Genomic DNA, 56,362 nt, shown 5'->3' with positions numbered 1-56,362 from the left:
CCTCGGGCTGGGCGGGAGTGCTCATGGCGTTTCCTCAGCGGGCCGGGCCGGCGGACGCCGCCGACGCCACGGCGTCGCTGGTGTCCAGGTTGTCACGGATGATCTTGACGACCATGGCGTCGATCTCGCCGTGCGCCGGCTCAAATGCGCGGGTGGACCAGGCCGGTTCCTTGCGTTCGGCCTGCGTCAGCGGTTCGCCGTCCTGCTTGCCCACATCGACTTCCACTTCCATCGACAGGCCCACGCGCAGCGGGTGCTTCTTCAGGTCCTCGGGATCGAGCGTGATGCGCACGGGCACGCGCTGCACCACCTTGATCCAGTTGCCCGTGGCGTTCTGTGCGGGCAGCAGCGCGAAGGCGCTGCCGGTGCCGGCATCCAGGCCGGCGATCGTGCCGTGGTAGGTCACCGAGGTGCCGTACAGGTCGGCATTCATCTTGACGGGCTGGCCGATGCGCATCTTGCGCAGCTGGCCTTCCTTGAAGTTGGCTTCCACCCACACCTGATCCAGCGGCACCACGGTCATCAGTGCGGCGCCCGGGGCGACACGCTGGCCGACCTGGGCGCTGCGGCGCGCCACCACGCCACCGACCGGCGCGGGCAGCACGGTGCGCGATTGCGCCAGCCAGGCATTGCGCAGGCCGGCGACGGCCTGCTGCACGTCCGGGTGCCCAGCCACGTCGGTGCCCCGGGTCAGCGCCTGGTTGGTGGCGAGCTTGGCGCGCGCGGCGGCCAGCGCGGCCTTGGCCTGGGCCAGGCCGGATTGCGCGGACTTCAGCGCGGCTTCGGCATGCAGGATTTCCTCGCCGCTGACGCCGCCGGACTTGGCCAGCTGCTGGCGGCGGCTGACGTCGCTCTGGGCACGGGCTAGCTCGGCCTGGGCGCGCACGATGTCGGCGCTGCGCAGGTCGACGTCGGCGGCCAGCGCATCGTTCTGCACGTAATAGGTGCGGACCTGGCGCACGGTCTGGGCCAGCTTGGCCTGGGCCTGTTGCAGCGCCACGTCGGTGTCGGCGGAATCGAGACGCACCAGCGACTGGCCGGCGCTCACGGTTTCGGTGTCGTCGGCCTCGATGGCGACGATGGTGCCGGGCACCTGCGGCGTGATCTGCACCAGATTGCCGTGCACGTAGGCGTCGTCGGTGTTTTCGAAATGGGCGCCGAACAGGGCCCACCAGATGCCGTAGGCGATGGCGATGAGCACGAAAGCGCCGGTCGCGAGCAGCAGCAGGCGTTTGCGGGCGGGATTGGTAGCGGGAGCGTTCATGACGTCTGAATCCGGGTCGGTCAGTGAGTGGTGGCGCCGGCGGGCGCGGGCTGGGCGTCAGGGGCGGCGGGCGTGTATCCGCCGCCCAATGCGTAGGCCAGGTCGGCGTCCAACTGGTAGGCGCGGATGCGCAGGTCGGTGTCGAGGCGGGCCTGGGTCAGCACGCCCGTCTGCGCGATCAGCACCGACAGGTAATTGCCCATGCCGGCCTTGTAGCGCTTGACGGCCAGGTCGTAGGCCGCGTCGATGGCGACGCGCGCCTGGCGCTGCTCGCCCCGTTCCTGCTCCAGCAGGCGCAGGCCGTCGAGCGCATCGGCCACCTGGCGCACGGCGTCCAGCACGGACTGGTTGTAGTCCGAGATCGCCAGGTCCGCGTCGGCGCGGCGGCCGGCCAGGTTGGCGTTGAGCGCGCCGCCGTGGAAGATGGGCAGCGAGATCGCCGGGCCGATGCCAGCCATGCGCGAGGCCGCGTCCAGCAGGTTGCCGGTGCCCATGGCCTGGAAGCCGGCGAAGGCGGTCAGGTTGATGTTCGGATAGAACTCGGCCTTGGCGGTGTCGATGGCGTGACGCGCGGCTTCGGCGCGCCAACGCGCGGCCACGACGTCGGGACGGCGGCCCAGCAGATCCAGCGGCACGCTGGCGGGCACGCCGCCGGCCGGCGCGACCAGCGTCGCCTCGGTCAGCGACTGGCCGCGCTGCGGGCCGGCGCCGGCCAGCGCCGCGACCTGGTTGCGCAGCTGCGCCAGCGTGGTCTCGACCTGCGTCAGTTCGACCTTGCCCGCGGCCAGCGACGATTCCGCCTGCTTGACCTCGACCTGCGTGTCCAGGCCGGCCGAATAGCGGCCGCGCGTCAGTTCGAGCACGTCGGCGCGTTGCGCCAGCACGCGCTTGAGCACGCTGCGCTGGGCGAAGCCGTTCTGCAGATTCAGATAGGCGCGCACGACGGCGCTGGCCAGCAGGTTGCGCGCGGCCTGCGCGTCGGCCGCCGAGGCCGCCTGCTGCGAGACCGCCGACTTCAGGCGCGAGCGGTTCTTGCCCCAGAGGTCCAGTTCATAGCTGAAATCCAGCGCCAGCCGGTTGTCGCTGACCACCGAGCCGCCCAGCGGGGCAGGGTAGATGTACTGTTTGGACAGGTGCTCGCGGTTCAGCGTGTAGTTGGCGTCCACCCGTGGCAGCAGCGACGAACGCGCCGTGCTGACGGCGGCATTGGCCTGGGCCAGGCGGGCCTGGGCGGAACTCATCGACGGGTTGTTGGCCAGCGCTTCATCCACGAGGGCGTCGAGCTGGCTGTCGCCGTAGCGCTGCCACCAGTGGTCGGCGGGCCAAAGCGCATTCTGGCCGGTCAATCCCAGCTTGGTCGCGTCCAGCGCCGGCACGGGTTCGGGGCCGGGTTCCATCAGCGCGCAGCCGCTCAGGGCGAGCGCTAAAGCGGTAGTGAGAAGGCGTTTCATCCTGACGGTTTGCTGAAAGTAATTGATTAATCTGTATTTGCCTAGGCAGATATTATGCCAAAGAAAACCCGCCTGGGCGGGGATGCGCGTGTACGTCAGCGCTCGGGCGCGCTGCCACAGGCCGAGCCGTTGGCCAGCATGCGCATCATGAAGTGCTTGAGCTGCTGCACCTCGTCGGCGCTGAAGCCGCGCAGATGATGATTCAGCACGCGGGCGATGTTGTTCGGAATTTCGCGCGCCTTGGTTTCACCCAGCTCGGTGAGTTCGAGCTTGACCACGCGGCGGTCGGTCTGGCTGCGATTGCGCCGCAGCAGGCCCTTGGCTTCCAGGCGATCCAGCGTGCGCGTCATGGCGCCGGTGTCCGTGCCGGTCAGTCGCGCCAGCTCGGCCGGCGTGTCGGCGCGGCCGCGATACAACATGGCGACGGGGCGCCACTGCATGGCGGTCAGGTCCAACGGCGCCATTTCCTGATCCAGCATGCGGTTCAACGAGGAAGAGACCAGCTTGATCAGATAGCCGGCGTTGTCTTCCGTCATGCAACTGTCGTTGCCGCGGTAGTGGACGACGGCGTCGGTGTTGGGTGTTTCGGCATTCATGGAGCCGAATTTTACTGCCTAGTCAGTTATTGTCAAGGCTGTTACTGTGCGGTAGGTTCCGAGGCCGCGGCCGCCTTGCGCAGGCCGGACCAGACGATGGCCGCCACGATCAAGGCGGCGCCGGCCAGCATGCGCGGCGTAGGCTGCTGGCTGAACAGCGCCCACGCGAAGGCGATGGCGTAGACCGGCTCCAGCGCGATGACCAGCCCGGCGCTGCGGGCGTTGAGCCGGGTCAGGCTGGACACGAACAGGTAGTGCGACAGGCCGGTGCAGAATACGCCCAGCAGCGCCAGCCAGAGCCAGTCCACCGCGGCGACCGAGGGCAGTTGCGCCGCCGCGAAAGGCAGCATGACCAGGGCCACCACCAGGTTCTGCCAGCAGGCGACCTGCATCGGATCCATGCCGGAGGCGGAACGGCGGTTGCTCAGGGCCAGCAGGGCGAAGGTCAGGCCGGACAGCAGGCCCCAGGCCAGGCCGACCGTACCCTGGTCGGCCAGGTCGAAGGACGGCGTCACCAGCACCAGGCCGGCGGTGACCAGGCCCAGCAGCAGCCATTCGGCCAGCCGCACGCGCTCGCGGAAGATCAGGCCCTCGAACAGGGTGATGAAGGCGGGAAAGCTGGCGAAGCCCAGCGTGGCGATGGCGATGCCGCCGACCTTGACCGAGACGAAGAAGGTCACCCAGTGGGCGGCCAGCAAGGCGCCGGAGATCACCAGCACGAACAGCTGCGCCGGCGTCAGCGCGCCGAGCAGCGGGCGGCGGCGCATGCGGGCGAACAGGCCCAGCGCGGCGACGGCGAAGACGGCGCGGCCCATGGTGATGACCACGGCGCCGGCCTGGATCAGTTCGCCGAAGACGCCGGTCAGGCCGAACAGCACGGCGGCGATGTGGATGTAGGTCAGGGCGCGTTGTCGGGTCATGCTGCGAGGGAAGGGGCGTTGCGGAAAATACAAATGCACAGGCAAGGCGCACGGACGGGCGCGCGCTGAAACTAAAATCATCGCATGAATCGCCTTGTCCGTTTCTTGCCCCTGACCCATCCGTCCAGCCGCGCGGCGGGATATTGCCTGGCGACGCTGGGCGCCGTGCTGTTCTCGGCCAAGGCGATCGTCGTCAAGTTCACCTATCGCTACGGCATCGACGCGGTCACGCTGATCGCGTTCCGCATGCTGTTCGCCATGCCCTTCTTTGCCGCCGTGGCCTGGCACCAGTCGCGCCGCGCCGCCCGTGGCGAGATCCCCGCCCTGAGCGCCCGGGAGCGCCTGCAGGTCTGCGTGCTGGGCCTGATCGGCTATTACCTGTCCAGCTTCCTGGATTTTCTCGGGCTGCGCTACGTCAGCGCCAGCCTGGAGCGCCTGATCCTGTTCCTGTCGCCGTCGCTGGTGGTGCTGATGTCGGCATTTTGGCTCAAGCGGCCGGTGGCGCGCCGCCAGTGGCTGGCCATGGCCTTGTCCTATGCCGGCGTGGTGCTGGTGTTCGCCCACGATCTGAGCTTTGGCGGGGGCGGCGAGGTGCTGTTAGGGTCTTTGTTCGTTTTCGCTTCGGCGACAAGCTATTCTGTGTACCTCATCTGTTCCGGGGAGCTGATCAAGCGGGTCGGCGCGACGCGGCTGGTGGCCTATGCCATGCTGGTGTCCTGCGTGGCCTGCATTGCGCAGTTCTTCGCGGTGCATCCCGCTACGATGCTGCTCCAGCCCGCCGGGGTCTACGGCTACTCGCTGATCCATGCGACGCTCAATACCGTGGTGCCGGTGTTCATGCTGATGTGGGCGGTGGCGCGCATCGGCGCCCCGACCGCCTCGCTGCTGGGCATGGTCGGCCCGGTGTCGGTGCTGTTCCTGGCGGCCTGGTTCCTGGACGAGCCGATCACCGCGTGGCAGATGGCGGGCACCGCCCTGGTGCTGGCCGGCGTGCTGGTGCTGACGGCCGGCGCCAGGCCGGCGCGCTGAATACCGATTTCGTTTTATCCGCGTTATTCCCTCACGCATCACTCGCATGAAAGGAGGCCAGCATGGCCAGCAATCTCGTCAAGGCAATTCGTATCGAGCAGCATGGCGGTCCCGAAGTCCTCAAGCTCGCCGAGGTGGAAGTGCCGCCGCCGGCGGCCAATGAAGTCACCATTCGTCAGCACGCCGCCGGCCTGAACTTCATCGATATCTATTTCCGCACGGGCTTGTATCCGCATCCGCTGCCGCACGGCCTGGGCTTCGAGGCCGCCGGCGAAGTCACCGCCGTCGGCGCCGACGTCAAGCACCTGAAGAAAGGCGACCGCGTCGCCTATGGCCAGAGCCCGATCGGCGCCTACGCGCAGGCGCGCAACGTGCCGGCCAATCAGGTCGTCAAGGTGCCCAAGGGCATCGGTTTCGACGAGGCCGCCGCGCTGATGCTCAAGGGCCTGACGGTGCAGTACCTGTTCCGCCAGACCTACCGCCTGCAGGGCGGCGAGACCATCCTGTTCCATGCCGCCGCCGGCGGCGTGGGCCTGATTGCCTGCCAATGGGCCAAGGCGCTGGGCGTGAAGCTGATCGGCACGGTCTCCAGCCCCGAGAAGGCCGAGCTGGCGCGCGCCAACGGCGCCTGGGAAACCATCGATTACTCGCGCGAGAGCGTGGCCGAGCGCGTGCTTGAGCTGACCGGCGGCAAGAAGGTGCCGGTGGTGTACGACGGCGTGGGCAAGGACACCTGGGAAACCTCGCTGGACTGCATCGAGCCGCGCGGCCTGATGGTCAGCTTCGGCAACGCCTCCGGCCCCGTGTCGGGCGTGAACCTGGCGGTGCTGAACCAGAAGGGCAGCCTGTACGTCACGCGTCCGTCGCTGGGCGTGCACGTGAACACGCTGGAAAAGCTGCAGGCCGCGTCCGACGAGCTGTTCGGCCTGGTGCTGAAGAAGAAGATCAAGGTCCGCATCGACCAGCGCTACGGCCTGGAGCAGGCGGGCGAGGCGCAGACCGCGCTGGCGGCGCGCAAGACCACCGGCGCGACGGTGCTGATGCTGGACTGATCCGTCCCGGCGCGCGGCGCTCCCAGGCGAGCGCCTTGCCGTGATCCGGCCCGGGCGTTGTCGCGGCGTCCGGGCCGTTTGCTTTTGCGCCTCGTGCGCAGAATGACAAATCGCCATGCACGCGCCGACAAGTGTCCGCCGGACGCCGGCGCTATCCTGGCCTCCACCTATCCGTTGGAGCGCCCGCATGTCGTCCACCCTCACTCCGTCCGCCGCCGAACGTCCCGAACTGGGCGCCATCCGGGAGCACATGCTCATCGATGGCCAACCCGTGCGGTCGGGGCAGGGCGAGCCCATCGCGGTGCATGATCCGGCCACCGGACAGGTCATCGCGCGCGTGCCGGATGCCGGCGCCGCCGAGATCGACCAGGCGGTGCGCTCGGCGCGGCGCGCGTTCGAATCCGGCCCCTGGCGCGACATGCTGCCGGCCGGGCGCGAGCGCCTGCTGCTGGCGCTGGCCGATCTGGTCGAGCGCCACGGCGCCGAGTTGGCGCGCCTGGAGACGCTGAACAACGGCAAGCTGCTGGGCGTGGCCCAGGGGCTGGAGGTCGGCTCGGGCGCGCAATGGCTGCGCTACATGGCCGGCTGGGCCACCAAGATCACGGGCGAGACGCTGTCGCTGTCGATCCCCTTCCCGCCGGGAACCCAGTACAGCGCCTATACGTTGCCGCAGGCGGTGGGCGTGGTCGGCGCCATCATTCCCTGGAATTTCCCGCTGCTGATGGCGATCTGGAAGATCGCGCCGGCGCTGGCGGCCGGCTGCACCGTGGTGCTCAAGCCCGCCGAGGAAACGCCGCTGACCGCGTTGCGACTGGGCGAGCTGGTGCTGGAAGCCGGCTTTCCGCCCGGCGTGGTCAACGTGGTCACCGGCCGTGGCGAAACCGCCGGCGCCGCGCTGGTCGCGCATCCGGGCGTGGACAAGATCGCCTTCACCGGCTCCACCGAGGTCGGCAAGCTGATCGGCCGCGCCGCCGTCGACGACATGAAGCGCGTGTCGCTGGAGCTGGGCGGCAAGTCGCCGGTGATCGTGCTGGACGACTGCGATGTCGATCGCGCGGTGCAGGGCGCGGCGGCCGCGATCTTCTTCAACCAGGGCCAGGTCTGCACCGCCGGCTCGCGCCTGTACGTGCAGCGCGGCCTGTACCAGAAGGTGGCGCAGGGGCTGGCCGACGTGGCCGCCGGCATGAAGCTGGGCTCCGGCTTCGACGCCGATACGCAGGTCGGTCCGCTGGTGTCGGCGCGGCACCAGCAGCGCGTGCTGGATTACATCGGCCTGGGCCGCGCCGAGGGCGGCCGCGTCATGGCGGGCGGCGAGGCCGGCGCGGGCGCAGGCTATTTCGTGCGCCCCACGGTGTTCGCCGACGTCCGGCCCGATGCCCGCATCGTGCGCGAGGAAATCTTCGGCCCGGTGGTGGTGGCGCAGCCCTTCGACACGCTGGACGACGCGGTGCGCCTGGCCAACGACAGCGTCTTCGGCCTGGGCGCCAGCATCTGGAGCAACGATCTGTCGCGCGTGCAGCGCCTGATCCCGCGCATCGCGGCGGGCACGGTCTGGGTCAACACGCACAACATGCTGGATCCGAACATGCCGTTCGGCGGTTTCAAGCAGTCGGGCATTGGCCGTGAACACGGCCGCGCCGTGATGGACATGTACCTGGAGAAGAAGTCGGTTTGCATCGCTTACTAGGCTAGAACGCCAAAAACGGCGCGCGCGCGGATCAGACCGGGACATAACGGCGGCCGCGCCGGCGTCGACAACCAAGGGGAAGTGCATGGCAGGCAGGATCGGTTTCCGGTCTCGCGCAGGGGCGGCGTTCGCGCTGGCTTGCGTCGGGGCCTTGCAGGCGGCGTGGGCGGGAGACCCCAGCGCGCGCGATTGGATACCCGCGCCGGTGGGGACGAACATCATCGCCGGCTACATGGCCGGGTTGCGTTCGTCCGGCGTCTACACGGCGGGCAAGCGCGCGGATGGCGTGTCGGTGGACGTGGACATGCTGATCTACCGCCAGATGCACTACCGCGATTTCTACGGCAAGACCGTGCAGCTGGAATTCATCGTGCCGATGAGCCGGACCACGCAGGAAGCGCCCGGCGCGCCGCGCGACCGCAAATCCGGCATTGGCGACGTGACGCTGGGTTCGGCTTTCTGGCTCTACAACAACGAACAGAACAAGACCTGGTTCGCCTGGGAGCCCTTCATCACGGTGCCGGTGGGCCGCTACGACGGCTCGCGTCCTGACGTGTCGCCGGGCAAGAACCGCTGGTCGACGGTGCAGGATTTCTCTTTCGTGCAGGGCGTGGGCGAATCCACCTTCCTGGAGGCGATCGCCGAGGTCGAGATCTATGGCCGCAACACCGATTGGTTCGGCCAGACCCTGAAGAAGGATCCGTCGCTGCGTCTGTTCGCGCTGGCCTCGACCAACCTGACCGAGAACACCTACACCGGCGTGCGCTACCGCTACGAGACCGGCGGGCGCGAGCGTTCCGGCGGCCAGACGGTGACCAGCCGCGCGCGCAACCACCAGCTGGCGCTGGAGCTGACGCACCAGATCAATCCGTCGAACCAGATTCAGCTGCAATACATCCACGACCTCAAGGTCGAGAACGGGCCGCGCATGCGCGGCGTGCAGATGCGCTATGTCTACGCATTCTAGGAACAGGATCATGAAAGGAGACAGACAATGAGTGCGCTACGTGCAAGAACACGCGCCGCGCGGGTGGGAGGCTGGGCGCTGTGCGCCGCGCTGGCCGCCGCCGCCGGCGCGTCCCGGGCGGATCTGCCCGTGGAGGAATTGAAAGGCGGCACCCGCCTGCCGCCGGCCACGCCGCATCGCCTTTACGTCATGGACGCGGCCTTCAACCACCTGGTGGACAGCCGCGTCAATCTTTACGACGGCGACAGCCTGAAGTTCCTGGGCCTGGTGCCCACGTCCTTCAACGGCCACATGACGGTGTCGAACGACGGCAAGGACATCTATGTGATGACGTCTTATTACGAACGCCTGAACCGCGGCAAGCGCATCGACGTGGTCGAGGCCTGGGACGCCGAGGCGCTGACGCCGAAGTACGAGGTGGCCATTCCCGAGAAGCGCGCCCAGGCCCTGAACTACCGCAACTACCTGCGCCAGAGCACCGACGGCGGCCTGCTGTTCGTGCAGAACGCCACGCCGGCCACCTCGGTGACGGTGGTGGACCTGAAGACGCGCAAGTTCACCGATGAGGTCACGGCCACGGCCGGCTGCTGGAGCATCATCGTGCCGCCGTCGCGGCCGCGCGGCTTCGCCAGCATCTGCGGCGACGGCGCGCTGCTGACCGTGGACCTGGACGACAGCGGCAAGCCGTCAGGCCAGCAGCGCAGCAAGCCGCTGTTCGACGTGGAGAAGGATCCGATCTTCACGCACACCGAGAACGTCGGCGACACCTTCTACTTCGTGTCCTACCAGGGCAATGTGTACAGCGCCGACATCGGCGCCAAGGACGTGACCCTGGGCGAGTCCTGGTCGCTGCTGGACAAGTCCGGCAAGGACCGCGGCTGGCGTCCGGGCGGCTACAACCTGCTGGCGGTGAACCGGGCCAACAAGCGCCTGTACGTGGGCATGCACCCGAACGGCGCCGAGGGCACGCACAAGACGCCGGCCGCCGAGATCTGGGTCTACGACCTGACCACGCGCAAGCGCGTGGCGCGCATCCCGGGCCAGGGCGCGCTGTCCATGTCGGTGTCGCAGGACGACAAGCCCCGGCTCTTCACCATCGACGGCGGCAACGTCAATGTCTACGACGCCGCGCCGGTCGCGCCGGTGCTCAAGGGCGCCATCAAGGGCGCGGGCGAGACGGCGCTGCAGGTCGAGCCGCAGCCCTGGGCGGGAGCCGCGAAATGACCGATCCCGTGCTCTTCTATTCGGCCAGCGCGGCGCTGGCCTGCGTGCTGCTGCTGGGCGCGCTGGACAAGTTCCGCGACCTGCCCGGCTTCGCCGCCGCCGTGTCGGCCTACGAGATCCTGCCGGCCGGCATCGGCGCGCCGTTCGCGCTGCTGTTCGCCCTGGCCGAAGTGGCGGCGGGCGCGCTGCTGCTGACGCCCGCGTGGCAGCCGGCGGGCGCGGGCCTGGCGCTGCTGGTGCTGGCCACGGCCACGGCCGGGCTGGCGTTCAATCTGGCGCGCGGCCGCCGAGACATGGACTGCGGCTGCTCCGGTCCGATGTCGCGCCGGCCCGGCGCGCGCGGCACAGGACTGTCCTGGTGGCTGGTGGCGCGCAACGCGGCGCTGGCGGCCTGGACCGCGCCGGTGCTGGCGGCCGGCGCCGCCGGCCTGTCGCGCGGCCTGCTGTGGACGGACGCCGCGTCGGTGTTCGGCCTGGCCGCCAGCGCCGTCGCCCTGTACTTCACGGCCAACCACCTGTTGGCTTCGCATCTCAAGCTGCAAGCAATCTGAAGGGAGCGTCACATGGATGCCTTGATCATTTCCAATTTCCTGCTGTGGGGCGTGCTGCTGTGCCTGGTGCTCGTCATCCTGGCCCTGTCGCGCCAGATCGGCGTGCTGTATGAACGCGTCGCGCCGATGGGCGCGCTGACCATGGACCGCGGTCCGGCCGTGGGCGAGGCCGCGCCGCGCTTCGACATCAACGACCTGCTGGGCCGTCCGGTCGCGGTGGGCGGCGGCGGCGGGCAGAGCCAGCTGCTGTTCTTCCTGTCGCCGTCGTGCCCGGTTTGCAAGAAGCTGCTGCCCATCCTGAAGTCGGTGGCCGGGACCGAGCATGCGTGGTTGCGCATCGTGCTGGCCAGCGACGGCGAGATGCCGGAGCACCTGGCGTTCTACCGCCAGGCGGGGCTGGAGCGCTTTCCGTATCTGCTGTCCACCGAGCTGGGCATGAAGTTCCAGATCAGCAAGCTGCCCTATGCGGTGTTGATCGACGAGTCGGGCACGATCCGCGCCAAGGGCCTGGTCAATTCCCGCGAACAGCTGGAAAGCCTTTTCACCGCCAAGGAACTGGGCGTGGCGTCGGTGCAGGAATTCCTGGCCACCGGCGCGACCCTGGACGAGACCCGCATTTCGCGCAAGGAGAACCGCAATGCACTGGCTGGATAAGCTTGGGGAGCGCGCCGCGCGCTCCGTCGCCCACGCCACCTCGCGGCGCAGCGTGCTCAACCGCATCGGCCGCCTGTTCGTCGGCGCCGCCTTCATCATGCCGGTGCTGCCGGTGGCGCGCGCGGCGCCAGCCGCCGCCGCCAAGAAGCCGCAGACCGACGAGACCGCCTGCGACTACTGGCGCTACTGCGCGGTGGACGGCTTCCTGTGCTCCTGCTGCGGCGGCAGCATGACGTCCTGCCCGCCGGGCACCTCGCCATCGGCTGTGTCCTGGGTCGGCACCTGCCACAATCCGCTGGACGGCAAGGACTACCTGATCAGCTACAACGACTGCTGCGGCAAGACCGCCTGCGGCAAGTGCATGTGCGCGGCGGCCGAGCGCGAGCGGCCGGGCTATCAGATGTTCCTGCACAACGACGTGAACTGGTGCATGTCGAACGAGTCGTCCATCTTCCACTGCACCACGTCGGTGATCGTGGGCCTGGCCAAGCCCAAACCATGAACGGGACCAGGCGTTTCGTCGGGGGGCCGCGCCGGCACGCGGCGGTCCTGGCGCTCGCCTTGCTGGCGCCGCTGGCGGCCTGGTCGCAGGACCGGGCCGCCAGCGGCGAGGCCACGCTGCGCGCGGCGGCGCGCGCGGACTACGTGCTGCAATGCGCCGGCTGCCATCGGGTGGACGGGCGCGGCAGCACGCGCCACGGCATACCGGACTTCCGCGATTCGGTCGGCCACTTCACGCGCTTGCCGGCCGGGCGCGAATACCTGATCCGCGTGCCCGGCGCGGCGCAGTCGCAGTTGAGCGACGCGGACCTGGCTGCGGTGCTGAACTGGGTGCTGGCTTCGTTCAGCGCGGCGCAGCTGCCGGCGGACTTCCAGCCCTACACGCAGGCCGAGGTCGCCGCCGCGCGGCCGCGTCGCTACGACGACGTGGTGCCGGTGCGGCACGCGCTGGGGCGGGAACTGGCGGAGCGCGGATTCCAGCTGTCCGAGTATTCCTATGGCAGCCATCGGCAGCCCTGAGCGCACGCGGTTCGGGATCGGGCGGCAGCGGGACTCTTTCCATCGCCGGCAGACCATAGGGGTTGTCACCGATACTCGGGGGCGATCTCGGGTGCTAGAAAGAGTTCAAAAGAGACCGTGAAGCCGGAGCCGTCATGTCCCAAACCCTGTTGCGCAGCGCGCCCAAGCAATTCCTGGATTGCGCCAGCTGGAAGGAGAGCATCAGCAGCGCCTTCGTGCCGCTGGACGTGTCCGCGCTGCACCCTGGGCGTTTTCGCAGCAGCGTGGCCGATGACGAATTGGCGTGGCTGCGCGTGAGCGAGTTGCATACCAGCGCGCAGCGCGTCAGCCGCAGCCGGCTGCAGGCCAACCAGTCCGAGAGCGCCGGCTACAAGGTCACGCTGCAGCTGTCTGGCCGCAGCGAGATCCGGCAGGCGTCGCGGCGCGCGCTGCTGGCGCCGGGCGAGTGGGGCGTGTACGACACCACGCGGCCCTACGAGGTCGACGTGGACGACAATGCGCATTTCCTGGTGATGCAGGTGCCGGGCAGGCAGGTCCAGGCCTGGGAGCCTTATATGCAGAACGCGGTGGCGCGGGTATTCAGCGCGCGCCAGGGTTGCGGGCGCATGGCGATGGACCTGCTGCGCGTGGCGCTGGGCGAGCATGCCCATCTGTCCGAGAGCGCGGCGCGCGACGCGGCCAATGCCGTGATGCAGATGATGGGGCTGGACATCAGCGAGCGCGCTGGCGGCCGTGCCGACCAGGAGCAGGCCGGGCTGCGCCAGGCGCAACTGCGCCGCGTGCAGCAGTACATCCTGGAGAACCTGCACGATCCCGAGCTGTCGCCGGCCATGGCCGCGGCCGCGTTGCGGGTGTCGCGGCGCTATCTGTACAACCTGTTCGCCCAGGCCTCGACCACCCCGGCGGATTTCATCCTCAGCGCGCGCCTGGAGCGCTGCCGCGAAATGCTGTGCGACGCCGCCCAGGCCGCGCGCCAGATCGGCGATATCGCTTTCCGCTACGGCTTTTCCGACGCGGCGCGCTTCAGCCACGCGTTCCGCCGCCGCTACGGCGTGTCGCCTTCCGAGTACCGGCGCCGCGCCGTCGAAAACGCGACGGGGCGCTGAACGCGCCCCGTGGTGTTGTCCGCCGACAGCCCGTTCCGGGCCGTTCCTGGCGTTGACCCGTCCTAGAGGTTTTCCTCTTTGAGCAGGTCTTCCTTGCCGTAGAACTTTACGCCGATATGGATGCGCTCGCGGCCCTGCGAGCGGCGATGGCGGTTGGTGTCGCGCAGCGAATAGACGCAGCCGCAGTACTCCTGCTGGTAGAAGTTCTCGCGCTTGCTGATCTCGATCATGCGCTGCGAGCCACCGCCCTTGCGCCAGTTGTAGGTCCAGTAGACCAGGTCGTCGTAGCGGGCGGCGGCGCGTTCGCCGCAGCCGTTGATCTGGTTCATGTCCTTCCAGCGCGAGATGCCCAGCGAGCTGGTGATGGTGTCGAAGCCGTGCTCGTGCGCGTACAGCGCGGTGCGCTCGAAGCGCATGTCGAAGCAGACCGTGCAGCGCTCGCCGCGCTCGGGGGAGTCTTCCAGGCCCTTGACGCGGTCGAACCAGTTGTCCATGTCGTAGTCGGCGTCGATGAACTCGATGCCGTGCTGCTCGGCGTAGCGGATGTTCTCCTGCTTGCGGATCTCGTACTCTTTGACCGGATGGATGTTCGGGTTGTAGAAGTAGATCGCGTAGTCGATGCCGGAGGCCGTCATGGCTTCCATGACCTCGCCGGAACAGGGCGCGCAGCAGGAGTGCATCAGCACCTTGCTGCGGCCGGCGGGGAGATCGAGTTTGGGGCGCACGAGTTCGGACATGGCGGACAAGACAGGGAAAGACGGCCGGTGCGGCCGGAAAAACCCTTATTTTACGACGAGTTGGCGCAAGGCGGGCCGCCGACCCGCCCGCCCCGGACGGCTCAGCCCAGCACCGTGGTCCAGAGTTCGCGCACGGCGGCCCGCTCGGCCTGCAACTGGTCGGGCGCGACGCGGGCCTTTTCCACGCCCTGCAGCCGCATCTGGTGCTGCACCCGGCGCAGCGTGCGGTAGGCGTCGCCGGCTTGCAGGGCCAGGTCGGTCGGGATCAGGCCGGCTTCGCCCGCCAGCCGCAGCAGGGCGATATTGCCCAGGTTGCGCACCAGCACCGGGTGGCTGCCCGAATGGCACAGCACCAGATATTGGGTGACGAATTCCACGTCCACCATGCCGCCCGCGTCGTGCTTCAGGTCGAAATTGGGCGTGGCGTTGGGATGGCCCGCATTGATCTTGCCGCGCATTTCCAGCACTTCCTGGCGCAACGCCGCCGGATCGCGCGGCTGCACCAGGATGTCGGCGCGAATGCGCTCGAAGCGCTCGCCGACCGCCGCGTCGCCGGCGGCATGGCGGGCGCGGGTCAGGGCCTGGTGCTCCCAGGACCAGGCGTGCTTGCGCTGGTATTGCTCGAAGGCTTCGACCGACACCGCCAGCAGGCCGGCGTCGCCGTCCGGCCGCAGCCGCAGGTCGATTTCGTACAGCCGGCCCGACGAGGTCATGGTGGACAGCCAGGAGGTCATGCGCCGGCCCAGCTTGGCGTAGACCTCGGCGGCGTCGTCGCGCGGGTCGTCGAACAGGAACACCAGGTCCAGGTCCGAGGCGTAGCCCAGTTCCTTGCCGCCCAGCTTGCCGTAGGCGATCACGGCGAAGCGCGGCTCGGCGCCCGGCTGCCGGTTCACCAGCGGCCAGGCGCGGCGGATGGTTTCGGCCAGCAGCAGGTCGGCCAGGGCGGACAGCTGGTCCGCCAGCTTTTCAACGGTGAGCTCGCCTTCCAGATCCTGCGCCAGCAGCTGGAAGCTGGCCTGGCGCTGCACGTCGCGCATCAGGTTCATCTGGCGTTCGATGTCGGGATCGCCGTCGGGCAGGCGGCAGGCGTCCAGGTCGGCGGCGAGCTGGCGCGCGATCTGGCCGAAGTCCAGCGGCTCGAACAGCGTGCGCCAGTCGATCAGGCTGTCGAGCAGCAGCGGGTGCTGGGTCAGGTACTGCGCGGCCCAGGGGCTGGCGGCCACCATGCGCGCCACGCGCGCCAGCGTGTCGGGATATTCGGCCAGCAGGGCCAGGTAGGCGCTGCGCTGGGCGATGGTCTCGATCAGGTCGAACAGCCGCACCGCCGCCTGCAGCGGCGCGGGCGTCTGCCGCGCGGCGCGCAGGGCGGCCGGCAACAGCGCTTCGACGCGGCGGCGGCTGGCGTCGGGCAGGCTGCGCACGCGGTGGCTGCCCATCAGGGTGTCGGCGCGCCGCAGCAGGTCGTCGGCCTCGTCGCCGAAGGCCTGACGGATCTGTCCGGCCAGCTCGCACTGTTCGTCGGGTTCTTCCTTGTCGGCCGCATCGGCGGCCGGCGCGGGCTCCTCGGCGTCGCCCATGCCGACCAGGCGGAACACGTTGCGGAAAGTCCGCGAGACGAAGGCGCGGTGCGCGGCCAGCGTGTCCTCGAATTCGCCGGCCTGCATGCCCAGCGCCGCCGCCAGCGCGGCGCGCAGGGCGGGGTCGCCGGGCAGCAGGTGGGTCTGCTCGTCTTCGCGGTACTGCAGCGCGTGCTCGGTGCGGCGCAGGAAGCGGTAGGCGGCCTCCAGCCGCTGCGCGTCGGCTTCGGGCAGCAGGCCGGCGGCGCTTTCGGCGTGCAGCGCTTCGAGCAGGCCGCGGCGCTGCAGGGCCGGCATGCGTCCGCCTCGGATCAGCTGGGCCAGCTGGACCACGAATTCGATCTCGCGGATGCCGCCGTCGCCCAGCTTGATGTTGTTGGCGCTGTCGATGCCGTTGCGCGCGCTGGCGCGGCGCTGCCAGTCCTGGCGGATGCGCTCGCGCAGCGCGCGCAGCGCGGCCAGCGCGTCGAAGTCGAAATACTTGCGGTACACGAAGGGCACGCGCAGGCTTTCCAGCTGCCGCGCCTGCAGGGCGCTGTCGCTGCCCTCGAAGGCGCGGGCGGGCATGAGCCGGGCCTTGAGCCAGGCATAGCGCTCCCATTCGCGGCCCTGGCCGATCAGGTAGTGTTCCAGCGCGTCCAGGCTCCAGGCCAGCGGGCCGGCGTCGCCGTCCGGGCGCAGCCGCAGGTCGGTGCGGAAGACCTGGCCGTTGGCGTCCACCTCGGACAGCACCGGCATCATGCGGCGCGTCAGGCGGCCATAGAACTCATGGTGGCTGATGCGGCGCGGCCCGTCGGTCTCGCCTTCCTCGCCATAGAGCATGATGAGGTCGATATCGGACGACACGTTCAGCTCGCAGCCGCCCAGCTTGCCCATGCCCACGATCAGCATTTCCTGGGGCAGGCCGGTGGCCGGGTCGCGCGGCACGCCGTGCACGGCGGCCAGTTCGGACGCTACGCTGCGGTAGGTTTCGGCCACCGCCAGATCGGCCAGCGCCGTCATGGCGCCCACCACTTCCTCCAGCGGCGCCTGGCCGCCCAGGTCGCGCGCGATCAGCGTGCAGAAAACGCGTTCGCGCAGCTTGCGCAGCACCATGCGGCAGGCGTCGACCGGCAGCGGCGCGGCGTCGTCCATGCCCGCCAGTTCATCGCGCCATTCGGCCAGCCGGGCCGGCGTGACGGGCGCCTGGCGGGCCGTTTCCAGCCAGGCCGCCAGGTCCGGCAGGGCCTCAAGGCGGCGGCGCAGGTGGCCGGACCAGGCCAGGACGGGGGCGAGGGTGGGCGATGGTGTCATGATGAAATAGGCGCAGACTAAAGGACGCGTTTCAGGTATAAGTGGGGACGATACCGCAAGACCCTTACTCCTGCCCACTGATCCGTGTCTGTTCCGAAAAAAGTGCTCCGCGGCCTGTACTGGGGCGCGCTGGCCGTTTATGGCGTCGCCGCCATCGGGTTGCTGGGCCTGCGCTATTGGGTCCTGCCCCGCGTCGACCAATGGCGGCCTCAGATAGAAGCCTACGCCAGCCAGGCGTTGGGCGCACAGGTTTCGATCGGCGCGATCCAGGCCAATTGGCAGGGGCTCAATCCCAGGCTGGATCTGGCTTCGGTCCAGGTCCATGACGGCGCGGCCGATGCCGTGCTGACCCTGCCCAAGGTATCCGCGGTGCTGGCCTGGCGCAGCATCCTGACCCTGTCGCCTCGGCTGTTGCAATTGCGGCTCGACCAACCCGAACTGAACCTGCGCCGCGACGCGCAGAACCGCCTCTGGGTCGCCGGCATGGCGATCGACCTGAACGACCAGGGCGGCCCCGCGCCCGGGCTGGAGCATCCCGCGCTGCGCTGGCTGACCTCGCAGCGTGAATTGCTGATCCATGGCGCCGTCATCCGCTGGCAGGACGAGTTGCGCCAGGCGCCGGAACTGACGCTGCGCGACGTGGAATTCCTGGCGCGCAACGGCCGGCTGTCGCACCGATTCGCGCTGCGCGCCTCGGCCGGCGAGGCGCTGGCGCGGCAGCTGGACCTGCGGGCCGAGTTCAATCGCGGCCTGTTCTCGGGCGACGCGGGCAACCCCGCCAACTGGAGCGGACAGATCTATCTGCAGGCCGACGATCTGGAGCCGCTGGCCTGGTCTGCCTGGCTGCCGGCGCCGCCCGTGGCCGGCCGCCTGAGCGGCCGCGCCTGGCTGCAGCTGGACCACGGCAAGTTCACCGAGCTGACCTCCGACCTGGCCGTGCGCGGCCTGTCCTGGGCGGCGCGTCCCGAAGGGCCGGCGCTGCGCGGCGAGTACGCGCAGTTCCGCGTGCAGGGGCTGCCGGGTGATTTCATCCAGACCGACAGCCTGGCCCTGGCCCGCAGCCCGGGCGCGCCCAACGCCTCGCTCAAGGGCCGCGCCGAACGGTTCCAGTTCACGCTGCCCGACGTCTTCGAGCAGCCGACCGTCAAGGTGGGCGAGCTGGACGTGGACGCGCAGGTCAAGGGCCCGGATGCGCGCGACTGGTTCGTCGACATCGCCGAGCTGCGGGTCCGCAACGAGGACCTGGACGTGCGCCTGCAAGGCCAATGGCGCGCCGAGGGCAAGACCGCCGCCGGCAGCGCCGACCTGCGCGGCGTGATGATCCGTGGCGCCATGCCGGCCATCCACCGCTACCTGCCGCTCACGGTCAATCCCGACGCGCGCGAATGGCTGGCCACCGGCTTGCCGGCGGGCGAAATGCGCTCGGCGGCGATCACGCTGAAAGGCGACCTGGACGATTTCCCTTACGGCGCGCCGGGCGCGCAGGGAGAATTCGTCATCGCGGGCGAGTACGCCGGCGCGACCGTGGACTATGCCCCCGCGCGGCCGCAGCGCAAGGCCTGGCCCATGCTCGAGAACCTGTCCGGCAACTTCCGCATCGACAAGGTCAGCCTGACGCTGGACACGGCGGGCGGCGCGCTCATGCATCCGGCGCCGGGTCAGACGCTGTCGCTGGGCGCGATCAGCGCCGTCATTCCGAACATGGAACTCAATTCCGTGTTGCAGGTGACCGGCAACAGCTCCGGGCCCGTGCCCGCCTATCTGGCGCTGGTGGCCAACTCGCCGCTGGGCAAACTGCTCGACGGCGCGCTGGACGAGGCCCAGGGCACGGGCGACTGGCGCATGCCGATCAAGCTGACGGTGCCGCTGCTCAATACCGACGACACGCAGGTGGACGGCCATATCCAGTTCGCCGACAACAGCTTCTCCTTCATGCCGGAAGTGCCGCTGCTGACGCAGATGCACGGCGACCTGGAGTTTTCCGAGAAGGGCGTGCAGACCCGCGAGGTCCGCGCCCAGTTCCTGGGCGGACCCGTGAAGATCTCCGGACGGCTGGCGCAAAGCGGTGACGCGCTGAACTTCGAGGGCACGCTGGCTGGCGCCGGCCTGACGCAGATCAGCAATGCCGCGTCGATGTCGCGCTTCTCGGGCAAGGCCGCATACAAGGGCAAGCTCAGCTACCAGAAGGGCGGCGCGGTCGAGATCTCGGGCGAGTCCGATCTGGCGGGGATGGCGATCGACATGCCGGCGCCGGTTGGCAAGTCCGCGCAGTCCTCGCAGCTGTTGAAGCTGCAATGGGGCTCCGCGCAGGACCAGGGCAGCCGTGGCCGGCGCTGGCTGACGGCCAGCCTGGGCACGACGGTCAACGCGCTGTTCGAGCGCGATCCCGCCAGCAGGTCGGCGTCGTATTTCGCGCGCGGCGCGGTCGGCATCAATCGCCCGGCCAGCCTGCCGACCGAAGCGGCGCTGAGCCTGAGCGCCAGCCTGCCGGAACTGGACATGGACGGCTGGGAAAAGGTCGGCGACGGCTTTTCCGTCCAGCCCGGCAAGGGCAAGCCGGCGCCCAAGCCGATCCTGCCGCCGCCCGGCCGCGTCAGCCTGGCCACGGGCGTGTTGCGCACCAGCGGCTACACGCTCAATGACCTGACCCTGTACGCCACCCGCCCGGATCCGGCGCAGTGGCGCGTGGACATCCAGTCGCGCCAGGCGGCCGGTTCGCTGGAATGGCGCGAGGCATCCGGCGCCATCGCCGGCCAGATCACCGCGCGCCTGAAGCACCTGGCGCTGGGCGGCGAGGACGACGGCAACAAGGCCGACGAGGCCCTGTCCTCGAACAGCGATCTGTCCGACATTCCCGCCATCGATTTGCAAGCCAAGCAGTTCCTGCTCTACGGGAAAAACCTGGGCGAATTGCAGGTGCTGGGCACCAACCTGGAGCGCGGCCGCCGCTGGCGGCTGGACAAGCTGTCCATCGCCAATGACGCCGCCAAGCTCGACGCCAAGGGCGACTGGACGCTGGACGGAGCCAGCCGCGGCCTGACCGTGGACGCGGCGATCAAGTTCGCCAACCTGGGCGGTTTCATGGACCGGATCGGCTTCGAGAAGATGGTGTCCGGCGGCGACGGCACGATGCAGGGCCGCATGACCTGGCGCAACCTGCCCTGGACCCACAATATCGCCGACATCGATGGCGAGGTCGAGGTCAGTGTCGACAAGGGCCGCTTCATGCACGTGAACTCGCGCACGGCGCGGCTGCTGGAACTGCTGTCGCTGCAATCGCTGCAGCGCCTGGCCAAGCTGGAAGCCAACCCCACCAGCCTGCTGCGCGACGGCTTTCCGTTCGACACCATCCGAGGCCACATGAAGCTGTCCGACGGCGTGTTGCGCACTGATGGCTACAAGGTTAACGGACCCGTGGCGGCCATCGTGCTGGCCGGCGACGTGAACGTGGTGCAGGAGCGCTGGAACCTCAAGGCCGTGGTGATTCCGAACCTGGACGCCAGCGGCGCGGCGGTGGTGACGGCGCTGGCAGTCAATCCGCTGATCGGCCTGGGCGCTTTCGTGACGCAGTGGCTGCTCAAGCATCCGCTGGCGAGCGCGATGACCATGGAGTACGCCGTCACCGGCACCTGGGACGATCCCAAGATCGACCCGCTGGATGGTTCGGGCAAGCCCGTGCCCAAGCAGACGCCGCGTCCGGCGGACGCGCCGGTGCGTCGCCTGGAAGAGTTCATCGAGCATTGAGGCGGCGCGGGCCGCGCCGCCGCTCAGGCGCCGCGGATCGCGATGCCGCCGATGGCTCCTGCCGGCGTGCGTCGCCAGCGCGCGGGGCCGTCCTCGTGCACGTTGCCGCCCTGCGCGTCCACCGCCACGGTGACGGGCATGTCGACCACGTCGAACTCGTAGATGGCTTCCATGCCCAGGTCTTCGAACGCCACCACGCGCGCGCCTCGGATGGCCTGCGACACCAGATAGGCGGCGCCGCCGACGGCGATCAGGTAGGTGGCGCGATGGCGCCGGATCGCCGCGACCGCCTCGGGTCCGCGCTCGGCCTTGCCCACCATCGCCAGCAGGCCGCCTCGCGCCAGCATCATCTCCGTGTAGCCGTCCATGCGCGTGGACGTGGTGGGTCCGGCCGGGCCGACGGCTTCGCCGCGCACCGGGTCCACCGGGCCGACGTAATAGATGACCCGGCCCGCGAAATCGGCGGGCATGGGCTCGCCGCGCGCCAGCAGATCCTGGATGCGCCGGTGCGCGGCGTCGCGGCCGGTGAGCATGCGGCCGTTGAGCAGCAGCGTGTCGCCGGCGCGCCATTGCGCGATGTCGTCGCGCGTCAGCGTGTCCAGGTCGACGCGCCGTCCTTCCGTCGTGGCCGCCGGCGCGAGGTCCGGCCAGGCGGCGGGCGGCGGCGCGTCGAAGCGGGCGGGACCGTGGCCGTCCAGGGTGAAACGCGCATGGCGGTTTGCGGCGCAGTTCGGAATCAGCGCGACCGGCTTGGCGGCGGCGTGCGTGGGATAGGTCCTGAGCTTGACGTCCAGCACCGTGCTGAGCCCGCCCAGGCCCTGCGCGCCGATGCCCAGCGCGTTGACACGCTCATGCAGCTCGACGCGCAGGGCCTGTTCCGGCGTCAGCACGCGACCGGCCCGCAGCGCCGCGCGCAGCGACAGCATATCCAGCGGTTCCATCAGGCTTTCCTTGGCCAGCTGCATGGCCTTCTCGGCGGTGCCGCCCACGCCGATGCCCAGGATGCCGGGCGGACACCAGCCGGCGCCCAGCTCGGGCACCGTGCGCAGCACCCAGTCGACCACGCTGTCGCCCGGGTTCAGCATGGCCAGCCGGGCCTTGTTCTCGGAGCCGCCGCCCTTGGCCGCCACCGTGACCGTCAAGGTGTCGCCAGGCACGACGCGGGCATGGATGACCGCCGGCGTGTTGTCGCGCGTGTTGGGGCGGCCGAACAGCGGATCGGACACCAGCGACGCGCGCAGCGGGTTGTCGGGATGGCGGTAGGCCAGGCGCACGCCTTCGTTGACGGCATCCTCCAGGCCATCGTCGAAGCCGCTCCAGCGCGCGTCCATGCCGACTTCAAGCAGCACGTTGACGATGCCGGTGTCCTGGCAGATGGGGCGCCGGTCCGTCGCGGCCATGCGCGAGTTGAGCAGGATCTGCGTCATCGCATTGCGCGCGGCCGGGCTGGCCTCGCGCGCATGGGCCTCGGCCAGGTGCGCGAGGAAGTCGGCGGGATGGGTATGGCTGATGTGCTGCAGGGCGCCGGCGACGGAGTCGACCAGGTCCTGGCGGCGGATGGGGAGGGCCATGGCGGGACGTGGTGGTGGCAAGGTCATTCTGCGTGCAGCGTGGCGCCGGCCCGTTCGCGGACCAGGCTGACGGCGACCAGGGACACCAGGGCCATGGCGATGACGTACACGCCCACCATCCAGGACTTGCCGGTGGCCGAGATGATCCATTGCGCGATCATGGCCGCGAAGGCGCCGCCCAGGATGGAGCCGAGCGCATAGCCGACCGAGATGCCCGAGTAGCGCACGCCGGCGGGGAACATCTCGGCGTACAGCGCGGCCTGCGGGCCGTAGGTCAGGCCCAGCGGCAGCGCCAGGATCACCAGCGCGGCCGTGAATTGCCCGATGTCGGCGGCGTCGATGAAGCCCCACATCGGCACGGCCCACAGCGCCAGCAGCACATAGCCGATCTGGAACGTGCGCACCCGGCCGATGCGGTCGCCCAGCCAGCCGCCGAGCAGGGTCGTGGCCAGCCAGACGGCGGCGGCCAGCGTGCAGGCCATCAGCACCTGTTGGGCCGGCATCTTCAGCGCGCGGCTGCCGTAGCTGATGAAGAAGCCCACCAGCAGATAGCCGGCGGCGCTGTTGCCCACGAAGATCAGCGCGGTCAGCAATACCTCGCGCGGATGCCTGCGCAGCAGCTGGCCCAGCGGCGCGGCGCTGGCGCGCTTGCGCGCCTGCATCTCCAGGAATACCGGCGACTCCTCGACCGCGCGGCGGATGAAGGTGCCAACCACGATCAGCAGCACAGACAGCAGGAAGGGCACGCGCCAGCCCCAGTCCATGAAGCGTTCCATGCCGATGGCGGTGGTGAGGCACCAGAGCACGCCGGTGGCGACGATCATGCCCATGGGCACGCCGATCTGCGGAAAGGCGCCGAACAGCGAGCGGCGGTGCGCCGGCGCGTGTTCCACCGCCATCAGGGCCGCGCCGCCCCATTCGCCGCCGGCCGAGAAGCCCTGCAGCACGCGCAGTCCGACCAGCAGCACCGGCGCCCAGACGCCCAGCACGGCATAGGACGGCAGCAGGCCGATCAGCGCGGTGGCCGAGCCCATCAGGATGAGCGTGGCGGCCAGCACGCGCTTGCGGCCGTAGCGGTCACCCAGGTGTCCGCAGATGATGGCGCCGAGCGGCCGGAACAGGAAGGCCACGCCCACCGTGGCGAAGGACAGGATCAGCGCCCATTCCGGATTGTTCTGGGTGAAGGGGGCGAAGAACAGCGCGCCCAGCACCAGCCCGGCGGCCTGCGAATAGATGAAGTAGTCGTACCACTCGATGGTCGAGCCGACCAGCGTGGCGGCCAGCACCTTGCGGTCGTCGGCGCTGATCAGCGGGCGGCCGGCGGGCGCGACGGCGGCGCCGGGCGCGGAAATCTCGGTTTGCATGGTTTGTCTCCTGGGTGGCGGCGGCGCCGCTGATCTTGGGAGGGCCGCGCGGGGCGCGGCCCTCCTGGGGGACTGCGATGGGACTGCGCGGTTCAGGCGGGATTCGCGGCCGGCGCGGGCTGCGGCGCGTCGGGCTGGTGCTCGGGGCTGGCGGCCTGGAAGGCTGGCAGGGCGGCGCAGGCCCGCGCGATGGCGTCGATCCGTCCATACGGCGCCAGGTCCGCGCCGTAGCGTCTGGCGTTGTAGACCTGCGGCATCAGGAAGCACTCGACGATGCCGGGCGCGTCGCCCAGCGCGTAGGGCGAGCCGTCGTCGTCGCCCAGCGCGGCCTCGAAGGCGGAAAAGGCCTCGTGGCACCAATGGCGATACCACTCGCCGACCTGCTCGTCGTCGGCGCCGAACTGCGTGCGCAGCCGCTTGAGCGCGCGCAGGTTGTTCAGCGGATGGACCTCGCAGGCGATCAGCTGCGCCAGCGCGCGGGCGCGCGCCCGGGCCGCGCGGCCTGGCGGCAGCAGCGTGGGTTCGGGGTTGCGTTCCTCCAGGTACTCGATGATGGCCAGCGACTGCTGCAGGCGCAGGCCGTCAATGTCCAGCATCGGCACCAGGCCGAACGGCGCCAGGCGCCGGTAGGCCGGCTGCAGGTGCTCGCCCTGCGCCATCTGCCAGGTGACGCTGCGGTACGGCTGGCCCTTCAGGGCCAGCGCGATGCGCACGCGGTAGGCGGCCGAGCTGCGCCAGTAGCTGTGCAGCACGGGGATCGAAGCGGATTCGGCCATCGCGCGCTCCGTTCAGGCTGCGGCGGTTTCAAGTGCGGCCGTGGCCGGCAACGGCCGCGTGGCGGGAATTTCCACCACCTGGTCGATATCGCCGAACAGGCTCGCGCCGGCATCGTCGCGCATGCCGATCCGCACGCGGTCGCCATGCTTGAGGAATGGCGTGCGCATTTCGCCATCGCGCAGCTTCTCGCGCACGCGCGCTTCCACCAGGCAGCAGACGCCGGCCGCGTCGCTGGCGTTGGAGATCGTGCCGCTGCCCAGCAGCGTGCCGGCGCCCAGGCGGCGCGTGCGCGCCGCATGCGCGATCAGCTCGCCGAAGTGGAACTGCATTTCCTCGCCGGCCTGGGGCTGGCCGATGAGCCTGTCGTTCAGCCAGACCTGCATGGGCCGGTGCAGCTTGCCGCCGCGCCAGTACGGTTGCAGCTCGTCGGGCGTGACCAGCACTGGCGACAGCGCCGAGGCCGGCTTGCCTTGCAGGAAGCCGAAGCCCTTTGCCAGCTCGGGCAGCACCACGTTGCGCAGCGTGACATCGTTGACCAGGCCCAGCAGCACGATGTGTCGCAGCGCGTCGTCGGCGTTCACGCCCAGGGGCACGTCGTTGGTGATCACGACGATCTCGGCTTCCAGGTCCACGCCCAGGTCCTCGCTGGCGGCGGTGATGGGATCCCGCGGCCCCATGAAGTCGTCCGACGCGCCCTGGTACATGAGCGGATCGGTCAGGAAGGATGGCGGCATTTCGCCGCCGCGCGCGCGTCGGGTCAGGTCGACGTGGTTCAGGTAGGCCGACGCGTCCAGCCACTGATAGGCGCGTGGCAGCGGCGCGGCGCAATGCGCCGGATCGAAGGGTTCGCCGGCGCGGCGGCCGTCGTTCAGGGCCTGGTATTCGGCTTGCAGGCGTGGCGCGATCCGAGTCCAGTCGTCGAGCGCCTGCTGCAAGGTGGCGGCGATGGCGGGCACGGCGAGGTGGCGAGACAGATCGCGGCTGACGACGACCAGTTGGCCGTCGCGCGCGCCGTTCTTCAAGGTGGCGAGTTTCATGGGTTCAATCTCCTGCGGAGTTCGTCGGGGCGGCGCTTCAGCTGTTCAGCTCGGCCCACATGTCGCGGTCGCGCTCGGCGGTCCAGACGCGCGGGTCGACGATGCCGCTGGCTTCGTCGTAGGCGCGCGAGACGTCGAAGGGAATCGCGTGTTCGTAGATGACGACATGGCCGAATTCCGGATCCATCACGCGTCGCGTGTCGGCATAGACCTGCTTGAGCGACTTGCCGCTGGCCACGCCCTCGCGCGCGCAGCCGTACAGCGTCTGCACCCAGCGGCGCGTGTAGCCGATGGCTTCTCGGCAGTCCTGCGGCGTGGTCAGCGCCGGGCCTCGGCCCGGCACCATCTGCGCGGGGCGCAGCGCTTCGAGACGATCCAGCGTGGCGGGCCAGTCGGCCAGGTAGGCGTCGCCGGTGTAGACGCCGGCGTTGAACTCGACCAGGTCGCCCGCGAAACAGATGCCCTGCGACGGAATCCAGACCACGCTGTCGCCGCGCGTGTGGCCATTGCCCAGATGCATCATGCGCACCTCCAGCGAGCCCAGCCGGATCGTCAGCTCGCGTTCGAACACGAGGGTGGGCCAGGTCAGGCCGGGGATCGATTCGGACGAGCGGAACAGGCGCGGGAAACGGCCGATCTCAGAGTCCATGTCGGCCTGGCCGCGCTCGACGATCAGCTCGTGCGTGCCACGGCTGGCGATGACGGTGGCCGCGCCTTCGGCGGCGAAGGCGGACGCGCCCAGCACGCGCACCGCGTGGTAGTGCGTCAGGGCGACATGGCGGATAGGCTTGTCGGTGACGCCGCGAATCGCGCGGATCAGGTCCTGCGCCATGGCCGGCGTGGCCGTGGCGTCGACCACCATCACGCTGTCGTCGCCGATGATGACGCCCGAATTCGGATCGCCGTCGGCGACGTAGGCATAGGCGTTGTCCGACAGGCGCTCGAACGAGATTTTCTTTTCCGCCAGGTCGGCCTGGGACGCGAAAGGCTTGCTCATGGGATTTCCTTGTGAAGAACGAAACAGGGGGTCAGCCGGCCTGGCGCGCCTGGCTGCTGGTGCCGCTCTGGCCGGGCCGCAGGCCGGCGGCCTTGTCGCGGGTCCAGGCGGCCAGCTCGTCGTGCGCGGCGCGGCGCTTGTCGGCGACGTAGTCGTGCATGGGCAGGCGCACGGTGATTTCCAGGCGCAGGCCGTTGGGATCGAAGAAGTAGATGGAGCGGATGAAGTGGTGGTCGGTCGGCCCGACGGTCTCGATGCCGTGCCCGGTCAACCGTTGGCGCATGGCTTCCAGCGCGGCCTCGTCCTCGACTTCCATGGCGAAGTGATTGACCCAGCGCGGCGTGGCGGGATCCGGGACGCTGACGCCGTTGTCGCCCAGGTCGAAGAAGGCGATGTGCGAGTGGTCGGCGAATTCGAAGAACAGATGCACGAAGGGGCAGTATTCGCCGGTCGACGGCACGCGCTCTTCCTTGACCACGTGCACCAGCGGCAGGCCGAGGATGTCTTCGTAGAAGTGGCGCGTTTCCTCCGCGTCTCGGCAGCGCCAGGCGAAGTGATGCAGTCCGCGCAGGGCAGCGCCGGACTCGGCGTCGCGGGGCAGGTCGGATTGGGTCATGCGGGGTCTCCGGGAATCAGGGAATGGACAGGCAGGACGGGTCCGCGTGCGCCGCCATCATTTCGTCGACGGCGGCCTGGGCGCGGTCGCCGTCGCCCAGCGCTTCGATCAGCAGCAGCACCAGCTGCGCCAGGCGGTCGCGCTGGACCGAGGGATCGGGCGCGCTGGTGAGCGCGATCAGGCGTTCGAGCAGATCGTCAAGCTGTGGCTGCGACATGGGCATGGGCGTGGGTTCCGGCATTCGATGGGGAGTACGCGTCCGAGGACGCGCGGTAGGCGCAGGGGTAGAGCGCGGCGGCGATCCAGTCCGGCAGGGCGGCGCCAGCCTGGCCCGAGGCGGCGGCATCGACGGCGGCCATCACATGCTGGTCCGGTCGGATCAGCCAGACTTCGCCGTTCATCTCCACGCCCAGCTGGCGCCGCAGCGCCTCGCGGCCCTCGGCATCGCAATGGGCGCCGACCGTCACGCGACGCAGCAGGGCGTCGTCGGCGGCCGGCTCCGGGATGTCCGGTACGGGGTCGCCGAAGACCAGGGCGGTGAACCAGGGGCCGAGCAGCTGGTGCAGTGAGCGCTGCGCGCGCCGGTCCAGCACCACGTTGGGCAGCGCGCGTCCCGCATGCGGGCTGGCGGGATGCGCCAGCGGCGACGGCGGATAGATGGCCGGCATGCAGAGCCGGCCGGTATTGATCATGCGCGCGGGCACGTCGTGGCGCGGGGCCAGCGCGATGATGGCGTCGCGCCACATGCGCGCCGATTCGGCCGGGCCGGGATGCACGAAGCGCGACGAGCGCCGCGCCTGGCGGATGTTCTCCAGCGCCGCGTGCTTGCGCTCGGCGCTGTAGCTGTCGAGCAGCGTGTCGCTGGCGCGTCCCTGCAGCACCAGCGCCAGTTTCCAGCCCAGGTTGTCGGCGTCCTGGATGCCGCCGTTGCCGCCGCGCGCGCCGAACGGCGCCACCAGGTGCGCCGAGTCGCCGGCGAACAGCACGCGGCCATGACGCAGGCCGGGCAGGCATTCGTGGCGATAGGCCCAGACGCCGTGCCAGGCGATATCGAAATCGACCTGTTCGCCCAGCAGGTCCCAGACGCGCTGGCGCATGGCCTGCGGCGTGCAGGCGGCCTGCGCGTCCTCGTCGGGGCGAAGCTGGAAGTCCAGCCGCCAGGTGTCGTCGGCCATCTTGTGGCGCCAGACGGCCCGGCCGTGGTTGCTGCCGGCGTCCAGCCAGGTCCAGCGCTCTTCCGGCCAGGACGTACCGCGCAGCACCACGTCGATGATGATCCAGCGGTCTTCGTTGCGGTCGTACACCTCGGGCCGCAGGCCCAGCGCCTGGCGCAGCGGGCTGTTGGCGCCGTCGCAGGCGATCACCCATTCGGCCTGCGTGCGGTAGTCGCCCTCGGGCGTGTGCACGCGCAGCGTGACCGGACCGCCGTCGGCGGGCGAGTCGATCGCGTCGACGCGGTTGAGCCAGCGCAGCTCGGCCAGCGGCTCACGTTGCAGCGCCTCGACCAGGAAGGCTTCCAGATAGTATTGCTGCAGGTTCACGAAGCCGTTGTGGCGCATGTCGGGCTGCGCCTGCAACGTGAACGAGGCGACTGCCGCATCGCGGCACAGCACGCGCCCGACGTTCCAGCGCACCCCCTTGGCGACGATGGCGTCGGCCACGTCCAGGCGGTCGAAGATGTCCAGCGTGCGCTGCGCCCAGACCATGCCGCGCGAGGCCAGGCCGCGCACGCCCACGGTGTTGTCGTCGTCCAGCAGGGTCACGCGCTGGCCCCGGCGGACCAGGTCCAGCGCCATCGTCAGGCCGCTCAGGCCGCCGCCCACGACGATGACCGGGTGCGGCGCGGACCGGGCTCGGTCCAGCTCGTCGGGCCTGACGAATGGGTAGGTGGGAAGCTCCATCATGGCTTGACCTTGTGCTCCAGTGATCTATAGTTCTCGGCGTCAGGGCACCAATGTAGAAGTGCCGCCGACGGGCGTCATGTCCTCACGCAAGAGGACAATGCGCGGCCCGCCGATCCCCGTAGAATCGATCGCCAAGACTGGGGGAGCCAGAACCATGAGAGAGACAAGCCATCAAGCGTTCGCGCGCGCGGACGGCGGGCAGTGGGCAGTTCCCGTGATCACCGGCCTGGGCGGCCCGGCCTTTCATGCCACCTTGCTGGCGGGTCTGCGCGATCTGGTGGGCGCCGACCACGTCACCGACCTGAGCTACGACCGGGCCGGCGGACTGGGCCAGTGTTCGGCCGCCAGCCTGCTGAATCAGTCCATGATCGAATGGACGACCAACCTCTATGTCAATGGCAGCTTCTATCGCCGTGACCCCAATTACCAGATGCTCTGCGGCATGGCGGGACAGCGGCGCCGTTCGGAAGACCTGATCGTCGAGACGCTCTGTCCCGAGGGTATTCCCGATGCCGAATACCGGCGCCTGCTGTTCGAGCGGCCGGGCTTCGCCAGCAAGATCTCGGTCATCGGCGCGCGCGACGATGGCGTCTGCTACATCAACCTGTATTTCTCGCGACGGCACGGCGCCGGCGTGGAGGATCTGCTGCGCGGCTGCGCGCCGCTGCTGATCGCGCTGAGCCGGCGTCATCGCGAACTGCGCTGCCCGGCCGAACCGGCATGCGCCGGGGCCGAGAGCTGGGCTTCGGGGTTTTCACTGAGAGAGATCCAGGTGGCCGGCCTGTTGCGGCGCGGCCATACCGCCAAGCAGGTGGGGCGCGAGCTGGGCCTGTCGCCAGCCACCGTGGTGACCTACAAGAACCGCATCTTCAAGAAATGCCAGGTCGCCAGCCTGAAGGAATTCCTGCTGAAGACGCCGTCGCCAGCGGCACAGGAACGGATCGGCCTTTCCTGTTGAGCCGCGATGGGCGGCCCGGCGCGCCGGGCCGCTGGCGGCCTCAACGCGGCGACGGGGAAACCGCCCGGCGTTCGGCGCGATGGCACCAGCGCAGCACGCGCCAGGTCGACAGCATCATCAGGAGCAGCACGAACAGGAATGGAAAGCCCGTGGCCACCGAGGCGGCCTGCAGGGAATTGAGTCCGCCGCCCAGCAGCAGGATAAGCGCGACCACGCCCTGGGCCACGGCCCAGAAGATGCGCTGGATGATGGGCGCGTCAACCTTGCCGCCGGCGGTGATGCCGTCGATGACCAGCGAACCGGAATCCGACGAGGTGACGAAGAAGATCACCACCAGCACGATCGCGACCAGCGAGGTCAGGCCGGCCCAGGGCAGCTGGCGCAGCATCATGAAGAGCGACAGCTCGGGCTGGTTGGCCAGCACCATTTCCTGCACGCCCGTATAGCCCTGCGCCACCAGCTGGTGCAGCGCGGTGCCGCCGAAGGTGGTCATCCAGAAAATGGAGACCAGCGTCGGCGCGATCAGCACACAGACCAGGAACTGGCGCACGCTGCGGCCCTTGGAAATGCGGGCGATGAACATGCCGACGAAGGGCGACCAGGAGATCCACCAGGCCCAGTAGAACGAGGTCCAGCCCTGCAGGAATGCGTTGTCGTCGCGGCCGAAGGGCTGCGACAGTTGCGGCAGGTATCGCAGGTAGGCGGCGGTGTTGTCGAGCAGGCCTTGCAGGATGTCGGCGGTCGGGCCCACGGCGATGATCAGCAGCATCAGCAGCAGGGCCAGCGCCACGTTCAGCTCGGACAGGCGCTTGACGCCCGCCTCGATGCCGGCCACGACCGAGCCCAGCGCGATCGCCGAGATCACGATCACCAGGATGATCTTGTTCTGCGCGTTGATCTCGATGCCGTACAGGTGATGCAGGCCGGCCAGCGCCTGCTGCGCGCCCAGGCCCAGCGAAGTCGCCAGGCCGAACAGCACGGCGAACACGGCCAGTATGTCGATGGCGTTGCCCAGCGCGCCGCGCGCGTGCCGCAGTCCGAGGATGGGATAGAGCACCGACCGGATGGACAGCGGCAGGCGCAGGTTGTAGGTGATCAGCGCCAGCGACAGGCCGACGACCGCGTAGATCGCCCAGGGATGCAGGCCCCAGTGGAACACCGTGGCGGCCATGGCCAGCTCCCGCGCGGGCGCGACGGCCGGGGCAACCAGCTGGCCTTGCGCGTCCAGCGGCGGCGCCAGGCCCAGCGGCGGATTGTTGAAATGATGCATGGGCTCCATCACGCCGAAGAAGACCAGTCCGATTCCCATGCCGGTGGCAAACAGCATCGAGGTCCAGCCGACGAAGGAATATTCGGGCTTGGCATCCTGGCCGCCGATCACGACGCTGCCCATGGGCGAGAAGATCAGGAACAGGCTGAACAGCACGAAGAGATTGGCCGCGCCCATGAAGAGCCAGTCGAAGGTCGAGGTCAGCCAGCCTCTGATGCCGTTGAGCGCGGCCTCGGTGGGGCCGGCCTGCAGCAGGGCGAAGATCACGAAGGCGGCGATCACGGCCACCGAGATGGGAAAGACGGGGTGATGGATGTCGAGGATGCCGAAGCGGATGTTGTCCTGGCCCGCCTGCGCGCTGCCCTGCAGGCGGTCCAGGAACCGATGGTGGGGATGGGTCATGACTCCGGCGCGCGCTAGGGCGCGTGCCGCCTCCTGTGTGTTTTATGGTTGTGCCGCGCCTGGATGCGGGCTTGTGGCGCACTTGTCTGCCTTGCGTGCGACGGGCCCGCAGTCATTCTTCTCCCAAGCGCTGCGCGGCTCTTTTCCGGGCCGGACGCGAAACTGCCTATTCCCGACATGGCGCGCGCCGCGCGTCGGGCGGGTTGCGGTCGCAAACCGTCTGGTTCCTGTCGCCTGGAGACAAGCGCGCCCGCGCCGGCGGCGTCACCATCGCGTAGGCGCGGCCGCCCGGCCGGCACGACGCCGGCGCGGCCGGCCAGGAGACGAGCGATGGCAGAGAACAGAGGCGTGGTTTACATGGGGCAGGGACGCGTGGAGGTCCAGCCGCTCCGCTTCCCCGAGCTGGCGGATCCCCGGGGCCGCAGGATCGGGCATGGCGCCATCCTGAAAGTGGTCGCCACCAACATCTGCGGTTCCGATCAGCACATGGTGCGCGGCCGCACCACGGCGCCTGCGGGCATGGTGCTGGGGCACGAGATTACCGGCGAGGTCATCGAGATCGGCCCCGACGTGGAGACGCTGCGGGTCGGTGATCTGGTGTCCGTGCCGTTCAACGTGGCCTGCGGCCGTTGCCGCTGCTGCAAGGAACAGGACACGGGCGTGTGCCTGAACGTGAATCCGGACCGGCCCGGCGGCGCGTATGGCTATGTGGACATGGGCGGCTGGATCGGCGGACAGGCCCGCTACGTGATGGTGCCCTACGCCGATTTCAACCTGCTTCGCTTTCCCGACGCGGCGCAGGCCATGGAGAAGATCCGCGACCTGACCTGCCTGTCGGACATCCTGCCCACCGGCTACCACGGCGCGGTGTCGGCGGGCGTGGGGCCGGGCAGTACGGTCTACGTGGCCGGCGCGGGACCCGTGGGGCTGGCGGCCGCGGCCTCGGCGCGGCTGCTGGGCGCGGCCGTCGTCATCGTGGGCGACGTGAACGCGGCGCGGCTGGCGCATGCGCGCGCGTCCGGTTTCCAGACCGTGGACCTGACGCTGGACGCGCCCCTGCCCGAGCAGGTCGCGGCGATCCTGGGCGCGCCGGAGGTGGATTGCGCGGTCGACGCGGTGGGCTTCGAGGCGCGCGGCCACGGCGGGGAGGGCTCGCGGGCCGAGGCGCCGGCGGCGGTGCTCAACGCGCTCATGGAGGTGACGCGGGTGGCGGGCCGCATCGGCATTCCCGGACTCTATGTCACCGACGATCCCGGCGCCGCCGATCCGGCCGCGCGGCGCGGCAGCCTGTCGGTGCGCTTCGGACTGGGCTGGGCCAAGGCCCATAGCTTCCACACCGGTCAGACGCCGGTGACGAAGTACAACCGGGCCCTGATGCAGGCCATCCTCTGGGACCGCCTGCGGATCGCCGACGTGGTGGGCGTGACGCTGATTTCCCTGGACGATGCGCCCAGGGGGTATGCCGAGTTCGATGCCGGCGCGCCACGAAAATTCGTGATCGATCCGCACGGCGCGCTGCTGGCGGCGTGACCGCGCGGGCCCGCCGCCGGCGCGCGCCGGCGTTCGCTGTTCGGCGGATGGCCGAACTGCGAACGGTATGCCTTGCTGAAATGACAGGGCGACTGGAAGCCGCAGGCCACCGTCACGCTCATCACCGACATGTCCGTCTGCAGCAGCAGCTCGCGCGCGCGGCGCAGCCGCAGCCACAGGTAATAGCGGGTGGGCGAGATGTTCAGGTATTCCTTGAACATGCGCTGCAATTGCCGCTGCGACAGCCCCACGCTCTCCGCGATCTGATCGAAGCTCAGCGGGTCTTCGATGTGCGCTTCCATGAGCTGCGCCGTGCTCAGCAGTTCGCGTCGGTTGACGCCGATGCGCGCGGCCATCGGGATGTGCTGCTTTTCGGTGGCGCTGCGGATGCGGTCCAGGATGAACTGTTCCGACACGCCGGCGGCCACCGCGTCGCCGTAGCGCCGCGCCATGAGATCCAGCATCAGGTAGAGCGGCGCGGTGCCGCCCGAACAGGTGATGCGGTCGCGGTCGGTCACGAACAGGTCTTCGGTGAATGTCACGGCCGAGAATTCCTCGCGCAGCGAGGACAGGTTTTCCCAATGCACGGCGCAGCGATAGCCATTCATCAAGCCGGCCTTGACCAGCGCGTAGCTGCCCGTACAGAGGCTGCCCAGCGTCATGCCCAGGCGCGCCAGCCGCGTCAGCGCGCGAACTAGCGCGCCGTTGACGTGGCGCCTGACCTCGATGCCGCCACAGACGAACAGGGTCTCCATGGCGGGCGTGTCGTCCAGGCTCGCGGTGGGCGTGATGGGCAGGCCGTTGCTGGCCGTGGCGGGCGCGCCGTCGGGCGTCAGCACCGACCAGCGATACAGCGGGCGCCGGCTGACATAGTTGGCCATCCGCAGCGCCTCGACGGCGTTGACGAAGGCGATCATCGAGAAGTCGGGCAGCAGCAGGAAGCCGAAATGGCTGTGCGCCGCGTCGGGCGGATCGGGCTGGACAGGCAGGGGCCGGCTGGAAACCGGGGTGTCCGGATGGGGTTGGGGATGCATGCGTATCGACCTCGTTCAAGGCCAAGCAAACATCCGGCTGGCGTCGCCTTCGCGGGCAGGCGCCGGGCCGGGCCTGTTGCCGGCGGGTAAGCGCCGGCAGTCCAGCATGACGACCGAAAGTGCTGCTGAGTATCGGCCGTTATCGCGTTTGCGTGGAGCGGTATCGCGGGTTCAGGGAAGAAATCAGGGTTGTCCTATCGAAACCGTTGATGGAAACAGCGCCTGCCTGATCTGGCTCGCGGCGCCCGCGTTTACTTCTCGATGATCAGGTCGCTCAGGGGGCGGCTGCAGCACAGCAGCACCATGCCCTGGTCGATTTCCCGTTGCCGGATGCCGCCTTGATGGCGCATGTCGACCTCTCCGGACAGCAGTCTGACCTTGCAGGTGCCGCACATGCCTTGCGTGCACGAGGACGGCAGCCGCAGGCCGGCGGCGCGCGCGGCGTCCAGCACGGTCTGGTCCGCCGCGCAGCCCAGGCTGCGCTGGCTGCGCTCGAATCGCACGGTGTAGCTGGACCCGGTGGATGTGGCGCGCGGCTCCGGGGCCGGCGCGGTCGCTTGTTCATCGAAGGAGAAGCTCTCCTCGTGATAGCGGCTCATGTTCAGGCCGGCCTGGGCCAGCATCTCGCGCGCCGCGCGCATATAGGGCGCCGGTCCGCAGGTGAACACGGTGCGCTCGAGGAAATCCGGCGCCATGAGCGCCAGCGCGGGCAGGCTCAGCCGGCCGGTCAGTCCGTGCCAGGACGGCCGGCGGCCGAGCTGCTCGCAGACGAAGTGGGCGCGGAAGCGCGACAGGTTCGAGGCCAGCAGGTCCAGTTCGCGCTCGAAGATGATGTCGTCGGGCGTGCGGGCGCTGTGGACGAAGACGATGTCGCGGTCGTCGCACAGATCGCGGTGGGTGCGCGCCATGGACATCAGCGGGGTGATGCCCGAGCCGGCGGACAGGAACAGGTAGCGCTCGGCCGGATGCAGCGCGTTGCTGAAGACGCCCGCTGGGCCGAGCGTTCGCACCGCCATGCCCGCGCTCAGGTGGTCGTGCAACCAGTTCGACACGGGGCCGCCAGGCACGCGCTTGACGGTGATGGACAAGGTGTGCGGCTGGGTCGGCGGCGACGAGATCGTGTAGCAGCGGTTCAGCCGCGTGCCGCCGATGTCCAGCTCCAGCGTCAGGAACTGACCGGGCGTGAAGGCGAAGGCGTGGCCGGCCGGCGAGCGGAAGAAGAAGCTCTTGACGTCGTGGGTTTCGGCGCGGACGTGCGTGCACAACAGCGCTTCCTCGGTTTCGCTGTTCCAGGGCGGCGGCAGGCGTCGCCAGTACTCATGCTGGTGCAGGCGCGACATGGCGCCGTCGATGGACGGCGCGGCGGCCAGGGCGGTCTGGGGGGCGCTCATGGCCGCGCGTCATTCCAGGCAGTAGGCCGTCAGCCGGCCGACATACCAGTTGCAGAATTTCTCCACCAGGCCCTCGGCATAGGGGGAGTAGGGGCCGGGCTGGTAGGCCGGGTTGCGCACGCCCTGCTGCGACATCTCGACCAGCGCGCGGTCCTGGCTGTTGGTCGCGCGCCAGACCGCTGTCAGATTCTCGATGTCGTAGTCCTCGTGTTCGCGCGCATCCTTGTGCACCAGCCAGGTGGTGCGCACCAGGGTCTTTTCGGGCGCGATCGGCAGCACCGAGAAGGTGACGATGTGGTCGCTCATGAAGTGGAACCAGGCGTTGGGCTGCGTCCAGAACGACAGCCCGCCCAGGTCGGCGCGCTGGAAATTGCCCAGCAGCTTGCGCGAGGCCACCCGGCCGTCCAGGGTTTCCGATTCGCCGGCGCGGTCCAGCGGCAGGCGTCGCACGCGGTAGCCGGTGATGCGCTCGTCCAGACAGTCGAGTTCTGATGAGGGCAGTCCGTCTGCCTGCCATTCGGATTCCAGGCGTTGCGACAGCGCGTCGAAGTCGGCCAGCTGCTGCGCGTTGGCGGCCGAGGGCTGATAGCCGAAGCCGTATTCGAACAGCGAGATGGTCAGCTCAGGGTGGTTCGCCGCGCAGTGATAGCACTCGCGGTTGTTCTCCATGGTGAGCTTCCAGTTGCCTTCCTCGATGATGTCGATCTGCGCGGCGATCTTGCAGTCGTTCAGATGGTGCGGCAACAGATAGGGTTCGACTTCGTCGCGCAGCCGGGCGAAGTCGGTCGGCGGCGTGTCCGCCAGGCAGATGAAGAGCAGGCCGGCCAGGCTTTGCACATGCACGGGCTTGAGTCCGTGCGCGCGCTTGTCGAAGCCGGCGCCCATGTGTTCGGCGTAGGCGAGCTTGCCATCCAGCGTATAGGTCCACTGGTGATAGGGGCAGACCAGATTGCCGACGGAGCCCTGCTGTTCCTGGCACAGGCGCGAGCCGCGATGACGGCAGACGTTGTGGAAGGCACGGATCTGCTGGTCGTCGTCGCGCACGATCACGACCGAATGGCGGCCGACGTCCACGGTGATGTAGTCGCCCGGTTCGGGAATGTCAGGCTCCGCCGCGACATGGATCCAGTGGCGGGCGAAGATCGCCTCCATGTCCAGGTCGAAGACCTGCTGGCTGAGGTAGAACGGCGCGTCCAGGCTGTGGCCCGGAACGCGGTTGGCGATCAGGGCGCGCAGTGCGTCGTCCACGCGCGGGCGGGATGGGGAAAGCGGGGCGATGATGTTCATGGTCCACCTCAGTAATCAACCAGGTTGTGAGTGCGCAGATAGGCAAGCACCGCGCGCGCTTTGTCTTCCGGGGAGCCGTGTTGAATGACTTCGCCGCCCCGGCTGGCCATGGCGGTCGCGGCCAGCAGCCGGTCGCGGCCGGAGCGTCGTTCGGGCGCGGCCAGCTTGCGCGGCCGCGCGTCGGCCGGTTCGATGCGCCAGGCGTCGGCCAGCGGCGCGGCCTGGGCGGGCGCCGCAACGGGCAGTACGCGCCCGGCGCGCTCCCGCGCATAGGCATAGCGTGGTTCGAAGGGCGCGGCGGGGTGCACGGTCAGCAGCGCGGGCAGGTCCGCTTCCATGTCGCGGCGCCGGCCCTTGGGCAGAAACTGCCGCGCCCGGACCGCGCCGCCGGCCAGCTGGGCGGAGAGCACGTTGGGCAATAGCGGACGGCCCAGACGCTGCGCCAGCAGATAGGGCAGCAGGCCGCTGCTCATGCCGGACTCGCCGCGGCTGCCGCAAAGCACGAGGGCGTAGTCGCTCAGCAGGGCGGCAAGCGGATCCAGCACGTCCCGGTCGCGCGGCACGTCGATGGTCTGGACACAGGGCGCGCCCAGCGCCAGATAGCCGCGCAATGCCGGTTCGTCGGGATCGCCGGCGTGCAGCACGGCGACGGACGCGCCGCCCAGGCGCCGGGCCAGCGCCAGCGCGGCGCCGTCGTTGCGGCTCCAGCGGACGGCGCCGCTGACGGGATGGCGTCCCAGCGAGACCAGGACGGCGATGCGCGGTTCAGCCATGGGGCGTCTCCAGGGGAATGCGCGCGGCTTCGCGGGCCCGCGCGACTTCATCCAGCAGCGCCCGCGTCACGCTGTGCGTGTCGTCGATGATGCTCAGGTCGGCGCGCTTGATCAGCGGAGCGCTGGCGTCCAGGTTCACGGCGATCACGTGCCGGCAATCCTTGATGCCCTGCAGGTGCTGGACCGCGCCGGAGATGCCGAACGCCAGGTACAGGCTGGCGCTGACGGTCTTGCCGGTGGCGCCGATCTGCTGCGAACGGGGAAAGCGGCCATCGTCCACCGGCACGCGGCTGGCGCCGACGGCCGCGCCCAGCGCGGTCGCCAGCGCATGGAAACTCTCCAGGTCGTGCACGCCGTTGCCGGCCGAGACGATCAGGTCGGCTTCTTCCAATGCCAGCTCGGCGGCGTCCAGCTTGAAGCGCGCTTGTTCGCGATAGCGCGCGGGCGCCTGCGGCCAGGGGAGCTGGCGGCGCAAGCCACGGCCCGCGCAGGGCAGGGCCTCGTCGACGGCGTCGGCGGCCAGCAGCAGGATGCGGGGCAGGGGGCAGCGGGCGAGCTGCGCCGGGCCGGCCATGCGGAAGGCTTCGCTGGCGTTCAGCGAGACCACGCCCGTCGCCGCCGTGTAGCCGGTGTGCGCGCCCAGACGCCTGCCCAGGTCGGCGTCGTCGGGATCCTCGTCGGACATGAAGATGTGCAGCGGCGGATCGCCGGCGATTTCCGCCAGCAGGGCGGCCAGGGCAAGATCGGGCGCATGGGCGGCGGGCGCTTGCGCCTGGATCAGCATATCCGCTCCCAGCGCGGCCGGTTCGTCGTGGCAGTCGCCGAACACCAGCAGGTGCACGGCCGTGTCCGCCTGTGCCAGCAGCGCCGCCGCCGCGACGGCCTGGCGCGCGCCCGCCGACAGCGCGCCGCGTTCGCTGTGGGCCACCGCGAGCATGCGGCGCACGGCGGGCGCCTGGCTGCGCAAGGGCTTGGCGGCGCTGGCGGCGCCGGCTTGCGCGGGCGTCGACGCATCCTCGCCGGCCGAGGCGGACTGGCCCAGCACGATGCGCTTCAGGCCCTCGGCTGTGCGCGTGTACGGCCGGCGCGGATTGATCCTGCGGATGGCGTTCATGATGTCTCCAGCGCGTCGGCGACCAGTTCCGCGATGTCGCGCACGTCGGGGCGCGGGCCGACCACGCCCTCCAGCATCGCCGTGCAGTTGGGACAGGCGACGACGATGGTGGCCGCGCCGGTTTCACGCGCGTCGGCGATGCGGATGTCGGGGATGCGGCGCTTGCCGGGGATGTCGGTCAACGGCGCGCCGCCGCCTCCGCCGCAGCAACGGCCTTCCAGGCCATGGCGCGTCATTTCCCGCAGCGGCGCGCCCAGCCGCGCCAGCAGCTCGCGCGGCGCCTCGGTTTCACCGTTGTAGCGGGCCAGGTAGCAGGGGTCGTGGTAGGTCAGGGGCGCGGACGATTCCAGCGGCTTGAGGCGGATGCTGCCTGTTCTGGCCAGGGCGGCCAGCGTGGCGGCATGATGCTCCACGGCATAGCGTCCGCCCAGCGCGGGGTACTCGTTGCGCAGACAGTGCATCACGTGCGGGTCGGCGGTCACGATGCGCTGGAAGTCCAGGCTGTCGAGCGTCTGGATCAACGCGCGCGCCAGCTGCTGGAAGGTGGCCTCGTCGCCCAGGCGGCGCGCCACGTCGCCGGTATCTGTTTCAAGCGCGCCCAGCACCGCGAAGCGCACGCCGCCCGCCTGCAGGGCCTTGACCAGCGCGCGCAGGCTGCGCTGGTAGCGCATGTCGAACGCGCCTTCGCCGGCGATGAGCAGCGCATCCACCGGACGGCCGGGCTGGATCTGTTCCACGCCCAGGTCCACGGCCCAGTGATAGCGCGCGCCCAGGTCGAAGCCGCCCGCCGTGCCGGTTTCGCGCAGGTTCGCCAGCGCCTGGGCGGCCTTGCTAGGCGCGGCGCCATGTTCCAGCGTCTGCTGGCGGCGCATGTCGACGATGGCGTCGACATGTTCGATCAGCATCGGGCAGGCCTGCACGCAGGCGCGGCAGGTGGTGCAGGCCCACAGTGTTTCCGGCTCGATCAGTTCGGGCACGATGGGGCTGGCCGGCGCGCCGTGGTGGAATCCGACGGGCAGGCCGGGCGAGGGACTGCCCGCATAGCCGGCGTCGGTGCCCCCGGCCATGCCCACGACCAGATCCTGGATCAGCTTCTTGGGATTGAGCGGCTGGCCGGCGGCGAAGGCGGGACAGGCGGCTTCGCACTTGCCGCACTGCACGCAGGCGTCGAAGCTCAGCAGCTGCTGCCAGGTGAACGTCGCCGGCGTGCCGACGCCCAGCGTCTGGCCGTCCAGCGGCAGCGGGCGCAAGGCCGCGAGCTGGCCGCGCGGCGTCTTGCCGAAACGTTCGGGGCGGGGGTGGAAGGCCAGGTGCAGCAGGCCGGCAAGCGCGTGCTTCATCGGGCCGCCGCGCGCCAGTCCCACGGTCAGCTCCCAGGCGCCCACCGCCAACAGCGCGGCGGTGCCCAGGCCGGTCAGCCCGGCCAGCCACGCGGCGGGCAGCGCGCCCAGCAGCAGCAGGCCCAGCGCCAGCGCCCCCAGCATCCACGGCAGCCGGTTCCACAGGCCGCGCGACAGCCGGGCGGGCGGATGGCGGCGGCGCAGCCAGACGAAGGCCAGGCCGGTCAGCATGACCAGCGCGGCGAGCGCGATGGCCATGTCCAGGGACTGCCGATAGAGCGCCAGGCCGTAGTTGAGCGCCACCAGCAACATGGCGGCCACCGCCGCGCCCGCCGTGGCGATGTGGGCGCGCGCGATGTAGGGATCGCGCGCCACGACGTGGTGCAGGTCGACGAAGTAGCGCTTGGGCACGGCGAGCATGTCCAGCCAGCGGATGGGGGCGCTGCGCCCGGCGCGCCAGAGCGAGGCGCGGCGCAGCGTTCCGGCGCCGATGCCCAGCACGGCAAGCCAGAACAGTCCGGTGATGAGGGAAGGAAAGGCGGCCATGGTCAGAAGTCCTTGCACAGGCGCAGCGAGTCGTAGATGGCGCCGTGGATGTTGTGCATCGATACGCAATCGCCGACGCGGAACAGCAGGAAGCGTCCGCCGCCGGTCGGCTCGGCCAGGGCCGGCTGCGGCTCGGCGGCGTACAGGGCATGGATGTCGGTCTGGCCCAGGTTGACGGATTGGGACTTGAGCGCGCCGTACAGGGCATCGTTGGGAATGATGCCGTTCTCGATGACGACCTGATCGACTTCGCGTTCCTCGCGCTCGTCGGTGTATTCGTTGCGCAGCAGCGCGATGCGCTTGTCGCCTTCGGCGCTGACGCGCTCCAGCCAGGTATTGGGCGTCAGCACGACCTGTTGCGCGTAGAGCCTGCGGTAGAAGATGGGGAAGGTGGTGCCGCCCACGCTCTCGGAAACCTTGGTGTCCGGCGTCACCACTTCGACCAGTCCGCCACGGCTGGCGATGTAGTCGGCCACCCCCGCGCCCGCGTGGGTGCTGACGCCGTCATAGACCAGCACGCGCCTGGCCGGCTCGACGCGGCCGGCCAGCACGTCCCAGGCGCTGACGGCCAGGCCGTCGGCCACGCCCCAGGCCGGCAGGTGGTGCACATGGCTGCGCCCGCCGGTGGCCAGCACCACGATGTCGGGATCCAGTGCGCGCACATCGTCCGCATCGGCGGCCTGTCCCAGCCGGCAGTCGATGCCCAGGCGCTTGATTTCAAGGTCGAACCAGCGGACGATGCCCGCCATCTGCTCGCGCTGCGGCGCTTTGGCGGCCAGCAGGATCTGCCCGCCCAGCGCGGCGTTGCTTTCCAGCAGCACCACGTCATGGCCGCGCTCGGCGCTGACGCGCGCCGCTTCCATGCCCGCCGGCCCGGCGCCCACCACCACGATCCGGCGGCGCCTGCCCCGGGTCGGGACAATGCGGTGCGGCATGGTGGTCTCGCGCGTGGTGGCGGCGTTCTGCACACAGAGCACGTCCAGGCCATCGTACTGGCGGTCGATGCAGTAGTTGGCGCCCACGCACTGCTTGATCTCGTCCTCGCGGCCATCGCGGATCTTCACGACCATGTGCGGATCGGCGATCTGCGCCCGCGTCATGCCCACGAGGTCGGCCGCGCCGCTGGCCAGCACGCGCTCGGCCTGGTTGGCGTCGCGAATGCTCTGCGCGTGCATGACGGGGATCTTCACCACCGATTTGATGCCCGCCGACAGGTGCACGAAGGGCTCCGGCGGCAGCGCCATCGGCGGCATACAGTTGGCCAGCGTGTTGTGCGTGTCGGCGCCCGAGCCGATCACGCTGAGGTAGTCGATCAGGCCGGTCTCGGCCATGGCCTGGGCGATTTCCTTGAGCATGTCGTGGTTCAGGCCGTCCTCGTGGAATTCGTCGCCGCACATGCGCAGGCCCACGCAGAAATCCTTGCCGACGGCCTCGCGCACCGCCTGCAGCACCTGCATGCCGAAGCGCAGGCGGTTCTCCAGACAGCCGCCGTACTCGTCGGTGCGGAAGTTGGTGCGTGGGCTCCAGAACTGGTCGATCAGGTGCTGGTGGGCGGCGGATATCTCGATGCCGTCCATGCCGGCCGCCTGCACGCGGCGCGCCGCCGCCGCGAAGTCGGCGATGATGCGGCGGATTTCCTCGGGCTCGATGGTCTTGGCGTTGCCCTGGTGCACGGGCTCGCGCACGCCGGACGGGCTGACCAGGTGCGGCCAGTGTTCGCCATGCCAGGACGAGCGCCGGCCCATGTGGGTCGCCTGGATCATGATGCGCGCGCCGTGGCGGTGCATGGCCTCGGCCAGGCGGCCCAGCGGTTCGATGACGCGGTCGGTGGAAAGGTTGACCGAGCGCCACCAGCCTTGTGGGCTGTCGGGCGAAACGATGCTGGAGCCGCCGCAGATGGCCAGCCCCAGGCCGCCCTTGGCCTTTTCCTCGTAGTAGCGCAGGTAGCGCTCGCCGGGCAGGCCGTGTTCGTCGGCGATGACTTCGGCGTGCGCCGTGCTGACGATGCGGTTGCGCAGCACGACTTGGTTCAGGGTGATGGGCGTAAACAGGCGTGAATAGCGCATGGCCGGCCTCAGGCGTCGATGGGACGAACGATGAATTCACAGTGCGCATGCCCTTGCGAACCGCAGTGGTGTTCGGCGCATTGGGCGCGCGCCGGCCGGCCCTGCTGGTCGCTCAGCCAATCCATGGCGCCCGCGAACCAGCCCGAGTACATGTAGCAGAGCAGGCCGGCCGTCCCGGGCTGGGCCAGCACGAAGGCGGAGTGACGCAGCGTGATGCGCGCGCGGGTGCGGGCGGGATCGATCTCGTCCAGCGCGAAGATTCCCCAGCCGCGTTGCGACAGGCGCCGCAGATAGTGCTCGTAGACCGGCGCGCCGCTGATCTTGTGGCGGCGCGATTCCTGTTCGCACCAGTAATAGGCGGACTTGTGGCCGGCGGGATACAGCAGGGCGGCGTAGGCCTCCCGGCCCAGCACGCCCTCGGCCGCCAGGTGGTTGTTCATGAAGAAATGGCGCGGCACGTACAGCATGGGCAGGCCGTCGGTGCGCCAGACGCCTGTTTGCTCGTCGACGTTGATGGGCAGGGTCGGTTGCATGGCGGGCTCCTTATCTATTCCACACTTCGCCGAAGACGCGCAGCCAGTTCTCGCCGATGGCCTTGCGGATGCGGATGTCGCTCCAGCCGGCGCGCCGCATGGCGTCGGTCAGGTTCGGCAGCTCGCCGATGCTGCGGATGCCGGCGGGATTCTGGATGGGGCCGAAGTCGGTCAGGCGGCGATGGCGGCCCTTGTCATGGGTGAGCCAGTCGAAGAAGGGCTGCCCGTAGCCTTGCGTGAAGTCCGTGCCGATGCCCACGTTGTCCTCGCCGACGATGGCGCTGACGTAGTCGATGGCCTCCACGTAATCGTCCACCGTGGCGTCGATGCCGCGCTTGAGGAAAGGCGGGAACATGGTCACGCCGACGAAGCCGCCGCGCTCGGCGATGAAGCGCAGTTGCTCGTCGCTCTTGTTGCGCGGGTGCGCCTTCAGGCCCGAGGGCAGGCTGTGCGAATAACAGACCGGGCGTGTCGAGGCGAGGATGGCTTCTTCGGAGGTCTTGGCGCCGACGTGAGACAGATCCACCATGATGCCGACGCGGTTCATTTCGGCGATGACTTCGCGTCCGTAGCCGGACAGACCGCCGTCGCGCTCGTAGCAGCCGGTGCCGATCAGGTTCTGCGTGTTGTAGCAAAGCTGGACGACGCGCACGCCCATGTCGGCGAAGGCTTCGATGTTGCCCAGGCGGTCCTCGAAGGCGTGGCCGTTCTGGAAGCCCAGGATGATGCCGATCCGGCCCTCGGCCTTGGCGCGGCGGATGTCGGCCGCGTCGCGCACCAGCGTCAGTAGGTCCTCGTTCTGGCGGATCAGCTGCTTCATCGCGGCGATGTTGTCCACCGTCTGGGCAAAGCCTTCCCAGACCGATACCGTGCAGTTGGCCGCGGTCAGGCCGGCACGGCGCATGTCCTCGAACACGGACCGGTCCCATTTGGAAATGATGAGGCCGTCGATGACGACGCTCTCCCGATGCAGGGCGTTCATGATGAAGTCTCCGTTGTGGGATCGCGGCGTACATGGCGCCGCGTCCTGTGACCGGACACCAGGGAGGTGCCAGGCGGGTTTTTTGGAGCATTCTTCTCTGAAGGCGGGATCCGCTGTTTCCCCGGCCGGACGCTATCTTGTCCAAATACGACATGGACGGCTGTCGTCGAGCGACAAGCGTCGGCCGGGAGGCAGGCAGGAAGGAACGGCGCGGGATCGGCAGGGATCCGCGGGGTCGGCTCAAGGCGGGGGATGCGTCGTCGCGCGGGCTGGCCGGGCATGGGATGCCGGCGCGGCGCATGGCCGGGCGGGCCACGATCGACTGCGCAATCGGTAGGACGACAAGACGGGGGAGGGCAGGCCGCGCGCGGCGGCCTGGGTGCTGCGGTCGCGGACAGGCGCGACCCGTCCGCGGCTGGCGGCGCGCGGCGCCGCCAGGGACTGGCTTACTTCTTCTTCATCATGTCGAAGAATTCGGCATTGGTCTTGGTGACGCGCATCTTGTCCAGGATGAATTCCATGGACTGCACTTCGTCCATGTCGTGGATGAACTTGCGCAGCACCCAGACCTTCTGCAGCAGGTCCGGCGCGATCAGCAGCTCTTCGCGGCGGGTGCCGGACTTGTTCAGGTTGATGGCCGGGTAGACGCGCTTTTCAGCCAGGCGACGCTCGAGGTGGACTTCGGAGTTGCCGGTGCCCTTGAATTCCTCGTAGATCACTTCGTCCATGCGGCTGCCGGTTTCGATCAGCGCGGTGCCCAGGATGGTCAGCGAACCGCCTTCCTCGAGATTGCGGGCGGCGCCGAAGAAGCGCTTCGGGCGCTGCAGGGCGTTGGCGTCCACGCCACCGGTCAGCACCTTGCCGGAGGCCGGCACGACGGTGTTGTAGGCGCGGGCCAGACGGGTGATCGAGTCCAGCAGGATCACCACGTCCTTTTTCATTTCGACCAGGCGCTTGGCCTTTTCGATGACCATTTCAGCCACTTGCACGTGGCGGGTGGCCGGCTCGTCGAAGGTCGAGGCCACGACTTCGCCGCGCACCGTGCGCTGCATTTCGGTCACTTCCTCGGGACGCTCGTCCACCAGCAGCACGATCATGACCGCGTCGGGATAGTTGGTGGTGATGGCGTGCGCGATGTGCTGCATCATCACCGTCTTGCCGGACTTGGGGCTGGCGACGATCAGGCCGCGCTGGCCCATGCCGATGGGGGCGAAGACGTCCAGGATGCGGCCGGTGAGGTTTTCCTCGCTCTTGATGTCGCGTTCCAGGCGCATGGTCCGGTTCGGATGCAGCGGCGTCAGGTTCTCGAACATGATGCGATGCTTGATCGCCTCGGGCGCCACGCCGTTGACCTTGTCCACCTTGACCAGGGCGAAATAGCGCTCGCCATCCTTGGGCGTGCGGACTTCGCCTTCGATCGAATCGCCCGTGTGCAGGTTGAAGCGGCGGATCTGCGACGGCGAGATGTAAATGTCGTCCGTGCTGGCCAGGTAAGAGGTCTCGGGCGAGCGCAGGAAACCGAAGCCGTCGGGCAGGACTTCGAGCACGCCGTCGCCAAAGATCTGCTCGCCCTGCTTGGCGCGCCGTTTCATGATGGCGAACATCAGTTCCTGCTTGCGCAGGCGGTTGGCGTTCTCGATTTCCAGGCCAGCGGCCATTTCCAGCAACTGCGAGACGTGCAGCGCCTTCAGTTCGTTGAGGTGCATCGCGGTGAGTGGTGGGGGAATGTAAAGGAGGGGTTTGTCGGCGCGCCACGGACGGGCTCGCGCGTATTTCTTTGAAGGACGCCGCCGCCTGGGCGGCGCCTTCGGTTACAGCGCGCAGTTTACAACGCGCCGTCCAGGAATGCGGTAAGTTGCGACTTCGACAGCGCGCCGACCTTGGTGGCGGCGGCCTGGCCGTCCTTGAAGAGCATCAGGGTGGGAATGCCACGGATGCCGTACTTGGCGGCGGTGCCCTGGTTGTCGTCCACGTTCAGCTTGGCGACCGTCAGGCGGCCAGCGTATTCGGCGGCGACTTCTTCCAGGATCGGGGCGATCATCTTGCAGGGGCCGCACCAGGCAGCCCAGTAGTCCACCAGCACCGGCTGGCCGGACTTCAACACATCGGCCTCGAAGCTGGCGTCACTGACGTTCTTGATTTGGTCGCTCATGATGGTGATTCTCTGTTCCGCGGCAGAGGGCGCGAAAAAGGGGACGTGCCATGCCGTTGTTCTAGTTTGTAATGGATTAAAGCATACCACTGTCGATAACAACAGGGTTTGCGGCTTTTGTGTAGGATGTTGCGGCGCGGCGGCCGAGGTCCTGCAGAAAAACAGCCGGACAGGGCCGCCGCCATGACTGTCATCCTACCGAATATGGGGCTGCTCAGGTCCTGCGCATCCCACCGGGAGCCGCGCGGAATCTGGGCTTGTCCGTAAAATGTCGGTTTTTTTCCACAGATGTTGGGGATAACTTGGCCACTCCACGTTACAACGAGGCGTCCATCCGCGTCCTGAAGGGGCTGGAGCCCGTGCGCCAGCGCCCGGGCATGTACACCCGCACCGAGAACCCGCTGCACGTCGTGCAGGAGGTGATCGACAACGCCGCCGACGAGGCGCTGGCCGGCTACGGCAAACAGATACAAGTCACGCTGCACACCGATGGCAGCGTATCCGTCGAGGACGACGGCCGCGGCATACCCGTGGGATTGCACCCGGAAGAAAACGCGCCGGTGGTTGAGCTGGTGTTCACCCGCCTGCACGCCGGCGGCAAGTTCGACAAGCAGGGCGGAGGCGCCTATGCGTTCTCCGGCGGTCTGCACGGCGTGGGCGTGTCCGTCACCAACGCGCTGGCCACCCGGCTGGAAGTCGTGGTCTGGCGCGACGGCGGCGTGAACCGGCTGGTGTTCAAGGACGGCGAGGTCGCCGAGCCGCTGGCGCCGTATGCCGAAGGCGGACGCAAGAAGTCCGGCACCCGCGTGCGCGTCTGGCCCGACACCAAATACTTCGACAGCCCCACGATTCCGCTGGGCGAGCTGACGCACCTGCTGCGCAGCAAGGCCGTGCTGCTGCCGGGCGTGAAGGTCATGCTGGTCAACGAGAAGACCGGCGACACCAAGACCTGGCAGTACCAGGACGGCCTGCGCGGCTACCTGGCCGAAGCGCTGGCCGGCGCCGAGCTGATGGTGCCCTTTTTCGAGGGCGCGCAGTACGCCGGCGCCGACCACGAGAACTTCGCGGAAGGCGAGGGCGCGCAGTGGGTGGTGGCCTGGACCGAGGACGGCAACGCCGTGCGCGAGTCCTATGTGAACCTGATTCCCACGCCGGCTGGCGGCACGCACGAATCGGGCCTGCGCGAAGGCCTGTTCGGCGCGGTCAAGAGCTTCGCCGAGCTGCACAGCCTGCTGCCCAAGGGTGTCAAGCTGCTGCCCGAGGACGTGTTCGCGCGCGCCAGCTTCGTGCTGTCGGCCAAGGTGCTGGATCCGCAGTTCCAGGGCCAGATCAAGGAACGGCTGAACAGCCGCGACGCCGTGCGCCTGGTGGGCGGTTTCTCCAAGAGCGCGCTGGATCTCTGGCTGCACAGCAATGTCGAGTACGGCAAGAAGCTGGCCGAGTTGGCGATCCGCCAGGCGCAGGCGCGCCAGCGCTCGGCGCAGAAGGTCGAGAAGCGCAAGAGTTCCGGCGTGGCCGTGCTGCCCGGCAAGCTGACCGATTGCGAAGCCAGCGACGCGGCGCGCACCGAGGTCTTCCTGGTCGAGGGCGACTCGGCCGGCGGCTCGGCCAAGATGGGTCGCGACAAGGAATTCCAGGCCATCCTGCCGCTGCGCGGCAAGGTGCTCAATTCCTGGGAAGTGGACCGCGATCGCCTGTTCGCCAATAACGAAATCCATGACATCTCGGTGGCCATCGGCGTCGACCCGCACGGGCCGAACGACACGCCCGACCTGTCCGGGCTGCGCTACGGCCGCATCTGCATCCTGTCGGACGCTGACGTCGACGGTTCGCACATCCAGGTGCTGTTGCTGACGCTGTTCTACAAGCACTTCCCCAAGCTGGTCGAGGCCGGCAACGTCTACGTCGCCAAGCCGCCGCTGTTCCGCCTGGACGTGCCGGCGCAGGGCAAGCGTCCGGCGCGCAAGATCTACTGCCTGGACGACGGCGAGCTGGAAGCCGCGCAGGACAAGCTGCGCAAGGAAGGCGTGCGCGAAGGCGCCTGGGCGGTCAGCCGCTTCAAGGGCCTGGGCGAAATGAACCCCGAGCAGCTCTGGGAAACCACCATGAATCCGGACACGCGCCGTCTGCTGCCGGTGGGCTATGGCGACCAGTCGCCGGAAGACACCACGCGCATGTTCGACATGCTGATGGGCAAGGGGGAATCCTCGCAACGCCGCGCCTGGATCGAAGAGAAGGGCAACCTGGCGGAGCTCGACATCTGATGACGCAAGCCGCGCCCGCGTCCGCCGTCATGGAAATCGACCTCAAGGCCGATGACTATGCCGACTTCGTCGCCTATATGTACAAGCGGCCCGAAATGCGCGGTCGCCGCATGCGCTCGCATCTGCGCTTCGCCGTGCTGATGGTGGTGGCGCTGCTGGCCTACACGGCATGGAGCGCCTGGGGACCGGGCGGCCCGGACTGGGGCGCGGTCCTGCCCGCCTATTTCCAGGGGCTGGCGGTGGGCCTGGGCGTTCTGGTCCTGCTGGCGCTGGCCTACGAATTCGTGTTGCCCGCCCTGGTGAAGGCCAATACGCGGCGCATGCTGCGACGTCAGCCCGATGAGATGTTCCTGGGCCGCCATCGCCTGGAATTCGGCGCCGACGGCATCGATGACGCCACCGCCTCGGCTTCGGGCCGCATGGATTGGAGCAACGTCAGCCGCGTCGAGGAAACGCCCGAACACCTGTATGTGGTCCTGGGCACGCTGCAAGGCGTGATCATCCCCAAGCGCGGGCAGGACGCCGGCACGCTGGAGGCCGTGCGCGCGCAATTCCGCACGCATGTGGCCGACGCGAAGCTGGCCGTGTCCGCGCCGGCGCAATGACGCCGTTCCGATGAAATTGTCTACCTGAATACATCATGACCGACAGCAATCAACCTGGTCTTTTCGACGCCTCCTCGCCCGGTGACGGCGACGCCGCCATCACGCTGGCGCGCTATGCCGAGCAGGCCTATCTGGACTATGCCGTGTCCGTGGTTCGCGGCCGGGCGCTGCCTGACGTGGGCGACGGCCAGAAGCCGGTGCAGCGCCGCATCCTGTTCGCCATGCAGGCCATGGGCCTGGCGGCCGGCGCCAAGCCCGTCAAGTCCGCGCGCGTCGTGGGCGATGTGCTGGGTAAGTACCACCCGCATGGCGACCAGGCCGCGTATGACGCGATGGTGCGCATGGCGCAGGATTTCTCGCTGCGCTATCCGCTGATCGACGGTCAGGGCAACTTCGGCTCGCGCGACGGCGACAACGCCGCGGCGATGCGTTACACGGAAGCCCGCCTCACGCCGATCGCCAAGCTGCTGCTGGACGAGCTGGACGAGGGCACGGTCGATTTCGTGCCCAACTACGACGGCAGCCAGGAAGAGCCGCAGATGCTGCCGGCGCGCCTGCCGGTGATGCTGCTGAACGGCGCGTCCGGCATCGCCGTGGGCATGGCCACCGAAATCCCGCCGCACAATCTGCGTGAAGTGGCGCAGGCCTGCGTGACGCTGATCAAGCAGCCGCAGCTGACCGACGCCGAGCTGTACAGCCTGGTGCCCGGCCCCGACTTCGCCGGCGGCGGCCAGATCATCACGCCGGCCGCCGATATCGCCCAGATCTATTCGACCGGTCGCGGCTCGCTCAAGGTGCGCGCGCGCTGGCAGTTCGAGGAAATGGCGCGCGGCCAGTGGCAACTGGTGGTGACCGAGCTGCCGCCGGGAACGTCCTGCCAGAAGGTGCTCGAAGAGATCGAGGAAATCACCAATCCCAAGGTCAAGACCGGCAAGAAGAGCCTGACGCCCGAGCAGACCCAGTCCAAGGCCGTCATGCTGAACCTGCTGGACGCCGTGCGCGACGAGTCCGGCAAGGACGCCGCCGTGCGCCTGGTGTTCGAGCCCAAGACCTCGCGCGTGGACCGCGATGAATTCGTCAACACGCTGCTGGCGCAGACCAGCATGGAAAGCAGCGCCTCGGTCAACCTGGTCTGCATCGGCACCGACGGCCGTCCGCGCCAGAAGGGCCTGCGCGACATCCTGACTGAATGGCTGGCGTTCCGCACGCAGACCGTGACGCGCCGCACGCGCTTCCGCCTGGACAAGGTCATCGACCGCATCCACGTGCTGGAAGGCCGGATGGTGGTCTACCTGAACGTGGACGAAGTCATCCAGACCATCCGCGAATCCGACGAGCCGCGCGCCGCGCTGATGGAGCGCTTCAAGCTGACCGAGCGCCAGGCCGACGACATCCTGGAAATGCGCCTGCGCCAGCTGGCCCGCCTGGAAGGGATCAAGATCGAGCAGGAACTGGCCGGCAAGCGCGAAGAGCAGGTTCGCCTGCAGGAGCTGCTGGACAACCCGGCCTCGCTCAAGCGCCTGCTGGTCAAGGAAATCGAGGCCGACGCCAAGCAGTACGGCGACGATCGCCGCACGCTGATCGAGACGGCCGAGCGCGCCGTGCTGGAAACCAAGGTGCTGGACGAGCCGGTGACCGTGATCGTGTCGCAGAAGGGCTGGCTGCGCGCGCGTCAGGGCCACGGCCACGATGCCTCGCAATTCGGCTTCAAGCAGGGCGACGACCTGTATGGCGCCTTCGAATGCCGCACCACCGACACGCTGATCGCGTTGGGCGACAACGGCCGCGTCTACTCCGTCGCCGTGTCGGGCCTGCCGTCGGCGCGCGGCGACGGCCAGCCGATCACCACCATGATCGACCTGGAAAGCGGTTCGCGCATCGTGCACATGATCGCGGCGGCCGCCGATTCGCGCTGGCTGCTGGCCACGCGCGGCGGCTACGGCTTCGCGGCCAAGCTCTCGGACATGTTCAGCCGCCAGCGCGCCGGCAAGCAGTTCATCACGCTGGAAGCCGGCGACGAGCTGCTGCGGCCGGTGCCGCTGTTCGACGGCGCGACGCAGCTGGCGCTGCTGTCGGACAAGGGCAAGTTCCTGGTGTTCGGCCTGGACGAGGTCAAGAGTCTGTCGGGAGGCGGCCGCGGCACGATCCTGATGGGGCTGGACACCGCCGACAAGCTGGACCAGGCCGTGCCGATCGGCGCGGCCGGGCTGCGCGCCGCTGGCGTGTACCGCAACAAGCACACCGAGGACATCCTGGCCGGCTCGGCGCTCACGCCCTACGTGGGCAAGCGCGCGCGCAAGGGCCGGCAGCTGGACGTGCGCCCGAAGCAGCCGGTGCTGTCGCCGGTGCTGGGCTGAGCGTCCGGGCGCGCTCCGGGAACACGCCCAATCCCGCGCCATGCTGGCGCGGGATTTTTTCTGGGAGGCGTCCTGGCGGTCTCGATCGGGGGCGCCTGCGGCCCTTGCGTGGACGGGGTCGGCGCGATCCTTTCGTTGACGAAGCGGCGCGGCTTGGTTTTTAATTAATAGACTAAATTATCTATTAATGGTTTCCATGCGCAAAGTCGACCCCATCAAGCAGCAGGAGCGCCGCCGCCATATCCTCAACGCCGCCGCGCATTGCTTCGCCGAGCACGGTTTTCACGGCACCTCGACCGCCCAGATCTGCGAGCGCGCAGGCATGAGCCCGGGCAACCTGTTCCACTACTACCGCAGCAAGGCCGATATCATCGAGGCCCTGATCGCGGCGGATACCGAGGCCACGCGGGATGTCATCCAGGCGGCCTGCGCCTCGCCCGACGCCCGCGCCGCGGCGCGCGGCTGGCTGGCCGAGCAGGTGTTGCTGTATCTGGATCCGTCCTATGTGCGCCTGGGCATGGAAGTGCTGGCCGAGGCGGTGCGCAATCCCGCAGTGCATGCGCTGGTCATCGCCAACGAGGCCGAGCGCAAGCAGGGCCTCACGGCGATGCTGGCATCGGCATGGGGCAAGGCGCGCGGCGAGACGCCGCCGCAGCCGCCGGACGAAATGGCCGACATGATCCTGCTGCTGCTGGATGGCATTTTCAGCCGCCGCGTGGTCGATCCCGGATTCGACGCCAAGGCCGGACGTCGCCTGATCGAGAGCGCGCTGGCCCGCTATCTGCCATCCGACACCGCGGCCGGAGGTCGCAAATGAGTGCCGTCCCGGCTGCGGCCGGACCCGCGCGGCTGCAGCAGGTGGATGCGCTCAGGGGCTTCGCCCTGTTCGGCATCCTGGTCGTCAACATCGGCGTGTTCGCCTCGCCGTACTACGGCAGCGGCGTGGTCGATCCCGCGTTCGGACGCCCGCTGGATCTCGCGGCCAGCTGGGTCTTCGGCCTGCTGTTCGAGACCAAGTTCTATCTGCTGTTCTCGTTCCTGTTCGGCTACAGCTTCACCCTGCAGATGGCGGCCGCCGAGCGCGGCCAGGCGGCTTTCCTGCCGCGTTTCCTGCGGCGGCTGGCGGGCCTGGCCGCGCTGGGCGCGGCGCATGCCGTGCTGTTCTATCACGGCGACATCCTGCTGACCTACGCCATCCTGGGCCTGCTGCTGCTTTGCTGCCGCAACCTTGAGCCCGCCCGCGCGTTGCGCCTGGCGTTGTGGCTCATCGGACTCGCCTCGGCGGCCTGGGCGGTGCTGGCCGGCTTGAGCCTGCTGGATCCGCCGGGCCCCGAGGTCGCGGCGCAGGCGCGGGCCGACGCGCTCTCCGCCCTGCAAGCCTACCGGGGCACGGTCGGTTCCGTGATCGGGCAGCACGCCAAGGAACTCATCGAGTACGTCTGGGTCGTGCTGCTGCTGGTGCAGGGGCCTTACGCCTTCGCCATGTTCCTGGTCGGCTACGCGCTGGGACGGCGGCAGGCGCTGGAAGATCCGTGGCGCCAGCCGCGCGCGCTGGGGCTGCTGCTGGCGCTGGGCCTGTTGCCGGGCCTGGCCGGCGCGGCTTTCTATGCCTGGTCCGCGCTGCCTTCGGTGGCCGGGCCTTCCTGGGAGTTGCCGGGCCTGGCCGTGGGTCTGCTCACGTCGCCGTTGCTGACCATGAGCTACGCCTGCGCCTTCCTGCTGATGCTGCGTTCGCGCTTGGGCGCGCGGCTTTCGGCATGGCTGGCGCCGGCGGGCCGGATGGCATTGACCAACTACCTGATGCAGTCCGTGGTCTGCGCGCTGGTGTTCACGGCCTGGGGCGCGCGCCAGATGGGCCTGTGGTCGCCGCTGGAGGCCGGCGGGCTGGCGCTGGTGATTTTCCTGGCGCAGACGGCGGCGTCGGCCTGGTGGATGCGCCGTCATGCCTACGGGCCGGTGGAGTGGTTCCTGCGCGCGTTGACGGTGGGCGTCTGGCCGCAATGGCGCCGGACGTCGGATGGCCGCGGCGCGGCTTGAGCGGCGGACGTAACGACGAGGGCTGGCGGGGCGCCGGGATGGCGCCCCGCTTCTTTGCCGCTGCCGCCGGGCCTGCCGGCCAGGCGTGCCCGTGGCTGGATTCGCCGCGGACGCTCGCGCTCAGCCGCGCGCCTGTGCGATGGCGGCGTCGATCGCCCCGGCCAGGCGTTCCGTCAGCTGGTCGAGCTCGTCGTCCGAGACGATGAAGGGCGGGGCCAGCAATACATGGTCGCCATGGCGTCCGTCGATGGTGCCGCCCATCGGATAGACCATCAGGCCGCGCGCCATGGCCTCGCGCTTGACGCGGGCATGCAGCGACAGCGCGGGATCGAAGGTCTGCTTGCTGGCGCGGTCGGTGACCAGCTCCAGGCCCATGAACAGGCCCCGGCCGCGGATATCGCCCACATGCGGATGATCGCCGAACGCGCGTTCCAGGCGCTGGCGCAATCCGGCGCCTTGCGCGCGCACGCGCTCGAGCAGGCCGTCGCGGCGGATGACCTGCTGCACCGCCAGCGCGGCGGCGCAGGCGGTGGCGTGGCCCAGATAGGTGTGGCCATGCTGGAAGAAGCCCGAGCCCTGTTCGATGGCGCGCACGATGCGCTCCTGCGCCATGACCGCGCCGATAGGCTGGTAGCCGCCGCCCAGGCCCTTGGCGATGGTGATGAGGTCGGGCGTGACGCCTTCCTGTTCCACCGCGTACAGCGTGCCGCTGCGTCCCATGCCGCACATGACCTCATCGGCGATCAGCAGCACGCCATGGCGGTCGCAGACTTCGCGGACGCGGCGGAAATACGTGGACACGGCCGTGACCGCGCCCAGGGTGGCGCCGACCACCGGCTCGGCCACGAAGGCCATGACGCTGTCCGGTCCCAGCCGCTGGAAGGTCTGTTCCAATTCGTCGGCCAGCCGCGCCGCGTATTGCTCCTCGCTTTCGCCCTCGCGCTGGTCGCGGTAGGCGTAGCAGGGCGAGACATGCTCGACCTCGATCAGCAGCGGGGCGAACTGCGCCCGTCGCCAGGCGTTGCCGCCGACGGCCAGCGCGCCCAGCGTGTTGCCGTGATAGCTCTGGCGGCGCGCGACGATGTGGCGGCGGCCGGGCTGCCCGATTTCCACGTAGTACTGCCGCGCCATCTTCAGCGCGGCCTCGATGGCCTCGGAGCCGCCGGAGACGAAATAGGCGTGTGACGTGCCGGCGGGGGCGTCCTCGACCAGCATGGCGGCGAGCGATTCGGCGGCCTCGGTGGTGAAGAAGCTGGTGTGCGCGTAGGCCAGCGCGTCGATCTGCGCGTGCATGGCGGCCAACACGTCGGGGTGGTTGTGTCCCAGGCAGGACACCGCCGCGCCGCCCGAGCCGTCCAGGTAGGCGCGGCCGGATTGGTCGTACAGCCAGGCGCCTTGGCCGCGCACGGCGACGGGGGGCGTGGCGCGCAGGGAGCGATGGAAAACTCGGGAGCGGGTCATGACGCAGGTTCCGGACAAGGTTAGGCGCGCGGCGGATTCAGCGCCGCGCGCGGGAGGGGGCTGGGCGGCCAGGCGTTTCGGGCCAATACACGCCATCGGCGCGCTGGCGCGATTCGATTTCGGACAGCCGTTGCAATACGCCGTCGCCGCCCAGGACGGCGACGCGCGCGATCAGGTGCTCGGCCAGGCCGAGCAGGCCCGCCGTGCTGTGGAAGAACGAAGCGGGTCCGCCCGTGTCGCCGGGCGCATCCTCGGGCCGCGCGAAGCGCAGGACATGGCGGGCGAACGGAAGGATCGGGCTGGTGGGGGCGTCGGTCAGCGCGATCACGGCCGCGCCGCGCTCGGCCGCCGACCGCGCCAGTTCGAGCGTGGCCGCCGCGTAGGGCGCCTGCGTCACCACCACCAGCGCGTCGCCCTGGCCCAGGGTATCGGCCTCGTCGGAGGAGGCGCCGCCCAGGCCGCCGATCAGCATGCCGTTGCGGCACAGCATCTGGTAGGCATAGCGCATCTGGAAGGCGATGCCGAAGGCCGAGCGCGTGCCCAGGAAGCCGGCCTGGCGGGCGGCCAGCAGCGTGGCGGCGGCTTCGTCGAAGGCGGAGTCGGCGTTGACGGCGCCGATGGATTCCAGTGCGGCGGTCTGCCAGCGGGTGAGGGCGGCGCGCGCGTCCACAGCGGGCGTTTCGGCGCGCCGGGCCTGCAGGCGCGCGGCGCGGTCGCGCCAGCCCGCTTCCATGCCTTGGGTCAGCGCGCGCTGGAAGGGCGCGCGGAAGGCCTCATAGGTGTCGCAGCCGGCGGCGCGCGCCATGCGCAGCATGGGGGCGGGCGCCACGCCCACGGCCTGGGCCTGGCGCCGCATGGACCACAGGCCGACCTCGGCCGGATTGTCCAGCGCCCAGCGTGCCGCCCGCTGGAGTTCGGCAGGCAGGCCGGGCAGCATGTCGCGCAGGCGGTCCTGGAGCGTGGAGGTCATGGACGTGGGACTCGAAATAAAACAAATGATACTTCTGTCTTTATTGAAAAAACAATTGTTTTATATGGGCTGGGCAAGAACGAGCGCGCGAGCCGGTCACGGCGGATTTTCTGAATGAATGTAACGGCTGTCGTCGCGGGAAACGCCGGGGC

45 protein-coding genes and 1 pseudogene are annotated in these 56,362 nt (G+C 69.2%); 18 read left to right on the top strand and 28 right to left on the bottom strand.

Going from position 1 to position 56,362, the window contains the following annotated elements; all coding sequences use genetic code 11:
* Nucleotides 1-34: 34 nt before the first annotated feature.
* The 4 genes from AC6LJ5_RS15485 to AC6LJ5_RS15470 all read right to left on the bottom strand — a co-directional run bounded on the left by AC6LJ5_RS15485 (nucleotide 35) and on the right by AC6LJ5_RS15470 (nucleotide 4,231).
* On the bottom strand, nucleotides 35-1,264 hold the full coding sequence (locus AC6LJ5_RS15485; protein WP_498140933.1) for an HlyD family secretion protein: 1,230 nt from the start codon (nucleotides 1,262-1,264) through the stop codon (nucleotides 35-37).
* A gap of 20 nt (nucleotides 1,265-1,284) precedes the next feature.
* Nucleotides 1,285-2,715, bottom strand: a complete 1,431-nt coding sequence (locus AC6LJ5_RS15480; protein ID WP_498140932.1) for an efflux transporter outer membrane subunit — start codon at nucleotides 2,713-2,715, stop codon at nucleotides 1,285-1,287.
* Between the two features lie 95 nt (nucleotides 2,716-2,810).
* Nucleotides 2,811-3,251, bottom strand: coding sequence for a MarR family winged helix-turn-helix transcriptional regulator (locus AC6LJ5_RS15475; protein ID WP_392410931.1), 441 nt, complete (start codon nucleotides 3,249-3,251; stop codon nucleotides 2,811-2,813).
* A 101-nt stretch (nucleotides 3,252-3,352) separates the two neighbouring features.
* The gene (locus AC6LJ5_RS15470) at nucleotides 3,353-4,231 is read right to left on the bottom strand and encodes a DMT family transporter (protein ID WP_392410902.1); all 879 of its coding nucleotides are present in this window, start codon (nucleotides 4,229-4,231) and stop codon (nucleotides 3,353-3,355) included.
* Nucleotides 4,232-4,315: 84 nt separating this feature from the next.
* Here AC6LJ5_RS15470 and AC6LJ5_RS15465 point away from each other — a divergent pair, with 84 nt between their 5' ends.
* The 10 genes from AC6LJ5_RS15465 to AC6LJ5_RS15420 all read left to right on the top strand — a co-directional run bounded on the left by AC6LJ5_RS15465 (nucleotide 4,316) and on the right by AC6LJ5_RS15420 (nucleotide 13,521).
* Entirely contained in the window at nucleotides 4,316-5,260 is a 945-nt protein-coding gene (locus tag AC6LJ5_RS15465; RefSeq protein ID WP_392410901.1) for a DMT family transporter, read from the top strand.
* A 62-nt stretch (nucleotides 5,261-5,322) separates the two neighbouring features.
* Nucleotides 5,323-6,312, top strand: a complete 990-nt coding sequence (locus AC6LJ5_RS15460; RefSeq protein WP_392410900.1) for a quinone oxidoreductase family protein — start codon at nucleotides 5,323-5,325, stop codon at nucleotides 6,310-6,312.
* A 187-nt stretch (nucleotides 6,313-6,499) separates the two neighbouring features.
* Entirely contained in the window at nucleotides 6,500-7,999 is a 1,500-nt protein-coding gene (gene styD / locus AC6LJ5_RS15455; protein ID WP_498140931.1) for a phenylacetaldehyde dehydrogenase StyD, read from the top strand.
* Between the two features lie 85 nt (nucleotides 8,000-8,084).
* The gene (locus AC6LJ5_RS15450) at nucleotides 8,085-8,966 is read left to right on the top strand and encodes a transporter (RefSeq protein ID WP_498140930.1); all 882 of its coding nucleotides are present in this window, start codon (nucleotides 8,085-8,087) and stop codon (nucleotides 8,964-8,966) included.
* Nucleotides 8,967-8,993: 27 nt separating this feature from the next.
* Nucleotides 8,994-10,190, top strand: a complete 1,197-nt coding sequence (locus AC6LJ5_RS15445) for an amine dehydrogenase large subunit (protein ID WP_392410897.1) — start codon at nucleotides 8,994-8,996, stop codon at nucleotides 10,188-10,190.
* Nucleotides 10,187-10,741 carry a MauE/DoxX family redox-associated membrane protein gene (locus AC6LJ5_RS15440; RefSeq protein ID WP_498140929.1) on the top strand — a complete coding sequence of 185 codons (555 nt, stop codon included), beginning with the start codon at nucleotides 10,187-10,189 and terminating at the stop codon, nucleotides 10,739-10,741. The genes AC6LJ5_RS15445 and AC6LJ5_RS15440 overlap by 4 nt, the downstream gene beginning before the upstream one ends.
* Nucleotides 10,742-10,753: 12 nt before the next feature.
* Nucleotides 10,754-11,395, top strand: a complete 642-nt coding sequence (gene mauD, locus AC6LJ5_RS15435) for a methylamine dehydrogenase accessory protein MauD (protein ID WP_103275384.1) — start codon at nucleotides 10,754-10,756, stop codon at nucleotides 11,393-11,395.
* Complete coding sequence (locus AC6LJ5_RS15430; RefSeq protein WP_103275383.1) at nucleotides 11,379-11,897, top strand: methylamine dehydrogenase light chain; 519 nt, start codon at nucleotides 11,379-11,381, stop codon at nucleotides 11,895-11,897. The genes mauD and AC6LJ5_RS15430 overlap by 17 nt, the downstream gene beginning before the upstream one ends.
* Entirely contained in the window at nucleotides 11,894-12,415 is a 522-nt protein-coding gene (locus AC6LJ5_RS15425; protein ID WP_498140928.1) for a c-type cytochrome, read from the top strand. The genes AC6LJ5_RS15430 and AC6LJ5_RS15425 overlap by 4 nt, the downstream gene beginning before the upstream one ends.
* A gap of 134 nt (nucleotides 12,416-12,549) precedes the next feature.
* On the top strand, nucleotides 12,550-13,521 hold the full coding sequence (locus tag AC6LJ5_RS15420) for an AraC-like ligand-binding domain-containing protein (RefSeq protein ID WP_498140927.1): 972 nt from the start codon (nucleotides 12,550-12,552) through the stop codon (nucleotides 13,519-13,521).
* A 62-nt stretch (nucleotides 13,522-13,583) separates the two neighbouring features.
* Here AC6LJ5_RS15420 and AC6LJ5_RS15415 read toward each other — a convergent pair whose 3' ends face one another.
* Both AC6LJ5_RS15415 and glnE read right to left on the bottom strand, forming a co-directional pair.
* Entirely contained in the window at nucleotides 13,584-14,258 is a 675-nt protein-coding gene (locus AC6LJ5_RS15415; protein WP_103276576.1) for an epoxyqueuosine reductase QueH, read from the bottom strand.
* A gap of 101 nt (nucleotides 14,259-14,359) precedes the next feature.
* Nucleotides 14,360-17,128 (bottom strand): bifunctional [glutamate--ammonia ligase]-adenylyl-L-tyrosine phosphorylase/[glutamate--ammonia-ligase] adenylyltransferase, encoded by a 2,769-nt coding sequence (gene glnE, locus AC6LJ5_RS15410; protein WP_498140926.1) that lies wholly within the window; start codon nucleotides 17,126-17,128, stop codon nucleotides 14,360-14,362.
* Between the two features lie 102 nt (nucleotides 17,129-17,230).
* Here glnE and AC6LJ5_RS15405 point away from each other — a divergent pair, with 102 nt between their 5' ends.
* The gene (locus tag AC6LJ5_RS15405; protein WP_498140925.1) at nucleotides 17,231-20,872 is read left to right on the top strand and encodes a YhdP family protein; all 3,642 of its coding nucleotides are present in this window, start codon (nucleotides 17,231-17,233) and stop codon (nucleotides 20,870-20,872) included.
* Between the two features lie 23 nt (nucleotides 20,873-20,895).
* On the opposite strand, the gene AC6LJ5_RS15400 is transcribed toward AC6LJ5_RS15405, so the two are convergent.
* The 8 genes from AC6LJ5_RS15400 to AC6LJ5_RS15365 form a co-directional block, all read right to left on the bottom strand.
* Nucleotides 20,896-22,443, bottom strand: coding sequence for a fumarate hydratase (locus tag AC6LJ5_RS15400; RefSeq protein WP_498140924.1), 1,548 nt, complete (start codon nucleotides 22,441-22,443; stop codon nucleotides 20,896-20,898).
* A gap of 23 nt (nucleotides 22,444-22,466) precedes the next feature.
* A complete protein-coding gene (locus tag AC6LJ5_RS15395) occupies nucleotides 22,467-23,807 on the bottom strand; it encodes an MFS transporter (protein ID WP_498140923.1) in 1,341 nt (446 codons plus the stop codon).
* 92 nt (nucleotides 23,808-23,899) lie between these two features.
* Nucleotides 23,900-24,583 carry a maleylacetoacetate isomerase gene (maiA, locus tag AC6LJ5_RS15390; RefSeq protein WP_498140922.1) on the bottom strand — a complete coding sequence of 228 codons (684 nt, stop codon included), beginning with the start codon at nucleotides 24,581-24,583 and terminating at the stop codon, nucleotides 23,900-23,902.
* 12 nt (nucleotides 24,584-24,595) lie between these two features.
* On the bottom strand, nucleotides 24,596-25,621 hold the full coding sequence (locus tag AC6LJ5_RS15385) for a fumarylacetoacetate hydrolase family protein (protein ID WP_498140921.1): 1,026 nt from the start codon (nucleotides 25,619-25,621) through the stop codon (nucleotides 24,596-24,598).
* Between the two features lie 37 nt (nucleotides 25,622-25,658).
* Nucleotides 25,659-26,618, bottom strand: coding sequence for an MBL fold metallo-hydrolase (locus AC6LJ5_RS15380; RefSeq protein ID WP_103275375.1), 960 nt, complete (start codon nucleotides 26,616-26,618; stop codon nucleotides 25,659-25,661).
* A gap of 31 nt (nucleotides 26,619-26,649) precedes the next feature.
* A complete protein-coding gene (locus tag AC6LJ5_RS15375; protein ID WP_498140920.1) occupies nucleotides 26,650-27,234 on the bottom strand; it encodes a VOC family protein in 585 nt (194 codons plus the stop codon).
* 16 nt (nucleotides 27,235-27,250) lie between these two features.
* The gene (locus AC6LJ5_RS15370) at nucleotides 27,251-27,457 is read right to left on the bottom strand and encodes a DUF2783 domain-containing protein (protein WP_498140919.1); all 207 of its coding nucleotides are present in this window, start codon (nucleotides 27,455-27,457) and stop codon (nucleotides 27,251-27,253) included.
* Entirely contained in the window at nucleotides 27,432-29,138 is a 1,707-nt protein-coding gene (locus AC6LJ5_RS15365) for an FAD-dependent oxidoreductase (protein ID WP_498140918.1), read from the bottom strand. The genes AC6LJ5_RS15370 and AC6LJ5_RS15365 overlap by 26 nt, the downstream gene beginning before the upstream one ends.
* A gap of 154 nt (nucleotides 29,139-29,292) precedes the next feature.
* Here AC6LJ5_RS15365 and AC6LJ5_RS15360 point away from each other — a divergent pair, with 154 nt between their 5' ends.
* Complete coding sequence (locus AC6LJ5_RS15360) at nucleotides 29,293-30,096, top strand: helix-turn-helix transcriptional regulator (RefSeq protein ID WP_498140917.1); 804 nt, start codon at nucleotides 29,293-29,295, stop codon at nucleotides 30,094-30,096.
* 40 nt (nucleotides 30,097-30,136) lie between these two features.
* On the opposite strand, the gene AC6LJ5_RS15355 is transcribed toward AC6LJ5_RS15360, so the two are convergent.
* Nucleotides 30,137-31,768, bottom strand: a complete 1,632-nt coding sequence (locus AC6LJ5_RS15355; protein ID WP_103275370.1) for a BCCT family transporter — start codon at nucleotides 31,766-31,768, stop codon at nucleotides 30,137-30,139.
* A 330-nt stretch (nucleotides 31,769-32,098) separates the two neighbouring features.
* Between AC6LJ5_RS15355 and fdhA the strand changes: the two genes are divergently transcribed.
* The gene (fdhA, locus tag AC6LJ5_RS15350) at nucleotides 32,099-33,298 is read left to right on the top strand and encodes a formaldehyde dehydrogenase, glutathione-independent (RefSeq protein WP_392413020.1); all 1,200 of its coding nucleotides are present in this window, start codon (nucleotides 32,099-32,101) and stop codon (nucleotides 33,296-33,298) included.
* Nucleotides 33,299-33,324: 26 nt separating this feature from the next.
* Here fdhA and AC6LJ5_RS15345 read toward each other — a convergent pair.
* From AC6LJ5_RS15345 to trxA, 11 genes and pseudogenes are all read right to left on the bottom strand, one after another.
* Nucleotides 33,325-34,332, bottom strand: a pseudogene (locus AC6LJ5_RS15345) (GlxA family transcriptional regulator); the annotation flags it as partial.
* A gap of 251 nt (nucleotides 34,333-34,583) precedes the next feature.
* The gene (locus tag AC6LJ5_RS15340) at nucleotides 34,584-35,723 is read right to left on the bottom strand and encodes an FAD-binding oxidoreductase (protein ID WP_498140916.1); all 1,140 of its coding nucleotides are present in this window, start codon (nucleotides 35,721-35,723) and stop codon (nucleotides 34,584-34,586) included.
* Between the two features lie 9 nt (nucleotides 35,724-35,732).
* The gene (locus AC6LJ5_RS15335) at nucleotides 35,733-37,010 is read right to left on the bottom strand and encodes an aromatic ring-hydroxylating oxygenase subunit alpha (protein ID WP_498140915.1); all 1,278 of its coding nucleotides are present in this window, start codon (nucleotides 37,008-37,010) and stop codon (nucleotides 35,733-35,735) included.
* An 8-nt stretch (nucleotides 37,011-37,018) separates the two neighbouring features.
* Complete coding sequence (locus AC6LJ5_RS15330; RefSeq protein WP_498140914.1) at nucleotides 37,019-37,783, bottom strand: electron transfer flavoprotein subunit beta/FixA family protein; 765 nt, start codon at nucleotides 37,781-37,783, stop codon at nucleotides 37,019-37,021.
* Nucleotides 37,776-38,897, bottom strand: a complete 1,122-nt coding sequence (locus AC6LJ5_RS15325) for an electron transfer flavoprotein subunit alpha/FixB family protein (RefSeq protein ID WP_498140913.1) — start codon at nucleotides 38,895-38,897, stop codon at nucleotides 37,776-37,778. Before AC6LJ5_RS15325 ends, AC6LJ5_RS15330 begins: the two co-directional genes overlap by 8 nt.
* Nucleotides 38,894-40,783: a (Fe-S)-binding protein gene (locus AC6LJ5_RS15320; protein WP_498140912.1), complete on the bottom strand. Its 1,890-nt coding sequence runs from the start codon at nucleotides 40,781-40,783 to the stop codon at nucleotides 38,894-38,896. The genes AC6LJ5_RS15325 and AC6LJ5_RS15320 overlap by 4 nt, the downstream gene beginning before the upstream one ends.
* Before the next feature lie 2 nt (nucleotides 40,784-40,785).
* Nucleotides 40,786-42,849, bottom strand: a complete 2,064-nt coding sequence (locus AC6LJ5_RS15315) for an oxidoreductase (protein WP_392413011.1) — start codon at nucleotides 42,847-42,849, stop codon at nucleotides 40,786-40,788.
* An 8-nt stretch (nucleotides 42,850-42,857) separates the two neighbouring features.
* Complete coding sequence (locus AC6LJ5_RS15310) at nucleotides 42,858-43,382, bottom strand: DUF5943 domain-containing protein (RefSeq protein ID WP_498140911.1); 525 nt, start codon at nucleotides 43,380-43,382, stop codon at nucleotides 42,858-42,860.
* Between the two features lie 10 nt (nucleotides 43,383-43,392).
* A complete protein-coding gene (locus tag AC6LJ5_RS15305; RefSeq protein ID WP_498140910.1) occupies nucleotides 43,393-44,364 on the bottom strand; it encodes a dipeptidase in 972 nt (323 codons plus the stop codon).
* 446 nt (nucleotides 44,365-44,810) lie between these two features.
* Complete coding sequence (gene rho / locus AC6LJ5_RS15300; RefSeq protein ID WP_103275359.1) at nucleotides 44,811-46,070, bottom strand: transcription termination factor Rho; 1,260 nt, start codon at nucleotides 46,068-46,070, stop codon at nucleotides 44,811-44,813.
* 119 nt (nucleotides 46,071-46,189) lie between these two features.
* Nucleotides 46,190-46,516 carry a thioredoxin TrxA gene (gene trxA / locus AC6LJ5_RS15295; RefSeq protein ID WP_103275358.1) on the bottom strand — a complete coding sequence of 109 codons (327 nt, stop codon included), beginning with the start codon at nucleotides 46,514-46,516 and terminating at the stop codon, nucleotides 46,190-46,192.
* Nucleotides 46,517-46,818: 302 nt separating this feature from the next.
* On the opposite strand from trxA, the gene parE reads away from it, so the two are divergent.
* The 5 genes from parE (at nucleotide 46,819) to AC6LJ5_RS15270 (ending at nucleotide 53,779) form a co-directional block, all read left to right on the top strand.
* Complete coding sequence (gene parE, locus AC6LJ5_RS15290; RefSeq protein ID WP_199770892.1) at nucleotides 46,819-48,780, top strand: DNA topoisomerase IV subunit B; 1,962 nt, start codon at nucleotides 46,819-46,821, stop codon at nucleotides 48,778-48,780.
* Nucleotides 48,780-49,385, top strand: coding sequence for a YcxB family protein (locus AC6LJ5_RS15285; protein ID WP_498140909.1), 606 nt, complete (start codon nucleotides 48,780-48,782; stop codon nucleotides 49,383-49,385). Before parE ends, AC6LJ5_RS15285 begins: the two co-directional genes overlap by 1 nt.
* 35 nt (nucleotides 49,386-49,420) lie before the next feature.
* Nucleotides 49,421-51,742: a DNA topoisomerase IV subunit A gene (gene parC, locus AC6LJ5_RS15280; RefSeq protein WP_498140908.1), complete on the top strand. Its 2,322-nt coding sequence runs from the start codon at nucleotides 49,421-49,423 to the stop codon at nucleotides 51,740-51,742.
* A gap of 196 nt (nucleotides 51,743-51,938) precedes the next feature.
* On the top strand, nucleotides 51,939-52,559 hold the full coding sequence (locus AC6LJ5_RS15275; RefSeq protein WP_103276575.1) for a TetR/AcrR family transcriptional regulator: 621 nt from the start codon (nucleotides 51,939-51,941) through the stop codon (nucleotides 52,557-52,559).
* Nucleotides 52,556-53,779: a DUF418 domain-containing protein gene (locus tag AC6LJ5_RS15270; protein ID WP_498140907.1), complete on the top strand. Its 1,224-nt coding sequence runs from the start codon at nucleotides 52,556-52,558 to the stop codon at nucleotides 53,777-53,779. Before AC6LJ5_RS15275 ends, AC6LJ5_RS15270 begins: the two co-directional genes overlap by 4 nt.
* Nucleotides 53,780-53,899: 120 nt before the next feature.
* On the opposite strand, the gene AC6LJ5_RS15265 is transcribed toward AC6LJ5_RS15270, so the two are convergent.
* Nucleotides 53,900-55,240: an aspartate aminotransferase family protein gene (locus AC6LJ5_RS15265; protein ID WP_498140906.1), complete on the bottom strand. Its 1,341-nt coding sequence runs from the start codon at nucleotides 55,238-55,240 to the stop codon at nucleotides 53,900-53,902.
* A 37-nt stretch (nucleotides 55,241-55,277) separates the two neighbouring features.
* On the bottom strand, nucleotides 55,278-56,210 hold the full coding sequence (locus AC6LJ5_RS15260; RefSeq protein ID WP_498140905.1) for a MurR/RpiR family transcriptional regulator: 933 nt from the start codon (nucleotides 56,208-56,210) through the stop codon (nucleotides 55,278-55,280).
* Nucleotides 56,211-56,362: the final 152 nt, after the last annotated feature.

This window comes from Achromobacter sp. 1011791174, assembly GCF_059760925.1.
This window is presented reverse-complemented; position numbering and strand designations above follow the sequence as displayed.

Coding starts and splice junctions, on each gene's coding strand:
- AC6LJ5_RS15485 (WP_498140933.1), bottom strand. CDS start 1,264: ATGAACGCTCCCGCTACCAATCCCGCCCGCAAACGCCTGCTGCTGCTC.
- AC6LJ5_RS15480 (WP_498140932.1), bottom strand. CDS start 2,715: ATGAAACGCCTTCTCACTACCGCTTTAGCGCTCGCCCTGAGCGGCTGC.
- AC6LJ5_RS15475 (WP_392410931.1), bottom strand. CDS start 3,251: ATGACGGAAGACAACGCCGGCTATCTGATCAAGCTGGTCTCTTCCTCG.
- AC6LJ5_RS15470 (WP_392410902.1), bottom strand. CDS start 4,231: ATGACCCGACAACGCGCCCTGACCTACATCCACATCGCCGCCGTGCTG.
- AC6LJ5_RS15465 (WP_392410901.1), top strand. CDS start 4,316: ATGAATCGCCTTGTCCGTTTCTTGCCCCTGACCCATCCGTCCAGCCGC.
- AC6LJ5_RS15460 (WP_392410900.1), top strand. CDS start 5,323: ATGGCCAGCAATCTCGTCAAGGCAATTCGTATCGAGCAGCATGGCGGT.
- styD (WP_498140931.1), top strand. CDS start 6,500: ATGTCGTCCACCCTCACTCCGTCCGCCGCCGAACGTCCCGAACTGGGC.
- AC6LJ5_RS15450 (WP_498140930.1), top strand. CDS start 8,085: ATGGCAGGCAGGATCGGTTTCCGGTCTCGCGCAGGGGCGGCGTTCGCG.
- AC6LJ5_RS15445 (WP_392410897.1), top strand. CDS start 8,994: ATGAGTGCGCTACGTGCAAGAACACGCGCCGCGCGGGTGGGAGGCTGG.
- AC6LJ5_RS15440 (WP_498140929.1), top strand. CDS start 10,187: ATGACCGATCCCGTGCTCTTCTATTCGGCCAGCGCGGCGCTGGCCTGC.
- mauD (WP_103275384.1), top strand. CDS start 10,754: ATGGATGCCTTGATCATTTCCAATTTCCTGCTGTGGGGCGTGCTGCTG.
- AC6LJ5_RS15430 (WP_103275383.1), top strand. CDS start 11,379: ATGCACTGGCTGGATAAGCTTGGGGAGCGCGCCGCGCGCTCCGTCGCC.
- AC6LJ5_RS15425 (WP_498140928.1), top strand. CDS start 11,894: ATGAACGGGACCAGGCGTTTCGTCGGGGGGCCGCGCCGGCACGCGGCG.
- AC6LJ5_RS15420 (WP_498140927.1), top strand. CDS start 12,550: ATGTCCCAAACCCTGTTGCGCAGCGCGCCCAAGCAATTCCTGGATTGC.
- AC6LJ5_RS15415 (WP_103276576.1), bottom strand. CDS start 14,258: ATGTCCGAACTCGTGCGCCCCAAACTCGATCTCCCCGCCGGCCGCAGC.
- glnE (WP_498140926.1), bottom strand. CDS start 17,128: ATGACACCATCGCCCACCCTCGCCCCCGTCCTGGCCTGGTCCGGCCAC.
- AC6LJ5_RS15400 (WP_498140924.1), bottom strand. CDS start 22,443: ATGGCCCTCCCCATCCGCCGCCAGGACCTGGTCGACTCCGTCGCCGGC.
- AC6LJ5_RS15395 (WP_498140923.1), bottom strand. CDS start 23,807: ATGCAAACCGAGATTTCCGCGCCCGGCGCCGCCGTCGCGCCCGCCGGC.
- maiA (WP_498140922.1), bottom strand. CDS start 24,583: ATGGCCGAATCCGCTTCGATCCCCGTGCTGCACAGCTACTGGCGCAGC.
- AC6LJ5_RS15385 (WP_498140921.1), bottom strand. CDS start 25,621: ATGAAACTCGCCACCTTGAAGAACGGCGCGCGCGACGGCCAACTGGTC.
- AC6LJ5_RS15380 (WP_103275375.1), bottom strand. CDS start 26,618: ATGAGCAAGCCTTTCGCGTCCCAGGCCGACCTGGCGGAAAAGAAAATC.
- AC6LJ5_RS15375 (WP_498140920.1), bottom strand. CDS start 27,234: ATGACCCAATCCGACCTGCCCCGCGACGCCGAGTCCGGCGCTGCCCTG.
- AC6LJ5_RS15370 (WP_498140919.1), bottom strand. CDS start 27,457: ATGCCCATGTCGCAGCCACAGCTTGACGATCTGCTCGAACGCCTGATC.
- AC6LJ5_RS15365 (WP_498140918.1), bottom strand. CDS start 29,138: ATGATGGAGCTTCCCACCTACCCATTCGTCAGGCCCGACGAGCTGGAC.
- AC6LJ5_RS15360 (WP_498140917.1), top strand. CDS start 29,293: ATGAGAGAGACAAGCCATCAAGCGTTCGCGCGCGCGGACGGCGGGCAG.
- AC6LJ5_RS15355 (WP_103275370.1), bottom strand. CDS start 31,768: ATGACCCATCCCCACCATCGGTTCCTGGACCGCCTGCAGGGCAGCGCG.
- fdhA (WP_392413020.1), top strand. CDS start 32,099: ATGGCAGAGAACAGAGGCGTGGTTTACATGGGGCAGGGACGCGTGGAG.
- AC6LJ5_RS15340 (WP_498140916.1), bottom strand. CDS start 35,723: ATGAGCGCCCCCCAGACCGCCCTGGCCGCCGCGCCGTCCATCGACGGC.
- AC6LJ5_RS15335 (WP_498140915.1), bottom strand. CDS start 37,010: ATGAACATCATCGCCCCGCTTTCCCCATCCCGCCCGCGCGTGGACGAC.
- AC6LJ5_RS15330 (WP_498140914.1), bottom strand. CDS start 37,783: ATGGCTGAACCGCGCATCGCCGTCCTGGTCTCGCTGGGACGCCATCCC.
- AC6LJ5_RS15325 (WP_498140913.1), bottom strand. CDS start 38,897: ATGAACGCCATCCGCAGGATCAATCCGCGCCGGCCGTACACGCGCACA.
- AC6LJ5_RS15320 (WP_498140912.1), bottom strand. CDS start 40,783: ATGGCCGCCTTTCCTTCCCTCATCACCGGACTGTTCTGGCTTGCCGTG.
- AC6LJ5_RS15315 (WP_392413011.1), bottom strand. CDS start 42,849: ATGCGCTATTCACGCCTGTTTACGCCCATCACCCTGAACCAAGTCGTG.
- AC6LJ5_RS15310 (WP_498140911.1), bottom strand. CDS start 43,382: ATGCAACCGACCCTGCCCATCAACGTCGACGAGCAAACAGGCGTCTGG.
- AC6LJ5_RS15305 (WP_498140910.1), bottom strand. CDS start 44,364: ATGAACGCCCTGCATCGGGAGAGCGTCGTCATCGACGGCCTCATCATT.
- rho (WP_103275359.1), bottom strand. CDS start 46,070: ATGCACCTCAACGAACTGAAGGCGCTGCACGTCTCGCAGTTGCTGGAA.
- trxA (WP_103275358.1), bottom strand. CDS start 46,516: ATGAGCGACCAAATCAAGAACGTCAGTGACGCCAGCTTCGAGGCCGAT.
- AC6LJ5_RS15285 (WP_498140909.1), top strand. CDS start 48,780: ATGACGCAAGCCGCGCCCGCGTCCGCCGTCATGGAAATCGACCTCAAG.
- parC (WP_498140908.1), top strand. CDS start 49,421: ATGACCGACAGCAATCAACCTGGTCTTTTCGACGCCTCCTCGCCCGGT.
- AC6LJ5_RS15275 (WP_103276575.1), top strand. CDS start 51,939: ATGCGCAAAGTCGACCCCATCAAGCAGCAGGAGCGCCGCCGCCATATC.
- AC6LJ5_RS15270 (WP_498140907.1), top strand. CDS start 52,556: ATGAGTGCCGTCCCGGCTGCGGCCGGACCCGCGCGGCTGCAGCAGGTG.
- AC6LJ5_RS15265 (WP_498140906.1), bottom strand. CDS start 55,240: ATGACCCGCTCCCGAGTTTTCCATCGCTCCCTGCGCGCCACGCCCCCC.
- AC6LJ5_RS15260 (WP_498140905.1), bottom strand. CDS start 56,210: ATGACCTCCACGCTCCAGGACCGCCTGCGCGACATGCTGCCCGGCCTG.